The organism is Nocardia sp. NPDC057272 (assembly GCF_042668615.1).
Lineage (GTDB): Bacteria > Actinomycetota > Actinomycetes > Mycobacteriales > Mycobacteriaceae > Nocardia.
Genome location: NZ_JBHUYK010000013.1, coordinates 102366 through 160036 on the forward strand (window position 1 = coordinate 102366; position 57671 = coordinate 160036).

Here is a 57671-nt window from a genome sequence, read left to right on the forward strand (position 1 = left end):
TTGTCGCTGGATCTGGAAGCCGATCTCGGTGTGGATTCGATCAAGCGGGTGCAGATCATGGGTGCGGTCGGTGAGCGTATCGACGGTGTGCCCGCTGTCGGTCCGGAGCAGGTCGCGGAGTTGCGGACGCTGAGCGACATCGTGGATTTCGTCGCCGCGTCGGTCGTTTCGGCACCTGGCGTAGCGCCCGCGACCGAATCGGTGGTCGACGCCGATGCGGTGTGGTCAGTGTTGGTGCAGGTCGTCTCCGAGAAGACGGGCTATCCGACGGAGATGCTGGCGTTGTCGCTGGATCTGGAAGCCGATCTCGGTGTGGATTCGATCAAGCGGGTGCAGATCATGGGTGCGGTCGGTGAGCGTATCGACGGTGTGCCCGCCGTAGGTCCCGAGCAGGTCGCCGAACTGCGGACCCTGAGCGACATCGTCGATTTCGTCGCCGGCTCCGCCGCTCCCGCCACCACCCCGGCTGCCCCCACGGTGGGTGGCGGTTCGGAAGCCGCCGGTGAACAAGAGCTTCAGCCGGGATCCGGCCAGGCCGGGATCGAGAACGATCCGGTGCTGCTGCGGATCGTGCCGGTCGAACTTCCCCCCATCGACCGCGTCGACCAGCCCTACGCGGCGGAGCGGACGGCCCTGATCGTCGACCACGGTGACAACGCCGCGGCGGCTCTCGCGACCGGCCTCGAACAGCAGGGGTGGACCGTGCGCACGGCCGCCGTCGCGGCCCGCGACGACGCCGGAGTAGCCGCATGGGACGGCGCCACCGTACAGGGGGCGATCGAGGCCGCGCTGAAAGATGTCGCGCGGCTGGATCTGTGCCTGACCGTGCTGCCCGCGGACAGCCAGTGGCTGGTGGGCGGTCATCGGCTCGCCGATACGATCCACACCGCCACGCTGGTGCACGACCGCCTGGTGGCGACCGCCGAAGCCGGGACGCGGGCGGCGTTCGTCACGCTCACCCGCATCGACGGGGTGCTCGGCCACCGAGGTGAACGAGCGGCTGCCGCCGCCGTTGTCGGCGGGGTCAGCGGTCTGGTGAAGACCCTCGCGCAGGAAGCGCCCGGAGTGTTCTGCCGGGCATTGGATCTCTCGCCGCTGCTGACCGACGAGGCACTGATCGTCTCCGTCCTCGCCGAACTCGACGACGCCGCGATCGACGCTCGCGAAGTCGGGGTCGACGCCGACCACACCCGCTGGACGCTGCGTCCGCAGGCGGTCGAAAGTTCCGCCTCGGCCACCGAACTCGCCCTCACCACCGACGATGTTCTCGTCGTCACCGGTGGCGCCCGGGGAGTGACCGCGCGGTGTGTTCGTGCACTGGCCGCCCGCACGCCGTGCGAGTTCCTCTTGCTCGGACGCACCGAACTCGAGGCCGAGCCGGAATGGGCGGCGGGCGTCGCCGATGACGCCCTCAAGGCCGCTGCCATCGCCGCTGTGCGTGCCGCGGGTGAGCAGCCGACACCGAAGCAGGTCGACCGCCTCACCCGCAACCTCCTGGCACAGCGTGAGATCCGCGCGACCGTCGATGCCGTGGCCGAGACCGGCGCACGGGTGCGCTACCTCGCGGTCGACATCACCGACGCCGAAGCCACCGAGCGGGCACTCGCACCGGACGCGGGCCGGATCACCGGCATCGTGCACGGGGCAGGCGCCCTCGCGGATTCCCTGCTCCCCGCCAAGACGGCCGACGACATCCGCCTCGTCCTCGCGACCAAGCTGGACGGGCTGTACAACGTGGTCACCGCCCTGCGCGAGGCCACGCTCGGGCACCTCATCCTGTTCGGGTCGGTGGCCGGGGTCTACGGCAATCCGGGTCAGGCCGACTACGCGGTCGCCAACGAAGCCCTCAACCGGGCGGCGGTGAGCTGGCGACGGCAGGGTCTGGCCGGACACGTCACCACCGTCAACTGGGGTGCGTGGGACGGCGGCATGGTGACTCCGCAGTTGCGCGAAGTCTTCCTCGCCCGCGGTGTCGCGCTGCTCGGGATGGACGCCGGAGCCCGGATGTTCGCCGAACAGTTCGCCCCCGGTCGCGCCGACGACGTGTCGGTGCTGGTCGGTCCCGCGGCACCGCTGGCCACGGCCGTGACCCTCACCCCGACCGGCCCTTTCGCTACGCACCGTGATCTCGCGCCGCTGGCCGGGGACGCGGTGATCGGCGATCATCGCGTCGGCAAGTTCCCGGTATTCCCGGCGGCCGCCGGACTCGGTTGGGCGATCAACGTGCTCGAGCGCGCGAACCCCGGCCTGCGGGTGGTGGAATGCACCGGCTTCGAGGTACTGCGGGGCATCGTCTACGACGGCAAGGACGAACGCTCCTACCGGCTCGAGGCGCAGGCGGGGACGGTCGTCGACGACCGTCTCAGCGTCACGGTCTGGATCCGTAGCGACGAACCGGGCAAGACACTGGCGCCGTCGCACTTCACCGGCACCTTCCTCCTCGCCGCTGAAACACGGCCCGCTCCCGTCGTTTCCGATTGGCCGGGCTACGCGATCGGTGTGGGACCGGAGAACGGGCTCGACGTCTACCGTGCCGCGGACCTGTTCCACGGGCCGCTGCTGCAGGGCGTGCGCCGCATTCTGGAACGAGCCGACCGCCGCCTCGTCGTCGAAGGCAAGCTCCCCGACGCCCGCATCGGCACCGGTAACTACGCGGGAGCACTGCACAGTCCGGTGCTGGCCGACGTCGCGATCCAGGCCGGCGCGTTGCTCGGTGTGTGGTTCATGAACTCGGCCTGCCTGCCGCTGTCGATCGGGCGCATCGAGTACTTCGCCCCCTTGCCGGACGACAGTTCGTTCGTGCTGGTGGTCGACGACCTGCGTGCCAACGCGACCGGCACCGAGGTCACCGTGACCGTCACGGCGTGTGATCCGAACGGCACTGTGCTGCAGCGCTACTCCGATCTCGCCGTGATCGCCACCCCGGAGATGACCGAGAAGTTCGCCGAGGCCGTGCGGTTACGCGAGCAGCGCGCGTGAGCATCGTCGATGTGAGGAATGGAGATCCGATGACCATCACACCACTGGACACCCTCGACTTCGACGGTGAGCCCTTCGACGTCCTGGCCTGGTCGCTGGCACTGGAGCCGGCCACCAGCCCCGCCCCCGCACCGTCATCCCCGCCGGCCACGGCACCGGAGGCCCCGTCGCCGAGCTCGGCGGTGCCCGCGGTGCGACACACCACCGCACCGGCACCTTCGGCCCCCGCACCGGCGGGCGACGTGCCTGTCGACCCCATTTCCGCCCTCCTGCACGAGGTCCGGTCCGAGCTGGTGACCGCGCACCTGTCGGCGATGGACGTGCAGACCGCATTGCAGCGGCGCGCCCTCGCAAGTCTCGGTCACGAGGAGCGCGTCGTCCGGACCGACACGGAAATCGCTCCCGTGTCGCCCAGCTGGGCGGAACAGTCCTTCGCGGTGATGGTCGACTACACGCCGGCAACCGGTCTCGCGGTCTCCGCGGCGCCCGGGCACCCGGTGGTCTTCGAGCTGCCTGCGCCCGCGACCACCATGAACGCCTTCAAGTTCCTCGCCCGCACGCCCATCACCACACTGAACGGCACCGACCTCGCCGCGCTGGGCAGGGGCGACATCGCCGCTGTCTTCGGTCCGGCCTACGACCAGGAAGGCGTCAACCCCGACATCCGGCTGACCGACGGCACCCACGGCGCCCTCACCGAGGTGCTCGAGATCGCCGGACGTGAAGGGCCATGGGCCAGAGGCCGATTGTGCGCCACCTGCCGCGTCGACGGCCCCGATCCGGTCACCGCGGCAACCGAGCTCACCTGGCAGGCCGCCCAGGTCTTCGCGGTGCGCGCGGGCTTGCAGCTGTGCCTGGCCGGGGCCCGATTCCAGGCGGGCGAACCCTTCGAGGTGACCGTGTCCGCGCCGATGACAGGCCCCGTCGAGCTGATCGCCGACGTGGTCCAGATCGACCTGCTCCCGCGTCCCTGGCTCCGGATCAACGCCGAGATCCGGTGTGCGGGTGAAGTAGTGGCGCGCGTGCACGGCCTCACCCTCGAGGTCGCGGAGGAACCGGGTCTGCCGATCGGTCCCGAGGCCGGCGGCGAGATTCCCCGATTCCTCGGCCGCCGCAACGCCTTCGGGCAGCGTGCGCTGCTCGGCGAATTCCACATGACCCACAGCGCCCGCGGTGACCTCGGCATCGCGCTCGGCCCCGAGTTCTCGGGCTACGCGGGTCGCAGGGCCACCCGCATGCCCAACCACGGACTCCAGCTCTGCGACCGGGTCATGGCCGTCGACGGACGACGCGGACAGCTCGACGCGGGCAGTTCGCACACCGAGTACGACTCGCCAGCCGACTCCTGGTACTACCTCGAGTCGGCCAACGCCTCCATGCCCAACGTTGTCTACATGGAGACCTCGCTGCAATCGGCGTTGCTGCTCGGCTACTTCCTCGGCGCCACCCTCACCTCGCCGGGGGAGGATTTCAGCCTGCGCAATCTCGACGGCTCCGCGACCGTACTGCGCGAGGTCGACCTGCGGGACAAGACGATTCAGCAGACCAGCAGGCTGATCGACACCACCGTCCTGGTCGGCGTCGTGTTGCAGACGTTCTCCTACGAACTCGCGGTGGACGGTGAACCGTTCTACGCGGGGGAGTCGCTGTTCGGGTTCTTCAACGCCCCGGCGCTGGCGAATCAGAACGGACTCGACAACGGCGAGTTCGTGCCGACGTGGCTCGACAGCCAGCAGCGCCGCCCCGCTGTCCGGGTGATCGACGTGGCGGCCAGGCGCGCCGCGGGCACCGGCATGCCGTGCGCGGTCGGGCACCTGGCGATGCTCGACAGCATCGAGACCGTCGACGGCGCGGGCACATTCGGGCTCGGCTACCTGCGTGCCACCCGCCCGGTCGCCGCCGACGACTGGTTCTTCGGCTACCACTTCTACCTCGACCCGGTGATGCCGGGATCGCTCGGGGTCGAGGCGGTGATCCAGGCGATGCAGGAGTGGACGGTCGACTCCGGCCTCGCCGCCGAGCTGGTCGCGCCGGAATTCGTGCTCCCGGTGGGAGTGTCGATGTCGTGGCGGTATCGCGGGCAGATCCTGGCGACCGACGAGCTGATGACCCTCGAGGTGCACATCAAGAGCGTCGAACGGCGCCCCGGCCGGATCCGGGTGATCGCCGACGCGAGCGTCTGGAAACCGAGTATGCGGATCTACGAACTCATCGATGTCGCCGTGGAGTTGCGCGATGCCGACGCCCAACCCTGGTGAAGCGCACGGGCATCCGGTGACGGACACCGCCGCCGTGCCGTCGTCGATTCGGTGGCTGCCGGTCCTGGTGCTCGCGCTCGGCGCGTTCTGCGCGGGCACCGACAACTACCTCGTCGCCGGGGTACTGGCACCGATGGCGGCCGACCTGCGGGTCTCCGTCGTCGGCGCCGGGTTGTTCGTCACCGGCTACTCGCTGGCCTACGCGCTCGGCGCACCCGTCGTGGTCACTGTGCTGCGGGTGCGCTCGCCACGGCACCTGCTGCTGGCCGCGATCGCGCTGTTCGCCGTCGTCAATCTGCTCGCCGCGGTGGCCTGGTCGCCCTGGGTGATGGCGGTGGCTCGCATCGCGGCCGGGTGCGTCGCGGGGATCTATGTGCCCCTGGCCGCCGCGGCGGCGGCCGGGATGGCCACGGCGGACCGTCGCGGACGGGCACTGGCGGTCATCCTGGGCGGCATCTCGATCGCCACCGTGGCCGGTGTGCCGCTCGGGGTGTGGGTCGCCGGGCTGTCGTCGTGGCGGATGGCGTTCGTCGCCGTCGCCGCGGTGGCGGTGATCACGACTGTCGGTGTGGCACTGACGGTTCCGGCGGGCGACACCACACCCCTGGTGTCGCTGCGTCAGCGACTCGCGCCCTTGCGGCACCCACCGGTGTGGTTGGGGCTCGCGGTGACGATCTCGGGCATGACCGCGGGATTGATGGTCTTCACCTATGTGGGCCCCATCTACGCCGAGGTCCCGGCCGTGGGAGCGGACTACGTCGGCGCGCTGATCATGGCGCACGGCGTCGGCGCGATCTTCGGCCTGTGGGGCGGGAGCGTGCTCGTCGACCGATTCGGCGCCCGGCCGGTCCTGCTCGGCGCGCTGACGATCTTCACCGCGAACCTCGCCTGGCAGCCGATCGCCGCGCACACCTTGGCGAGCACCGTCGCCTTCGTCACGATCTGGGGTGTGGTCGGCTGGGCCTTTCTGCCCGCGCAGCAACACAGCATGATCGCCGACGCCGCCCCCGAGCAGGCGCCGATGTTGTTATCGCTCAACGGCTCGGCGTTGTATCTCGGGGCTGCACTCGGCTCGTCGATCGGTGGAGCCGTCATCGCGGTCTTCGGCGCCGATCACCTCTGGATGTTCGCCACCGGCTTCGGCGCGCTGAGTGTCGCGCTGTCGCTGGTCCGTCATAAACAATTCCGATCCGACGATCGGCAATTGTCACACGCCGTCGCCGACCGCTGAAGCGATGGTTACGGTAATAATGTTGCGCCCGGTTTCTCTACCGCTGAGGTGAAGTGAACAAATGAATCCCGATCCGCGCAGAAAAACGATCAGCAGTCCCTATATTCATCGACTGCAACGACGCCATTTCCTGCTGTTCGATATTCTCCCGATCATCGGCACCGTCGTAGCCTTCGCCTTCCTGCTGGTCCGGCCCTTCGGTCTGCTGGAATTCGCCCTGCTCTTCGGGATGTGGCTGCTCACCGGACTCGGCGTGACCGTCGGCTACCACCGGCTGTTCACCCACCGCACGTTCAAGGCGGCGCCGTGGGTGACCTGGGTGCTCGCGATCCTCGGCTCGATGGCGGGCCAGGGCCCGGTCATCTCCTGGGTCGCGCTGCACCGGCGCCACCACGAGTACAGCGATCGCGAAGGCGACCCGCACTCACCCAACCTCGCCGGAGACGGCCTGCGCGGGGCCCTGCGCGGCCTGGCCCACTCGCATTTCTTGTGGATGCGCCGCCACGAGTACCCGAACGTGGTGCACTACGCACCCGATCTGATCAAGGACCGTGGCCTGGTCCGCATCGCCCGCCTCTACTACTACTGGGTGGCGCTCGGGCTGCTGATCCCGACGGTGATCGGCGGCCTGGTCTCGATGAGCTGGACCGGCGCGGTCGCCGGCCTGCTCTGGGGCGGACTGGTACGCATCTTCGTTCTCGAGCACATCGTGTGGGCGATCAATTCGTTCCTGCACATGTTCGGCACCCGCCGGTACGAATCCCGTGAGAACAGCCACAACGGCGGTGTTTTCGCCCTCGCGACACTGGGGGAGTCGTGGCACAACAATCACCACGCATTTCCCGAGTCGCCCTCTTTCGGGTTGGACTGGTATCGACTCGACCCCGGTTTCTGGCTTATTCGAACACTGTCGTTCTGTGGTCTCGCCTGGGACCTGAAAATGCCCTCCGCCGAACGCATGGCAGCCAAGCGAATCTAAGGAATTCTCACCATGGATACGAGTAAAGAAGCCATTGTCACCTGGTGCCAGGAATACCTCGCGAGTCTGCTCGAGGTACCGGCCGCCACCATCGACCCGGCCACCGATTTCGACCGCCTCGGCATCGACTCGGCCCTCGCCGTGGCGCTGCTGATCGAGGTCGAGGACCGCTACGGCGTCGATCTGGCGCCCGAGGACCTGTTCGACAACCCGAACCTCGACGCCGTCGCCGCCTACCTGCACGAGCAGAGCCGGCGGAGGGTGGGGTAGCGATGTCGGTGCATATCGAGCGGTCCGTCGCGGCCGCCGCAGCGATCCGTCACCACTACGACGCGGGTAACGACTTCTATCGCCTCTGGCTCGACGAGTCGTTGTCCTACTCCTGCGCCCTGCGCGAAAACCCCGATGACACATTGGAACTCGCCCAGGACCGCAAACTGCGATTCCACCTGGACGCGATCGACGCCGAGCACGCCGCCACCGTCCTCGACATCGGCTGCGGGTGGGGCGCGATCCTCGAACGGTTGGCCGGAGCCGGGGTGGCCAGGTCTGTCGGGCTGACACTGAGCCCCGAGCAGGCCGAGTTCGTCCGCGCGCGCGCCTGCCCGGGCGTCGAAGTGCGGACCGAGAACTGGCTGCACTACGAGCCGGACACCCGCTTCGACGGCATCATCTCGATCGGCGCGTTCGAACACTTCGCGACCCCCGACGATTCGCCGGAACAGAAGATCGGTGTGTACCGGGACTTCTTCACGCGGTGCCGTGACTGGCTCGAGCCCGACGGCACGCTGTCGCTGCAGACCATCGCCTACGCGAACATGTCCCGCGACCAGGCCAGCGCCTTCATGCAGCAGGAGATCTTTCCCGACGCCGACCTGCCGACCCTGGCCGAGATCACCGCCGCGGCCGAGGGACTGTTCGAGGTGCGCTCGATCAGCAACGGGCGCCTCGACTACGCCTGGACGTGTGAACAGTGGGCGCGCAGACTGCGGGCCCACCGCGCCGAAGCCGTCGAGATCGTCGGCGCCGACGTGGTCGCCCGCTACGAGCGCTATCTGAAGCTGTCGGCGCTCGGTTTCCGGATGGGCAAGATCGGCCTGCTGCGGCTGGTGCTGGCGCCCTACCGCACCGGATTCTTCACCGAGCGACGCGTGCGGTCGGCATGACCACGCACTCGCCCGATCCCGTCGCACCGACCAGGACCCGGGTTCGGTTCAATCCGTTCAGCGCCGAATTCCGGCACGACCCGTATCCGCTCTACCAGCAGTTGCGCGAGGCCGAGCCGGTGCACCGGACGCTCGGTATGTGGGTGCTCACCCGGCACGCCGAGGCGCGCGGCGTACTGCACGACCGCTCGTTCAGCGCCGGGCTGATCCCCAGTCTGGTGAGCAGGCAGGCCGAGCGGCTCGGGCACTGCAGCGTCGCGCAGATCGAACGCCTCGGGCGTAAGTCGTTGGTGTTCACCGACAATCCCGATCACGCGCGGTTGCGCGGGCTGGTGAACCGGGTGTTCACCGCCCGGTCGGTGGAATCGCTGCGACCGCTGGTGACCCGGGTCGCCGGCGATCTGATGGAGCGAGCCTGGCGCGACGGCGGCTTGGATGTCATCGCCGACCTGGCCGCGCCGCTGCCGGTCGCCGTGTTGTGCGAGTGGATGGATCTGCCCGAGGAACTGCGCGGCCGGGTCGGGCCGTGGACCCACGACATCCGATTCCTGCTCGAACCCGGAATGATGAAGGCCGGGGACTTCGAGCGCGTCTGCGCGGTGGTCGAGGAGTTCGCCGCCGCCATCGACGCCGTGCTGCCCGAACGGCGAGCCCGGCCGGGCACCGATCTGATCAGCCAGTTGCTCGCCGCGCGGACTGCGGGCGGGGATGTGCTGTCCGACGAGGAGCTGGTGTTCGTCTGCATCATGTGTTTCGTCGCGGGCAACGAGACCACCAAATCGCTGATCGGCAACGGAACGCTCGCCCTGCTGCGACACCCCGAGCAGGCCGCGCTGCTGCGCCGCGGACCGGAATCGGTCGAGGCGGCGGTCACCGAGGCGCTGCGCTACGACCCGCCGCTGCAATTGACCAAGCGCCTGGCCACCCGCGATATCCAGCTCGACGGAGCCAGGATCTCGGCAGGCGACCAGATCCTGGTGTGCCTCGGCGCGGCCAACCGCGACCCCGCCGTCTTCACCGGGCCCGACGAGTTCGACCTGACCCGCACCGGCGGTGGACATCTGGGCTTCGGCCACGGTATGCACGGGTGCCTCGGCGGACTTCTCGCCGAACTGCAGGCACAGGTCGCCTTCGAGTACCTGTTCGTCCGTTCCGAACACCTGGAACAACGACCGGCCGAACTCGAGTGGCAAGACCACAGTTTCATCGTGCGCGGCCTGAAGAGCCTTCCCGTCGACGTGCGGCGGGCGCCATGACCGGCACCGGACTGGTCAAATCGTGGTTGCGCAGCGACACCGCGCCCGCCGCGGTGCGGCTGGTGTGCATCCCGCACGCGGGCGCCGGGGCGTCGTCGTTCAACCGCTGGCCAGACCTGTTCGGGCCCGAGATCGGGGTGGTCCGCGTCCAGCTCCCCGGCCGCGAGGACGTCGCGCAGCAGCCGCCGCTGCACCGGGTCGGCGAGGCGGTCGACGAATTGGTCGGCCAGATAACCCAATCGGCGGAAACGCCGGTGGCGATCTACGGCCACAGCATGGGCGCGCTGATCGCCTATGAACTGGCCCGTGCGCTGACCCTCGCGGATCGGCCACCGATCCACCTGTTCGTCTCCGGTCGCCGCGCACCGCACCTGGCGGCGAGTCGCGCGGTCCTGCATCGCCTGCCCGACAACGACTTCGCCGACGCGATGGCGGCGATGGGAGCGTGGGGCGCGGCGGGCCGCAGCGCGAGCTTCCTGCGGTACGCGCTACCGCTGACGCGGGCGGATCTGGAGTTGTCGGAGGAGTACAGCCACCGGCCGCACCCCCGGCTCGCCTGCCCGATCACGACGTTCTACGGCACCGAGGACCCGATCGCCGATCCCGAAGAAGTGTGGGCGTGGGGCACGGTGACCGACGGCCCGTTCGCCACGCACGAGTTCACCGGTGATCACCTGTTCCACCATCGACATCGCGCGGCTATCGCGGCGATCATGACCGCCGCCCTGACCTGAGGACCGACGTGCAGCTATTACCCGACATCCTCGCGCGTCGCGCCGTCGACGAGCCGGACCGCATCGCCTACATCTTCCTCGACGACAACGGTGCCGAGCACACCACCACGACCTATCGCGAACTCCACGACCAGGCGATGGCGGTGGCGCGACTGCTGCGCGCGCGGTGCGAACCGGGCGACCGTGCCCTGCTGGTCTTCCCGCAGTGCGTCGAATTCATCACCGCCTACTTCGGCTGCCTCTACGCGAATATCGTCGCCGTGCCGGTGAATCCGCCGCGGCGCGGCAAGGTTCAGGACGCGACCCGCGCCATCGTCGCCGACTGCGCCCCCACCGCCGTGCTGTCGATCGGGGAGGTGCTCGAGCCCCTGCGATCGGTGCTCGAGCCGCTCTGTACCGCACGGCAGTGGCTGGCCGTCGACGAATTGCCCACGGCGGAAACCGCTTTCACGCCGATGGCGGTGGATCCGGATTCGGTGGCGTTCCTGCAATACACCTCCGGGTCGACCTCAGCGCCCAAGGGCGTGATGGTGACGCATCGAAATCTCGTGGCCAACGAGGAGATGATCCGGCACAGTTTCGGCCACGACCGCGACTCGACCGTCGTCGGCTGGGCGCCGTTCTTCCACGATCAGGGCCTGATCGGCAATGTGCTGCAACCGGTGTACGTCGGCGCGACCTGTATCCAGATGTCGCCGACCACCTTCATCCGACGCCCCCTGCGGTGGCTCGAGGCCATCTCGCGCTATCGCGCGCACACCAGTGGCGGCCCGAACTTCGCCTTCGACGCCTGTGTCGCGCGCGCGGCGGCGGGCGAACTGCCCGATCTGGACCTGAGTTCCTGGAAGGTCGCCTTCAACGGCGCCGAGCCGATCCGGGCGGAGACCCTGGACAGATTCGCGAAAACCTTTGCCCCGCTGGGGTTCAGCGCCCAATCGGTGTTCCCCTGCTACGGGCTGGCAGAGGCCACGTTGCTCGTCTCGGCGAGCGGGAAGGGACGCGGTCCGCGGTTGCTGGACGCCGACATCGACGCGCTCGCCGATCGACGCTACGTCGCGGCCGCGGTGGATCAGGGTCGCACGCTCGTCGGTTCGGGAGTGGTACTGCCGGGTGAGGCACTGCGCATCGTCGACCCGGAGACGGGCGAGCTCTGCGCGCCGGATCGGGCAGGGGAGATCTGGGTGGCGGGTGACCATGTGGCCCAGGGCTATCGGGGCCTGCCCGAGGCGACCGCCGCGACCTTCCAGGCTCGCCTCGCCGACGATGCCGAGCGCGCCTACCTGCGCACGGGCGACCTCGGCCTGGTCGTCGACGGGGAACTGTACGTGGTGGGCCGGCTCAAGGACATGATCATCATCCGGGGCCGCAACTACTACCCGCACGACATCGAGCACACCGTGGCGCGCGCGCACCCGGCGCTACGACCCGGCAGTGGCGCGGCGTTCGCGGTGCCGGGACGCGACGGCGAGAAACTGGTCGTCGTCCAGGAACTCGAGCGCGATGCCGATGCCGATGCCGACGACATCGTGGGCGCCATCCGGGCAGCGGTGACGCAGGAGCACGAACTCGCCGTGGCGGACGTGGTGCTCGCCGCGCCGAACACCGTGCAGAAGACGAGCAGCGGAAAGATCATGCGAGCAGCGGCAAGAAAGCGATACCTGGAATGAGCACCGAGACCTTCGTCTTCGATCCCGCCGCACCGGGATTCGCCGACGACCCCTATCCGCACTACGCCCAGCTGCGCGCCGCCGGACCCGCGCAGCAACATCCGCTCGGATTCTGGATCATCTCCCGGCACGCCGACGTGGCCGCGCTGCAGCGCTCGCCGCACTCCGTCGACGAGCAGCACCTGCGGCATCTGCCCGCGTGGAAGAGCGGCAGCACCGAGGTCCGCAAGGAGAGCCGGGTGATGGGCGGGCTGTCGATGCTGGACCAGGATCCGCCCGACCACACCCGCCTGCGGCGGCTGGTGTCGAAAGCCTTCACACCCCGGTCCATCGAATCGTTGCAGCCCCGCGTCGAGGAACTCGTCGAGGAAGCGCTGGCCCGGATCGCCGCGGCGGGCACGGCGGATGTCATTGCCGAACTGGCCTTTCCGCTGCCGTTCACCATCATCTCGGAGATGCTCGGGATCCCCGTCGGCGAACACACCCGGCTGCGCGAGCTGACCGAAATCGTCGTGCTGGTGTTCGAGCCGTTCGCGAGCGCCGAGACCCAGGACCGAATCAGGGCCGCCAACCAGGAACTGTTCGGGATGGTCCGTGAACTGATCCGCTGGAAGCGCGCCGCCCCCGGCGACGACCTGCTCACCGCGCTGATCAGCGCCGAGGACAACGGCGACATGCTCAGCGAGGACGAGCTGATCTCGCAGGTGATGTTCCTCTACATCGCCGGCCACGAGACCACGGTGACCCACCTCGGCAGCGGAATCCTGTCGCTGCTGCGGCATCCGGACCAGGCACGGCGGCTGCGGACCGAGCCGGACCTGGCGGCCGGCGCCGTCGACGAACTGATGCGTTTCGACACCCCGGTGCACCTGATGCGCCGGATCACCCTCGCGCCGTTGCGCGTCGGCGAGCACGAGATCCCGGCGGGCAGCTGGGTGATCGGCGCACTGGCCGCCGCCAACCGGGACCCGGAATTCTGGGGCGCCGACGCCGACGACCTGCGCCTGGACCGGCCGAACGCGCACCAGAACGTCTCGCTCGGCGCGGGCATCCACCACTGCCTCGGCGCCGCCCTGGTCCGGATGGAGGCGCGGATCGTGTTCCCGCGCTTCGTGGCCCGCTTTCCCGAGGCCGCGGTGGTCGACCAGACCTGGAACGGCCGGATCAACCTGCGAGGCCTCGCGACACTGACGGTCGCGGTGTAGCGCTCAGCTCGGCTGTTCGGCGGGCACCGAGAACCGCATGCCGGGTCGGCTCAGGTGCACGGGCCCATCGAACTCCGCCGACACGTCGTCGCATCGAGCCCGCTGCCATTGCGGCTGTGCCGAGCCGAGATGGGTCAGCACCACCGAGCGCGCACCCGCGGCCGCGGCGGCCCGGCCGACCTCGGTGGCGCACAGATGGCCGTGAGCTGTGTGATCCGGCTCGGCGAGGGTGGACTCGGCGAGAAAGATGTCGACATCGGCGGCGAGCGCGACCAGGTTGTCGTTCCAGCCGGTGTCGCCGGTGAACGCGATACTGCCGGTGGGACTTTCGATCCGGATCCCGCAGGCGGGTTCGGTGTGCACCATGGGCACCAGCTCGATGCTGCAGTCGGTGAGCGTCTGCGTTGCGCCGCGCTCGTATTCGATGACCTCGTAGGCCAGGTCGAACGCCCGATTCAGGTCGGGAAAGGTCTTCACCGGGAACAGCGCGGCGAGCTGATCCAGCCTCGCGCGAGCGCCTTTCGGCACGAACAGCTTGATCCGGCGGTCCGGGGCGCCGGGGGCTCTGCGCATCGCCTGCTTGCCGATGGGCAGCACGTCGTAGCAGTGATCCAGATGCAGGTGGCTGATCACCACCGCGTCGAGCAGGCTCGCGTGCAGGTAGTTGCCGAGCATCACCGCGATGCCGGGACCACAGTCGAGCAGAATTCTCGACTGGCCGGTTTCGACCAGATAGCCCGAACTGGCTGCGCCGTCGGCGGGCATACCGGCTCGGTTTCCGACGATTGTCAGGTGCATGCGACATACCTTTCGACACGGAAGTTTTCGTGCCGACGGTATCGATGAGAACAGCTGCCGCCGACTCGTATCGAATATTTCGATCCGTCCATCGCATTTCGCGATCGAATCGGCATATGAAGTGTTCTGACCTGCGCAAATAGTCGGAAGCTCGTTCGGGGAGAGCGGATTTCGGAATTGCGGGTGCTCGGCACCGAATACCGTTGATCAACGTTCGGCAGCAGGTGCTGCGGAAATTGAGAACGGGGATTGTGATGACCAACGGTGTGAGTTCTGCGATGGGCCGGGAATTGCCGCTGCGCGGTGCGGTGAACGCGCGCGATCTGGGTGGATTGCGCACAGTGGACGGGCGGCAGGTGCGTCGCCTGCGGGTGTTTCGGTCGGATCTGCTCACCCGGCTGGATGCCGGGGACGTGTCGTTTCTGCTCACCGACTGCGGCCTTCGCACGGTCGTCGACCTGCGCGCGCCGGACGAGATCGTCACGGACGGAACGGGTGCGGTGGTCGACGCCGTCGCCGACTACCGGAACCTGCACGTCTACGGCGCGGACCGGGTGCGGCTCGACCTCACCGAGGTCTCGCCCGACGGGAGCATGTTCGATCGGTACTGCGAATACCTCGAGCACAGCAGCGAGAACATCGCCGCCGTGCTGCGTCTGCTCTCGGTTCCGGGGCAGCTGCCCGCGCTGATCCACTGCGCCGCGGGCAAGGACCGGACCGGGGTGGTGATCGCCCTGCTGCTCGCGGTCGCCGGGGTACGCGCGGACGACATCATCGCCGACTACGCCGCGACCACCCCGAACATCGCCGCACTGCGGGCTCGCGACGGCCGGCCTGCCCGACCGGATGACGCGGCCGATCGGCTCCCCGCCTGGGTGTTCGCCGCCGACGCGATCACCATGCGCCAGTTCCTGACCCACCTGGACACCGAGCACGGTGGCCCCACCGCGTGGGCGACCCGTGCCGGTCTCGACCAGGCGACGCAACGGCAGCTGGCCGAGAACCTGCTCTGTGACTGAGGTCACAGAACGACGGCGATTCCGTCCCATTCTTCCCAGAACGTTTTCTAATGCTTGGGAACTTCTTTACTATTAACCCGACTCTGTGTCTGGGGTCCGATCTCTTCGAGCAGTGCTGCAGATCCGCCGTTCGCTCGCAGCTCAGCATCAATTGCCAGTGCATGTTCGACCGATGAACCGGGAGCTCACCCGCCCCGGCGAAGGAGAATGATGACCGACAATGATCCGGGCACCACTACGACCACTACCACCGCGACGGCGCGTCCGATGTCGTGCGCGTCACTGAAATCGGTTCTCCAGCAAGACCTTCCGGCGTCACTGGTGGTCTTCCTGGTGGCCCTGCCGCTGTCGCTCGGCGTCGCACTGGCCTCCGGCGCACCGGTCGTCGCCGGGCTCATCGCCGCCGCTGTCGGCGGGGTGGTCGCCGGGTTGCTCGGCGGCTCGAAGGTTCAGGTCAGCGGGCCGACCGCGAGTCTCGCCGTCGTCGTGGCGGGAGCGGTCCAGCAATTCGGCTGGGCCGCTATGTGTTTCATCACTGTCGGCGCTGGTGTACTACAGATTCTGTTCGGGCTCAGTCGGATCGCGCGCGCCGCGCTGGGAATCGCGCCGGTCGTGGTGCACGCGATGCTCGCCGGCATCGGAGTGGTGATCGCGCTGCAGCAGGTCCACGTCCTGCTCGGCGGCGCGACGGTCAGCTCGCCGTGGGCGAGCATCGTCGCGCTCCCGCATCAGGTGATGTCGGTGCAGAAGGGTGACCTGTTCGTCGGGTTGCTCGTGATCGCCGTGCTGATCGGATGGCAGTATCTGCCGCGCCGGGTACGGGTGGTGCCCGGCCCGCTCGTCGCGGTGGTGGTGGCGACGGTGGTCTCGCTGGTGCTGCCGGTGACGGTGGAACGGGTGCGCCTCGACGGCTCGCTGCTCGACGGCATCGGGTTGCCCGCGCTGCCGCACGGCGGGTGGCTGCCGATCGCGCTCACCATGCTCACCATCGCCCTCATCGCCAGTGTGGAGACGCTGCTCTCGGCTGTCGCGGTCGACAAATTGCGCCCCGATCAGCGCACCGACTTCGACCGGGAACTGCTCGGTCAGGGTGCGGCGAACATGGTCTCCGGCGTGCTGGGCGGCCTGCCGATCGCCGCGGTCATCGTGCGCAGCATCACCAACGCCAACGCGGGCGCCCGCAGCAGGGCGGCCACCGTGCTGCACGGTGGCTGGATCCTGGTGTTCGCGATCGTGCTGGTCGGCCTGGTCCGCCAGATTCCGACAGCGGCGCTGGCCGGGCTGCTGGTGCTGATCGGGGTGCAGCTGGTGAAGCTGGCGCACATCAAGCGTGCCCGCCGCACCGGCGACATCTACGTCTACCTGGTCACCGTCATCGCCGTGGTGGCGCTGAACCTGTTGCAGGGCATGGTGGTCGGACTTCTCGCCTCGTTCGCGCTGCTGCTGTGGCGGGTCGTGAAGTTCACCATCGTCGCGGCGCCGCGCGCCGACGGGACCTGGCTGGTGCGCATCGCGGGCACCTGCACCTTCCTGGCCGCGCCCCGGCTCACGTCCGAACTGGCGAAGGTGCCGGCGGGTGTGGACGTGACCGTCGAACTGAGCGTGGACTTCCTCGACCACGCGGCGTGCGAGTTGCTTTCGGAGTGGGCCGACGCCCGTGAATCCGGCGGCGGCACAGTCGACTTCGTCGAGCTCGGGGCCGCGAGGATGGCCCGCACCCACGACGGGCCCCCCGAACACGGCCATGCGCGGAAAGCGGTCGACGAGGCGATCCGGCCGTGGCGGCGCAGCGGCGGCGTCGACCCGATCGCCGCGGGCATCGCGGCCTACCATCGCCAGCACGCGCACCTGATGCGCCCGCACCTGGACGGGCTGCGGCACCGGCCCGATGCCGACACCTTCTTCCTGACCTGCGCCGACGCCCGCATCGTGCCCAACGTGATCACCAGCAGTGGTCCCGGCGACCTGTTCACGGTGCGCAATGTCGGCAATCTGGTGCCGGTCGGCGGCTCCGACGTCTCGGTGGAAGCGGCACTGATCTACGCGCTCGACAAGCTCGACGTGCGCTCGGTGGTGGTGTGCGGCCACAGTGGCTGCGGGGCGATGGAAGCGCTGTACCGCCAGGTGCAGGCCGGGCCGGGACTCGACGACTGGCTGGCCCATGCCGAGCCAACGCTGGCGGCGTTCCACGCCGGTCACCCCGTTGCCGAGGCTGCCAGGCTGGCGGGCTTCGGTTCGGTCGACCAGCTCGGCATGGTGAACGTGGCCCGGCAGGTGCAGACCCTGATCGACTATCCGGCGGTGCGCAGTGGCATCCAGGAGCGCGGGGTCGCGGTGTCGGGGCTGTTCTTCGACCTGGCGACCGCGCGGGTCATCGAGATCACCGCCGACGGGATCGCCGACTTCGACGAGGCCCGTCGCGCCGCCGCCGAACCGGTGTAGAGCGGGATAGTTGTGGGTCACACCACACCCTGCCTGCCGTTATGGCGAGACCCACTATTTGTGCGGCACACTGGCTTTGCCAATTCTTTACTAATAGGTTGGATTCATTCGTACCCGGTTCGCCGTCGCACCGGCATCTGTCAATGCTCCAGCCCCTTTGCTTCACCGTCCTCGTGATGATCGGCCTCGGCCCAGCGCCGGGAGCCGGCGAAGGAGAGTTATGTCTGTCGAGAACGACCTCGCCCCGCCTGCCGCGGAGGGTTCGTCGAACGAGTCGTCCCGTCCCGCGTGGCAACAGACGCTGCTGCGTCACGATCTACCCGCCTCCATCGTAGTTTTCCTGGTGGCACTGCCACTTTCGCTCGGCATCGCGGTCGCCTCGGGCGCGCCGATCGCCGCCGGTCTCGTCGCCGCCGTGATCGGCGGCGTGGTCGCGGGCCTGCTCGGCGGCTCGGTCCTGCAGGTCAGCGGCCCCGCCGCGGGTCTGACCGTGGTCGTCGCCGAGTCCATCGCGCAATTCGGTTGGCGCGTCACCTGTTTCATCGTCGTCGCCGCGGGCGTGCTGCAGATCGTGTTCGGGCTCAGCCGGATCGCGCGGGCCGCGCTCGCCGTCGCCCCCGTGGTGGTCCACGCCATGCTGGCCGGCATCGGCATCACCATCGCCTTGCAGCAGATCCACGTGCTGCTCGGCGGTTCCTCGCACAGCACCGCGCTGCGCAATCTGATCGAACTCCCCGGACAGCTGCTCTCGCTGCACGGTAGTGACGCGCTCGTCGGCGCCGTGGTGATCGCGGTGATGCTCGGCTGGAAGTACGTCCCGCCGAAGCTGCGGGCGGTGCCGGGCCCGCTGGTCGCGGTGCTGGTGGGCACGGTGCTCTCGCTCGGCCTGCCCGAGGTCGAGCGCATCGCCCTGAGCGGGTCGGTCTTCGACGCGCTCGGCCTGCCGGAACTGCCCTCGGGCAACTGGTCCGCCGTCGCCATGATGGTGCTGACCATCGCGTTGATCGCCAGCGTGGAGAGCCTGCTCTCGGCCGTCGCGGTCGACAAGATGCACACCGGTCCGCGCACCGGTTTCGATCGGGAACTCATCGGCCAGGGCACGGCGAACGTCGTCTCGGGCCTGGTCGGTGGCCTGCCGATCACCGGTGTGATCGTGCGCAGCGCCACCAATGTGCAGGCCGGCGCGCGCACGAGGGCCTCGACCGTGCTGCACGGACTCTGGATTCTGCTGTTCTCCGTGGCGCTGGTCGGCCTGGTGGAGCAGATCCCCAAGGCCGCGCTGGCGGGTCTGCTCATCGTCATCGGCATGCAGCTGGTGAAACTGGCCCACATCCGGTTGGCCCGGCGCACCGGTGACCTGCTGGTCTATGTGGTGACCGTGCTCGGCGTGGTGTTCACCAACCTGCTCGAAGGCGTGGTCATCGGCCTCGCCCTGGCGTTCGGGCTGCTGCTGTGGCGGGTCGTGCGCGTGCAGGTGGCGGCGACCCCGATGCCCGACGGCCGCTGGCAGGTCCACATCGACGGCTCGTGCACCTTCCTCGCCTTGCCGAAACTGTCGGGGGAGCTGGCGAAGGTGCCCGCGGGCGCCGATGTGACCGTCGAGATGACCGTCGACTTCCTCGATCACGCCGCGTTCGAGGCGATCGAGGAGTGGCAGCGTCAGCAGGAAAGCGGCGGTGGCCGTGTCGATTTCGTCGAGATCGGCAGTGCGCGGATGGCCGATACCCCGGCCGCGCCGCCGATCCGCGGATTCGGGCGCGCCGCCATCGACGACATGCTGCGCCCGTGGCGGCACCAGAAGTCCGGCGGCGACGCGGTGACCGCGGGTGTCGCGGCCTATCACCGTGGCCACGCGCACGTCGTGCGACCGCATCTGGACGGGCTGCACGACAGTCAGGACCCGGACTCGTTCTTCCTGACCTGCTCGGATTCGCGGATCGTGCCCAACGTGATCACCAACAGCGGTCCCGGCGACCTGTTCACCGTGCGCAATGTGGGCAATCTGGTCCCGGTCAGCGGTGACGATTCCGTCGAAGCGGCACTGAGTTTCGCGTTGGACAGCCTCGCGGTGCGCTCGGTGGTGGTGTGTGGGCACTCCTCGTGCGGTGCGATGAAGGCGGTGCACTCCGCCGCCGCCACCGAGGGCGGCCTGAGCTCCTGGTTGCGCCACGCCGAGCCGACGGTGGAGCGGTTCCTCGCGGGCCATCCCGTGGCCGCCGCGGCCAAGGCGGCCGGGTACGACGAGGTGGACCAGCTGAGCATGGTCAATGTCGCCGTGCAGCTCGAGACCCTGGGACGTAATCCGGCGGTGCGCCGGGCGGTGACCGAGCGCGGACTGGCGGTGTCGGGGCTGTTCTTCGACATCGCGACCTCGCGGGTGCTCGAGGTGACGCTCGACGGGGTCAGCGCGATCGACGATCACGCCGTACTCGCCGTCACCGGTTGACGACACCGCGACCGGTGGGCGGTCGGACTCGTAGTCTGGAAATCATGACCAGCGATCCGACCGCCGCCGAGCGTGTCACCGACGGCCCCGACTCCGCGGACGAGGAGTCCACGGCCGAGCCGGGGCGGTGGGACGGGTTGAAGGAACGCGGGCGCGCCTTCCGGGCTCACATCGCCCAGCGCCCTACCCTCAACCTCGGCTACCGCATCGTCGTCGGCGTGGTCGGTGGACTGGTCCTGCTCGTCGGGATCGTCACGATCCCGTACCCCGGACCCGGCTGGGCGCTGGTGTTCGCGGGATTCGGCATCCTGGCCACCGAGTTCGTGTGGGCCCACCACACCCTGACCTGGGTGCGCGGCAAGTACCGGATCGTCATGGACTGGTACACCTCGCGCGGTTGGTTCATCAAGGTGCTCGGCGCGGTGGGCACCTTCGCCCTCGTCCTCGTGACGTTGTGGCTGCTCGGTACGTTTTCGATGGTCGCAGGGTGGATCGGAGTCGATTGGCCATGGTTACACAGTCCCCTGATGTCGTGAGCACGGTTCCCGGCCACGTCCTCACCGACCCCGCCTGGATCGCGGCGCGGATCGACGCGTTGAGCCGTGCCTGGGGCACCGATGTTCCCCGGGTCGCGGGCACCCTGTGGTGGTGCATGGTCGCCTCGACACTGGTCGAGCAGATCGCTGTCGCCTACGCGGCGGGCACACCCGCCCCGGTCGCCGCCCTCGGCGAATTCGACTGTGTGGTCCGGCCCGACGGTGGTGTCGAACATGCGCAGTTCCACCGGGTGCCGGTCGATGCCACCGGCCGTTCCGTGCGCTCGGATGTCGGTGGCGAGACCGGTGCGGCAGCGGCCGACGAGGTCGCCGCTGCCTTGCGTGACACCCTGACCGCCGTGATCTCCCAGGTCGCGGCGGTGTCGGGGGCCGGGATTCCGGCGCTGTGGGCGGTTGTCGCCGATGCCATCGGCAACCGGGCGCTGGACGCGGGCTCCCCGGACGCGGCGACCAGGCTGGCCGCAGACGTGGGCGCGCGCCTGCCCGCACCGCGGTTCGTCACCGTCGCGGGCCGCACCTTCGTCCGCCGCGCCTCGTGCTGCCTGGTCTACGAGGCGCCCGGCCGCGAGATGTGCACGAGCTGCCCGAAACGCTCGCCCGCCGACCGCGCGCAGCTGCTGGCACGTCTCTGAGCGCTCGGCGGTTTACCACTGATCTGGTCAGCACAGGGGTAACTCGTGGGGTTCGGGGCGACCCGGCCCGGCCCTGACCATCGGCCGCCTGCCAAGATCAACACGCACCTGAGCCCGGCCGAGATTCCCGGGGAGGCGGGCTGCCCCACGCACGCTCCCGATAGCATGGGCGGGCGCAGGAAGGACCCTGCGAGAACTGCCGGATCGACCCGGCACCGAAGTCAAGGAGAGCATCCCCGTGACCACCTCTGCACCCATCAGTCCAGTCGCCCTCGTTCGAGTGCCGGCCGGGACTACGGCGGGCGCGGCGGTACGGGACGCGGGTTTGCCCACCAAGGGCCCCGACACCGTCGTGGTCGTGCGTGATGTCGACGGCGCGCTCAAGGATCTGTCCTGGATTCCGGAGGAGGACGCCGACGTCGAGCCGGTCCCCGCGAACAGCGAGGACGGGCGCAGCGTGATCCGGCACTCCGCCGCACACGTGCTGGCCCAGGCGGTGCAGCAGGAGTTCCCCGACGCGAAACTCGGGATCGGCCCGCCGATCAAGGACGGCTTCTACTACGACTTCCAGGTCGACAAGCCCTTCACCCCCGAGGATCTGGCCAAGCTGGAATCGCGGATGAAGAAGATCATCAAAGGCGCGCAACGCTTTTCGCGGCGCGTCGTGGAGATCGACGACGCCCGCGTCGAATTGGCGAACGAGCCGTTCAAGCTCGAGCTGATCAGTGACAAGTCCGGCATCGACGATCCCGAGATCATGGAGGTCGGCGGCAACGAGCTGACCATCTACGACAACCTCGACCCGCGCACCGGCGAGAAGCTGTGGGGCGATCTGTGCCGCGGCCCGCACATCCCCACCACCAAGTTCATCCCCGCGTTCAAGCTCACCCGCTCCTCGGCCGCCTACTGGCGTGGCGACCAGGACCGCGAGGACCTGCAGCGCGTGTACGGCACCGCGTGGGAATCCACCGAGGCGATGGACACCTACCTGGAGCTGCTGGCCGAGGCCGAGCGCCGTGATCACCGCAAGCTGGGCCTCGAGCTGGACCTGTTCTCGTTCCCCGACGCGCTCGGTTCGGGTCTGCCGGTGTTCCACCCCAAGGGCGGCATCATCCGCAAGGAGATGGAGGAGTACTCGCGTCAGCGCCACGTCGACGCGGGCTACGAGTTCGTCAACACCCCCCATCTCACCAAGGGGCATCTGTACGAGATCTCGGGCCATCTCGACTGGTACAAGGACGGCATGTTCCCGGCCATGCACCTCGACGCCGAGCTCAACGAGGACGGCACCGTCCGCAAGCCCGGCCAGGACTACTACGTCAAGCCGATGAACTGCCCGATGCACAACCTGATCTTCGGCGCGCGCGGTCGTTCCTACCGCGAGCTGCCGCTGCGGATGTTCGAGTTCGGTTCGGTGTACCGCTACGAGAAGTCCGGCGTGATCCACGGCCTGACCCGCGTGCGTGGCATGACCCAGGACGACGCGCACATCTACTGCACCAAAGAGCAGATGCACGCCGAGCTCACCAGCACCCTGCAGTTCGTCCTCGGCCTGCTGAAGGACTACGGTCTCGACGACTTCTACCTCGAGCTGTCCACCAAGGACCCGAAGAAGTACGTGGGCTCGGACGAGCTCTGGGCCGAGGCCACCGAAACCCTCGAGAAGGTCGCCGAGGCTTCCGGGCTCGACCTGGTGCCCGACCCCGGCGGCGCCGCGTTCTACGGCCCGAAGATCTCCGTGCAGGTCAAGGACGCGCTGGGCCGCACCTGGCAGATGTCGACCGTGCAGCTCGACTTCAACCTGCCCGATCGATTCGACCTCGAGTACACCGCCTCCGACGGCACCAAGCAGCGTCCGGTGATGATCCACCGCGCCCTGTTCGGCTCGATCGAACGCTTCTTCGGCGTCCTCACCGAGCACTACGCCGGTGCCTTCCCCGCCTGGCTCTCGCCGGTGCAGGTCGTCGGCATCCCGGTGGCGGAAAACTTCGCCCCGCACCTGGATTCGGTGATCGAGCGGCTGCGCGACGCCGGCGTGCGGGCCCAGGTGGACCGCAGCGACGACCGGATGCAGAAGAAGATCTTCAACCAGACCGCGCAGAAGGTGCCGTTCATGCTGCTGGCGGGCGCGCGCGACGTGGAAGCGGGCGCGGTGAGCTTCCGGTTCCGCGACGGCACCCAGGTCAACGGCGTGCCGGTCGCCGACGCGATCGCCACCATCACCACCTGGGTCGCCCACCGCGTGAACGACTCACCCACCGCCGAGGGGTTCGAGGTCGTCTCCGCGGCGGTTCAGGCATGAGCGAGAACCTCGCCCCCGAGGCCGGCTCGATCGTCGACGCCGGGGCCGGCCAGCCCGACCGCCTGCAACGGTTGTGGACCCCGTACCGGATGTCCTACATCACCGGCGAGGTCAAGCCCAAGGACGCGACCGGGCATCCGTTCACCGATATCCCCAAGATGTCGGACGAGGACGGCCTGATCATCGCCCGCGGCGAGAATGTCTACGCCGTGCTCAACTTGTACCCGTACAACCCAGGGCACATGATGGTGGTGCCTTACCGCCGGGTAGCCGACCTGGAGGACCTCACGACCGCCGAGAGCGCGGAACTGATGGCCTTCACGCAGCGGGCCATCCGCGTGATGAAGCAGGTCTCGCGGCCTGCCGGATTCAACGTGGGTCTCAATCTCGGTGGTGTGGCCGGTGGTTCGCTCGCCGACCACCTGCACCAGCACATCGTGCCGCGCTGGGGCGGGGATGCGAACTTCATCACCGTGGTCGGCGGGGTGAAGGTGATGCCTCAGTTGTTGCGCGACACGCGGCAGCTGCTGGCGGAGGCGTGGGAGGAATAAAGACCGTGCTCAGCTTCTTCGGCCGCCAGACGTTTGCGAAAGCGACTGCGCCGCTGGGCAAAGCGCTCGTCGGGACGGGGCTCACCCCGGACGCGATGACCCTGATCGGCACCACCGCGACGATCGCCGCCGCGGTGACGCTGTTCCCCTCCGGACACCTGTTCTGGGGAACGATGGTCATCTGGCTGTTCGTCATGTTCGACATGCTCGACGGTGCGATGGCGCGCGCCCGCGGCGGCGGCACGAAGTACGGCGCCGTCCTCGATGCCACCTGTGACCGGGTGGCCGACGGCGCGATCTTCGGCGGGCTCGCCTGGTGGGCCGTCTATCACGAGCACAGCCGGCACCTGTTCGCGCTGACCTTGATCGTGCTGGTCACCTCACAGGTGATCTCCTACGCCAAGGCGCGTGCCGAGGCCAGTGGCCTGTCCGCCGACGGTGGGCTCATCGAGCGCCCGGACCGACTGGTCATCGTGCTGGTCGGCGCAGGGCTCACCGGCATCGGCGGGCACTGGGGGCTCGACTGGCTCACCTGGGCCGTGTACGTGGCGATGTGGGTGCTGGCGGTGCTGAGCATCGTGACGGTGTTCCAGCGGGTGCTCGCGGTGCGCAATTCGCCGGGCGCCCGCGTGGTCATTCCGCCGACGCCGCAGCCGGACGCGGGATCCGCCTCGTGAGCCTCACGGATCGGTTCAGCGACTGGGGCTACGCCGCAGGCTGGGGCCTCGTGCGTTCGGCACCGGAAGGGTTGGCGCGCAAGGTCTTCGACCTCGGCGCCGATCGTTCGGTGCGCAGCGGTGGGCCGGAACAGCTGCGCCGCAACCTCGCTCGCGTTCTCGGTGTGCCCGCCGACCAGGTCCCCGGCGAGCTGATGCGGGCCAGCATGCGCTCCTACGCCCGCTACTGGCGGGAGGCTTTCCGGCTGCCGTCGATGGACCACACGAAGATCGACTACTACGTCGGTGGTCTGGAGAACGTCGACGCCGCGCTGGAGCAGGGCCGCGGCCTCATTCTGGTGCTGCCGCACTCGGGGAACTGGGACATGGCCGGTGTCTGGTTGGTGCAGCACTACGACAACTTCACCACCGTGGCCGAACGGCTGAAGCCCGAATCGCTGTTCGAGCGGTTCGTGGCCTACCGCGAGAGCCTCGGTTTCGAGGTGTTCCCGCTGACCGGTGGCGAGCAGCCGCCGTTCGCCGCGCTCGCCGAACGCCTGCGCCAGAACCGGATCGTGTGCCTGATGGGCGAACGCGACCTCACCGGCAAGGGCGTGCCCGTCGACTTCTTCGGTGAGCGCACCTGGATGCCCGGCGGTGCCGCCAAACTGGCCATCGAGACCGGCGCCGCGCTGGTTCCCGTCCACGGCTGGTTCACCGTCGACGACGACGGCACCGAAGGCTGGGGGCTGAAAGCCGAACCGGCCCTGGATGTTTCCGGTGGGGTGGCGGCCGCGACACAGGCACTCGCCGACCGGTTCGCCGCCAACATCGCCGAGCATCCGGCCGATTGGCACATGCTGCAACCACTCTGGGAAGGCGATCTGTCGCCCGAACGACTGTCGCGGATCTCTGCGCAGCAGGCGGGAGGGCAGCCGTGAAGATCGGCATGATCTGCCCGTATTCGTTCGACGTCCCCGGTGGCGTGCAGGCCCATGTGGTCGAGCTGGCCCGGGTGTTCATCGAACGCGGGCACAAGGTGAGCGTGCTCGCCCCCGCCTCCGACGACACCCCGCTGCCCGATTTCGTCGTCTCGGCGGGTCGCGCGGTCGCGATCCCCTACAACGGGTCGGTGGCGCGCTTGTCCTTCGGACCCATGGCCTACACCAGGATCCGGCGCTGGATCGACAGCAACGATTTCGACGTGCTGCACATCCACGAGCCCAACGCCCCGAGCCTGTCGATGCTGGCGCTCAAGATCGCCGAGGGCCCGATCGTGGCGACCTTCCACACCTCGACCACGAAGTCGTTGGTACTCAGTACTTTTCAGGGTGTGCTCCGCCCGTATCACGAGAAGATCAGTGGGCGGATCGCCGTGTCCGAGCTGGCCAGGCGCTGGCAGGTCGAGGCGCTCGGATCCGACGCGGTCGAGATCCCCAACGGTGTCGATGTGTCCGCGTTCGCGCGCGGTGAGCCACTCGACGGGTACCCGCGCGCGGGCCGTACCGTGCTGTTCCTCGGTCGCTACGACGAACCGCGCAAGGGCATGGACGTGCTGCTCGGCGCGCTGCCCGCGCTCATCGACCATCATCCCGACGTGGAGATCCTCATCGTCGGGCGCGGTGACGAGGATCGGTTGCGCCGTGAAGCCGGCGAGCACGCGGGGCATCTGCGCTTCCTCGGACAGGTCTCCGACGAGGAGAAAGCCGCCGCGCTGCGCAGCGCCGACGTGTACGTCGCGCCGAACCTCGGTGGCGAGAGCTTCGGGATCATCCTGATCGAGGCGATGGCGGCGGGCACCCCGGTGGTCGCGAGCGAACTCGACGCCTTCCGTCGCGTGTTGCGTGACGGGACCGCGGGCATGCTCACCCCGATCGGTGACTCCGACGCGCTGGCCACCGCCATCGACACGCTCCTCACCGACGACGAGACGCGGATGCGTCTGGTCAGCACCGCGACCCAGGTGGTCGCGGGCTACGACTGGCCGGTCGTGGCCGAACAGATCCTGCGGGTGTACGAGACGGTCACCGTCGGCGACAACCGCGTCCGGGCCGCCGGATGATCACCTTCTCGGCGACCACCGTCCTCGTTCTCGGGCTGATCGCCCTGCTCGTCCTCGCCCTCGGTGTGTGGGCCTACTCCACGGCGAACCGGCTCGACCGGCTGCACGTGCGCTCCGATCAGTCCTGGCAGGCACTCGATGCCGCGCTCGCCCGCCGGGCGGTGGTGGCTCGCGCGGTGGCGATGTCGGAGGCCGGTCCGGTGAGTACCGACCCACGCCGGGCCGAACGGGCCACCCAGCTCGCCACACTCGCCGATCGGGCCGAACGCGCCGATCGCGGTGACCGGGAAACGATCGAGAACCAGCTCTCCGCCGCGCTGTCCCTCGTCGACATCGACCACCTGCGACCGCAGTTGGTGGCCGAACTCGCCGACGCCGAGGCTCGCGTGCTGATCGCGCGCCGCTTCCACAACGACGCGGTGCGCGACACCCTGGCCCTGCGCACCCGCAGGCCGGTCCGCATCCTGCACCTCGGTGGCACGGCGCCGTTGCCGCACTATTTCGAGATCACCGAACGCGCGACACCCGCCGCCGCCACCGGCCTCACCGTGCACACCACCCGCACCTCCGCCCGGGTGATGCTGCTCGACGAGCACAACCGCGTGCTGCTGCTGCGCGGCCACGACCCGATGATCCCTGAAGTGGCCTTCTGGTTCACCGTCGGCGGCGGCGTCGAACCGGGGGAAAACCTGCGCGATGCCGCGGTTCGCGAGATCTACGAGGAAACCGGGCAGCGTGTGGATCCCGCCGCGCTGCGCGGCCCGCTGTGGCGCCGGGTCGCGGTGTTCCCGTTCAACGGCGAGCTGATCCGCTCCGAGGAACTGTTCTTCACCCTGCGTTCGCCGGGCTTCGAATGGCGCCCGGCCGACCTGACCGCCCTGGAACGCCGCACCATCACCGACCACCGCTGGTGCTCCGCCGACGACATCCGCGCACTCGACGACGCGGGCGAGGCCGTCTACCCGTACCACCTCGACGAACTCCTCACCGAGGCCGTTTCCGCAGCCGAAGACGACACCCAGCACGTGGTCCGCTCGATCCGCTGAGGCCCGGCGCGGGACGACCCCTGGCACATGGTCCGGCCGAACGGTCGACGCAGTGGAGGCCGACACCCGGCACAGGGTTCGGCCGATCGTCGACGCGCGGCCGAGGACGACACCCGAAACGGGCTCGCTCGATATGTTCAGGTGCTAGGCGCGGCATCCTTGGACGACGCTGTGCGCGGCGACGATCGGGAGGTGATCCGTGGCGGCTCGGGAGCATTCGGTCAGCATCGGAACCGCTGAGGTCATCGGGTTTCGATTGCACGCGAACACTCTGCTCTCCCGGCGACCGATCGGCGATCTGCTCGACGTGGCCGGCGCGTGCGCGGTGCAGAACAGCCCGCCGGGCTCGGCGCTGCTCGCGCTGGCGGCCCGCGTCGACGGTGTGACCGGTGACCACGTCGATCACCTTGTCGCACAGGACAAGTCGTTGTTGCAGACCTGGTGCATGCGCGGGTCGCCGTTCTTCTTCCCGACCGCCGACGCACCGGTCTTCACCACCGGCGTGCTGCCGACGACCGAGGCGGCGCGATTGCGGCTGATCGGCGGCGTCGGTCCGGCGCTCGACACCCTCGGGATAGGTCTGGACGAGGTGGTGAAGCGCACCGTCGCGCAGATCGGGCCGGTGCTGTCGCAGCGTGCGACGGCGATCGGCGAACTCGGCGCAGAACTGGCCGACCGCATCGCGGACACACTGACCGCTGCCCAGCGCACAGCATGGCAGTCGCCAGGTCCGTATGGCGCGAACCAACCACTGGGGGAGGCGGTCGTGCACTTCTGCCTGCGGATCCTGACACTGCGCGGCATCGTGTGCCTCGCACCGCGCACCGGCAACACCGCACCGTTCGTCCTGCTCGAGGAATGGCTCGACGGCCCGCTGCCGAAGACCGATCCCGCGGCGGATCGCGCCACCCTGCTGCGCCGCTATCTGCGGTGCTACGGACCGTCGTCCCGCGGTGAATTCGCGACCTGGCTCGGCGTGCGAGCCGGTGACGTGGATCCGTGGTGGGACACCGTGGCGAACGAGCTCACTCCGGTCGAATACGACGGGCGGCGCCGGTGGATCCGCACCGAGGACCTGGAAGAGCTCCGGTCAGCGCACGAGGCATCCGGTGTCCGGCTGCTGCCACCCGGCGATCCCTACACACAGACCCGGGATCGCGACACCATCGTCGATCCGAAGTATCGACGCGCGGTGTGGAAGACGGTCGGCGCACCGGGCGTGGTGCTCGCCGACGGCGCCGTCGCCGGAATCTGGCGCCCACGCAAGAGTGGGCGCACGCTGACACTGACCGTCACACCGTTCCAGTCGATGAGCTCGCGGCTACGCGCACTGCTGCGCGAGGAAGCGGCGCCCGTGGCGACGTTGCGCGGCGCCACCGAGGTCGACGTGCGATTCGACGATCCCGCAAGCTGATCGACAGTCTTTCCGTGTTCGGCATCCCCGCCGACTGTCGAGAAAACGGGTTGACTCCGGCGCCGTCGCCTCGCATAGGGTGGGCGGGTGAATTCTCCGGAGGCGTCCAGAAGGTAGCCGTCCGGCCTGCGGGCCGGACGGCGTTGTGGGTCCAGCATCCATCGGTCCGCGGACCGATGCGATGTGTCGTTCGCAACGCCGGATGATCGTCGATTCCTTGCGGCCGGGCCATGATTCGCTCGATGCCGCCTCATCTCGGACACCGCGTGCGACGCGCGGCGTCCCGGTATCCGGAGAGTTGATCAATCATGCCCATCGGGGTTTTCGTGCTGGCTGCCGCGGTTTTCGCGCAGGGCACATCGGAATTCATGATGTCGGGGTTGCTGGCGCGGACCGCCGCCGACTTCGGCGTCTCGCTCGGCACAGTGGGGCTGCTGACCTCGGTGTACGCGGTCGGCATGGTGCTGGGCGCGCCGACGATGGCGGCCACCATGGGTCGGTGGCCGCTACGGCGTTCGGCGACAACATTTCTCGCGCTCTTCTGCGTCACCCATATCGTCGGCGCGCTGACCACCGATTTCGCGGTGCTGGTGACTACCCGGGCGGTCGCCGCGGTCGCGAACGCCGGATTCCTGGCGCTCGTGCTGGCGGCCCTGCCGCGGCTGGTCGGGCCCGCGCTGGTCGGTCGCGCGACCTCGATCATCGTGTCGGGGGTGACGGTGGCCTGCATCGCGGGCGTACCGGCGGGGACGCTGCTCGGGCAGCTGTGGGGTTGGCGATCGGCCTTCTGGGCCGTCGCGGTGGTGAGTGCGGTGGTCCTCGTCCCGATGGCGTCGATGGTGCCGCGCGACGGTGCGGAAGTCGGCGCCTCAAATCGGTCGATGCGGTCCGAGTGGGCGGTGCTCGGGGTGCGCACGGTGCGGTCGGGGGTGATCGTAGGAGTTCTGGTCAATGCCGCGACGTTCGCCGCGTTCACCTACCTCGGCACCGTCGCCGCCGGGATCGCGGGCGCGACCAGCGTCTGGGTCCCGCTGGTGCTGGCGTTGTTCGGCCTCGGGTCCTTCATCGGGGTGACGCTCACCGGTCGGTACAGCGACCGCCACGGCCGTTCCATCATCACCGTGGGCACGGCCGGACTGGTCGGCGTGTGGACGCTGGCCGCGATCACCGCGCACTCGATGGCGGGGTTCGCGGCCATGACGTTGCTCACGGGCGCGGCCGCGTTCGGCGTCGGATCCGCGGTGATCGCGACCATCGTGCGGAGTGCCGCACCCGCTGCGCCTCGGCTCGCCGGAGCGCTGGCCACGACCGCGCTCAATATCGGCGCGGTGCTCGGTCCGGTCGTCGCCGGCGTGGCCGTCGATCGCGCGCAAACCCCGGTCGCGGCGCTGTGGTGCGCTGCCGGGGCGGCGGCCGTCGCGGCGGCGATCGTGCTGGTCGACCGGGCACGGCGCGCGCCTGTGGCGGACGCGGTCGCAGCCGTGGCACGGTGAATGCCAGGCCATCGGACAAGGCCAGCGGTGAGCGGCGAACGCATCGTCGCTGGTCGTGACAAGGCCAGTGGTGCTCAACTGGCTATGAAGGCCGATTTCGGGCAGCTCTAGAATCGACGGTGAACCGAATCCGAGCGACTTGATTGGCGCCCATGACACAGGAGACATTCGTGACTACGCCTGAGACCACCAACACCGTCGGCACCGCCCGCGTGAAGCGCGGCATGGCCGAGATGCTCAAGGGTGGCGTGATCATGGATGTGGTCAACGCCGAGCAGGCCAAGATCGCCGAAGACGCCGGCGCCGTGGCCGTGATGGCGCTCGAGCGGGTGCCCGCCGACATCCGCGCCCAGGGCGGCGTGTCCCGGATGAGCGACCCGGACATGATCGACGGCATCATCGCCGCGGTCTCCATCCCGGTCATGGCCAAGGCCCGCATCGGCCACTTCGTCGAGGCGCAGATCCTGCAGAGCCTGGGCGTGGACTACATCGACGAGTCCGAGGTGCTCACCCCCGCCGACTACGCCAACCACATCGACAAGTGGAACTACACCGTCCCGTTCGTCTGTGGCGCCACCAACCTGGGCGAGGCCCTGCGCCGCATCACCGAGGGCGCGGCCATGATCCGCTCCAAGGGCGAGGCCGGCACCGGTGACGTGTCCAACGCGACCACCCACATGCGTACCATCCGCGGCGAGATCCGTCGGCTGACCTCGCTGTCCGAGGACGAGCTGTTCGTGGCCGCCAAGGAACTGCAGGCCCCGTACGAGCTGGTTCGTGAGGTCGCGCAGACCGGCAAGCTCCCGGTCGTGATGTTCACCGCCGGCGGCATCGCCACCCCCGCCGACGCCGCCATGATGATGCAGCTCGGCGCCGAAGGCGTCTTCGTCGGCTCGGGCATCTTCAAGTCCGGCAACCCCGAACAGCGCGCCGCCGCCATCGTCAAGGCCACCACCTTCTACGACGACCCGGACGTGCTGGCCAAGGTCTCGCGCGGCCTGGGCGAAGCCATGGTCGGCATCAACGTCGAAGAGATCCCGCAGCCGCACCGTCTGGCCGAGCGCGGCTGGTGATCGTGGGCCCGATATCGTTCGGGCACTGAAACATTCGCCTCGGCGGGCGTCGTGATCTCGGCGCCCGCCGAGGCTTTGTCGTGCGGCGACTCAGCGCTGGACGAGCTCGCTGGTCAGGGTATCGAGGCGGATCGCGTTGTTCGGGTCGAAGTCCTTGCGCGTGAGGGGGAGCCGGGTTCGGCGCCGGAAAGCGGTCACCGGATCAGCGGGTGGCTCGTCGAGGAGCTGGGCGATCGGCGGGACCGCTTGATCGACCGATCGGCCGAAGACGAATCCGGCGGCCTTGGTCAGTATCCGCTGGGGTGTGGGCAGTGGGTCGGCCATCGCGGTTCGCACCATCATCGGGTTGTAGAGCACGTAGCGCGTGCGGGTGTTCGGGTGGCGGTGCGGGAAGGCGACGCCGAGCAGGTCGTTGGCGCGTGAGGCCTGCATGGCGGCGCGCGTGCCGGTGTAGCCCTCGCGCAGGGTCAGGTCGTCCCAGTGGATGCGTCCGGGAAAGCCGCCGGGGCCACAGATGTTCATGATGACCGGGGTATCCGCGCGTTCCAGCGCATCGGCGAGACCGTGTCCGAGGACGAATCGGCTCAGGTAGTGCAGCGCGAAGGTGAACTCGGTGCCGTCCTCGGTGACCTCGCGCCGCGGTCGGAAGCGCTGGGCGCCGAAGACGAGGCCGTCGACGGTGTCGGCCAGCGCGGTGACCCGGGCAAGGGTGTCCCGCATTCCCGTCAGGGTGCTCAGATCGGCTCGCAGGAACACCGCGCGCTCGCCCGCGCCGAGCGCGGCGGCCTCGCGGCGGAACGCCTCGCCTTTCGTCGCGCCGCTGGCGATCGCGATCACCCGGTCGCCGCGTCGCAGAAAATGCAGGCCGAGCCCTTTGCCCAGGCCGTCGGTGCCGCCGGTGATGACATACGTGCGCATCGAATCCCGTTCTCCTCGAATCACTCTGGACTGTGTCATCGGCCGATATGTCGAGGTTAGAAACGAACGCGGCATCAAGTCAACATCTGATGACTTAGCATGACTTCATGGAACCGACAGCCGAACCCCGTCGCCGCGATCGTGCGGCCACCCGTGCCGCGCTGCTCGACGCCGCGCGAATCCGCTTCGCGGCGCAGGGTTTCGACGGCACGGGACTGCGCGAGATCGCCGCCGAGGTCGGGGTCGATCCCGCCTTGGTATCGCGCTACTTCGGTTCCAAGAAGGGGCTCTACGCCGAGGCGATGCACCTGGAGATCCCCACCGGAGTGGCCGCCGATCCGCACCGCCCGGTCGTCAGCATCGCCGATGCCCTGCTCCACGATGTGGTGTACCAGGACTGGTCGCGCTACGGCGGCGAACACCCGCTCCTGGCCATGCTCCGATCGGCCGGCCACGACGACGTGCGCGATCAATTGCGCGCCCAGCTCTGCGACGGTTACCTGCGTGAGTTCGCCGACCGGCTCGACGGACCCGACGCGGAACTACGCGCGGAGCTGATCGGCGCCCTGCTGATCGGCCTCGGCGTGCTGCGCTCGGTGATCGGCACGCCCGCCGTGAGCGCGGCGCCGTTCGACCGCACCCGGGTGCTCACCGCGCGCATGGTGAACGCCCTGACCTGAATCCGGCCGGGGGCATCTCAGAGGATGCCCTGCTCGTGTGCGTAGATGGCGGCTTGGGTGCGGTCACGCACGCCGAGGCGGTTCAGGATGCTCGAGATGTGGTTCTTGACGGTGCCCTCGCTGAGGTAGAGGGACCGCGCGATCTCGCGGTTGGCGGCGCCGGTGGCGAGCAGGCGCAGGACCTCGGTTTCGCGACCGGTGAGCTCGACGGTGGGGCGTGGTGTGCGGGATCGGACCATGGCGGCCAGGCGCGCGGTGACGGCGGCGGAGTACTGGTCGACGCCCGCGTGCGCGAGGCGGATCGCCTGGGCGAGTTCGGCAGCGGGGAGGTCTTTGAGCAGGTATCCGGAGGCGCCCGCGCGCAGGGCCGCGACGATGTAGCCGTCGTCGTCGAAGGTGGTGAGCATCAACACCGTCGCCAGGCCGCGCAAGAGGCCGGCTGCCTCGACGCCGTCCATTCCGGGCATCCGCACGTCCATCAGGACCACATCAGGTGTCAGCGCGGCGGTCGATTCGACTGCCTCGGCGCCACTTTCGGCCGTGCCGACTACGTCGATACCGGGCTGCAAGGCGAGCAGTGCGGCGATCCCTTCGCGGACGAGACGCTCATCGTCGGCGATCAGCACGCGGACCTTCGGCGCCGGCATCTCCGCATGGTGCCGGGTCATCGCGCAACCACCGGGATCGTGACGAGCAGACGAGTTCCCCGGGAGGTGGAGGTGATTCGTACCTCGCCGCCGACCAGGTCGAGGCGCTCACGCATTCCGGTGAGCCCCTGTCCCTCGGCCGTGCCCGGCGCGAAACCTGTTCCGTTGTCGGCGATGTCGAGGACGCCGGTGGTCGGCGTCAGGTCGACCCGGACCGCCACGGCGGTGGCGCCGGCGTGGCGGCGCGCGTTGGTGAGCGCTTCCTGCGCGGCGAGATACAGGGCGAGGCGCACGGGTTCGCCGACGGCGTCCTCGGTGCCGGTGAGGTCGAGAGTCACGGCGAAGCCCGGGTCGTCGAGTCGGGCCGCGAGCGCGCGCAGCGAGCAGCCGAGCGTGAACCGGGTGTCGTCGGCGCGCAGCGTGCCCACCGCGCGACGGACCTCGTCGAGGGCCAAGCGTGCGGAACGACGTCCTTCGGCCAGCGCCCGGTCGGCGGTGTCGGTGTCCACCGTTCGGTACGCGGCCGATTTCTCGAGCTGGATCGCGACGACCACGAGATGGTGGCCGACGCTGTCGTGGATATCGCGGGCCACCCGGGTTCGCTCAGCGACGGTGGCGAGGGTGACCGCCTGGTCCGCGTACTCGCGCAGTCTGGCGTGCGCGTCGGACAGCTCGGTGAGCAGCGTTTCGGCACGGCGCCGCCCGGTCTCCTCGCGTTCGGCGATCACGGCGATCGCCAGGGCGAACACGATGCCGATCGCGAACATCAGCAGATCGGACAGCGCTTCGGGATCATGGCGCAGCGCAGGCCGTCCGAGGACAAGTGCTCCGGCCAGGAGCAGACCGCCACCGGCGAGTGTGTAGGCGACCCGGTGTCCGACGGTGAAATAGGCGGTGAGCGGGAGCAGGACGAACAGAACCTTCGCATTGCCACTGCTGTCCAGTGCGGTGATCACGGCGTACACGGCCGCGCGGACGACCAGGCCTACGAGGGCGACGGCCCGGGCGGCAGGTCCACGCCATTCGGCGATCTCCAGCGCGCCCGCCACGAGGAGCGCGCCGGCGAAAGCGCACAACCGGACGGGGTCCACAGGCGCGGTCGAGGCGACAGCGAGTCCGGCGATCAGCACCGAGGCGTAGAGGAAGCACGCCACCCAGGTCAGTGCGTGCGGTCGATGCATCGGCTGAGCCTATGGCCGTGCTCCGCACACGACCAGGGCTGCGCGGCGAATGTAGCCGAAAGTCATGGGTCGCCCGGCACTTACCGCCGTGACCACCGGATTCCTACCGTCGAACTCGACATCGAGAAGGGATTTCGACATGGACACACGAGCACTACTGCGACTGGGTAGCCTCGCAGGATTCCTCTGCGGCGCGGCGATCGCCGCGGCGGGGGCGACCGAACTGATCGCCGACGGCAAGACACCACTGACCCAGGTTCTCAACGGGACGGCCGTCCCCTTCGGCATCGGTTTGCTGGTGGCGTTGTACTCGCTGCTGCACCAGCGCCTCGGCCGCTTCGGAGCACTCGGCTTCGTCGTCCAGTTTCTCGGCTTCGGCTTTTTCGCCGGTGTCGCCTTCGCCAGGAATTTCGTCCTGGTGTACCTGGACAAGCCCGTTGTCGACGAACTACTCACCAGCCCAGCCAAATCCGCGTTTCTGCTCACCGGGTTCCTCGCGCTGACCGGAACGCTGCTGTTCGGCTCGGCGTTGATCGGCAGCCGCGCCGTGCCGGTCGCGGCCGCGACCCTCTACACCGCGGGTCTGTCCGTGCTGTGCCTGACCTTCCTGCTGCCGACGCCGCTGGTCCGTGCGGGGCACATCGCGGCCGGGATGGGTATCGGGTGGCTGGCCTGGTGGGTGTGGTCGAACGTCACCGCGAGACAGTCGGCTCCCGTACTCGCCGGCTAGGGCTGACCCGCCGCGCCTTCGGTATCGGCGGTGAGGGCGTCGGCGAAGTTCTCGGCGTAGCCGAGGATGAGCTGGCGCTGGGTGGGGAGCAGGACGGCCAGTTCGTGCCAGGCGATGGCGGTGGGGGAGCCGTACAGATGGGTCAGGTCGGTGACCAGGGCCGCTGCCTGTTCGGGAGTGGGAGCGGTGGGCCGGGCGAAGGCGAGCAGGGAAGCGCCGATGGCGATGTGGCGATAGCCGTGGGTGGCCATGCGGCGGATGACGGTGTGATTGTCGTAGGTGCTCCAGTCGTCGGCGAAGTACCCGTTGGGGATGCCCGCGATGGCGAGGTCGTCCCGATCTACCGGGACACGCTGGATCAGCACGACGTCGTCGACCACACGGTCGGGGGAACGGTTGGCGGCGACGAGCGCGGCAAGTTCGTCCTCGGACGCGTTGCGGGTGTCGCGCAGCGCGTCCCACGGAACGCGGGCGGACGGGTTGTCCAGCAGCGCGGCGATGCGCGAGACCGTGGCGTTCTCGGCGTGGTGGGTGGCGGCGGGGTCGTCCGGGTCGTCGTGGACGACCCCGTCCTCGCCTTCGATGAGCCCGAGCGTGGCGTGCATGCTCGTGTACGCGCACTGGCCGAGATCGTCGAGCGTGCAGAGGATCCTGGCATCGGGATGATCCATGCGGACCAGCTCTAACGCGTCGAGCAGTTGGGCGAAGGTGGTGACGTCGTCGAGGCGGGCAACGGTGTTGGAGTCCAGCCGGTTACGTCGAACGGGTGGTTCGCCCGGCTCGAAAGTCGTCATCTGCACTCCGACATCCTGGCACGGCCTTCGGCGCGTCGGAGTGATCCCGGCGCAGGTGGGCGATGTGGGCTCGGTATCGGTTGGCCCAGGAATTGCTGCCAACTGGGCATACCGTACAGTCGGTCCGTGACCGCGCTCGACTTCTCCTTGCTGGTCGTCGCGGGATTCTTCACCGGCTTGATCGGTTTCGTCACCGGGATGGCCTCGATCGTCTCCTATCCGGCGCTGCTGGCCGCCGGTCTGCCGCCCGTCGCGGCCAACGTCACCAACACGGTCGCCATGGTCGCCGTCGGTGTCGGGGCGACCGCGAATTCCGGACGTGAACTCGTCGGCAGAGGACCCACGCTGGTGCGCTGGGCGGTGCTGGCGGCCGTGGGCGGGCTGCTCGGCGCGCTCGCGCTGCTGGTCGCCCCGGACGGTGCGTTCGAGGTGGTCGTGCCGTTTCTGGTGGCGATGGCGTCGATCGCGCTGCTGGTGCAACCTCTGGTGCGCCACCATATCGGCGAGCTCAGCGCGCCCTGGATCGTCCCGGTCGGCATCCTGCTCACCTCCGTGTACGGCGGGTATTTCGGCGCGGGCGCGGGCGTGATCTACCTGTCGATGATGATGCTGTGCACCGCCGAATCCATCTGGAGCGCGTCGATTCTCAAGAGCTTCCTGCTCGGTATCGCGAACCTGGTCGCCGCGGTCGGGTTCGCGGCCTTCGGACCGGTGCACTGGGGCGCGGCGCTGGCCCTCGGCGCCGGTGCGCTGGCGGGTGGCTGGTGTGGTCCGCCGGTGGTGAAAGTGATTCCGCCGAGTGCGCTGCGGGTGGCGGTCGGCATCGGCGGGCTCGGGCTCGCCGTGTATCTGGCTCAGTAGCGGCACCGGCGTGTTCGCTGCGGACCGCTCGTTCGCCTGCCGGGCCGCGACACGGTCCGTAGCCTGGAGACGGTGCACCACTCAGATAGTGAAATCGCAATCCACGCAACAGAAGTCGCTTCGGCGGTGATCCGGTCTGCCTTCCACGCTCCGCTCACTCGCTACGCCAAACAAGGCGACGATTTCGCCACGCAGGCCGATATCGCGGCCGAGAAAGCCATCCTCGACGTCCTCGCGACCGAATGTCCGGGCGACCGGTTCGTCGCCGAGGAATCGGGCGTCACCGGCTCTGCCCGCAGCGATCGGACGTGGTTTGTCGATCCACTCTGTGGCACCAGGAATTTCGCTGTCGACACCGCGTTCGTGGCGGTCAATGTCGCGCTGCGCGACGGCGACGCCGTGACAGTGGCGGCGACCGCCGACCCGTTCGCCGACGAAGTGTTCTGGACGGCGGGGCAGGGCGCGTTCCTGCGCACCGAGGGCCGCGACGAGCCGTTGCGCCCGCACTCGGGAAGCCATCTCGTCGATGTCGACCTCGACCACCCGTTCCCCTGGTCGACCCCGGCGCGGCTCTTCGACGCCGAAGGCTTTGCGGGAGAATTCCATCCGCGGGTCTTATCGACCTCGTTAGCCCTGGTCTGGGTGGCGGCCGGGCGTCGCGCCGCGTACATCACCGGTGGCGATCTGCGCGACAGCGTGCATTTCAGCAGCGCGATCGCGGTATGTCAGGCGGCGGGCTGCGTGGTCACCGGTCTCGCCGGGCAACCGCTGCACACCGCGCCACACGGGCTCATCGCGGCAGCGGACGCGCCGACCCATGCGCGGCTGGTCGAGGCGGTGGCGGGGCTGCGCGCCGGGTGACGCTGGGGTGCATCGCAATCGGGCGCATCTCACAGACCCCGATTGTCTGTGTCTCAGAGTTTCCTCAACATCACTGGGTAGCGTCCTCGCCGTGGCATCGAGGCCTGCGCTGTGTGGCGCCGGTCCTCCGCCGTCGCCCAGAGGGCGAGATTCCGACCCGACGTAAGGACGAGTGGATGAAGTTTCGTAGGACCGGACGAGTCGCGATCGCAGGATTGGCTGTGGTCGCCGCGCTCGGCCTGAGTGCGTGCAGTGACGACAAGGGCGACAAGCCCGCGCCCAAGACCACCACCAGCGCCAAGGCTCAGGGTTCGGCAACCGCGGACCTGCCGGCGGTGCCGACGGTCGAACAGCTCAACGCGCAGCTCACCACCGCGCTGGATCCGGCGGTCCCCAACGACCAGAAGCTGGACTTCGTCCAGGGCATCGAGGCCGACCCCGAGCTGCCGAACCGCCTGGCCCAGGCCGTCCAGGACAACAACGTCCAGGTTCAGGTCACCGAGGTGACGTCCTTCGGTGACAGTGTCAACGCCAAGGCCAACTTCACCGTCAACGGCCAGACCAATGTCGTCGACGTGCCGTTCGTGGCCGAAGAGGGCAAGTGGAAGGTCCAGAAGTCGTGGGCCTGCGGCATGCTGACCAACCTGGGTCAGACCTCGGTCGCCTGCGCCTGATCGTCGTCGCTCGAGCCCCGTCCGTCTGTCGGACGGGGCTTTCGCGTTTCCGGACCGCGCCGGTTCCCGTCCCGTCAGCGGCGCAGTGCCGCCCGATCGGGGTGATCCCAGCGAACGGTCCAGGTCGCTTCCTCGGGATTGTCGGCAGTGTGATCGCGCACAGCGGGCAGCGTCCATCGCTGCTCGGCGGGTGTACGCCGTAGCGCCGCCTGCTCACTCAATTCCAGGCGGATCGCGAGATCGAAATCCAGACCGCGACCGAGCAGCATCGGCCCCGCGAGCACCAGCACCAGATCGGCCTGCGCGGACCGAATCGCCGCTCGCGCCGACCTGTCGCGCGCCTCGTCCCACAGCGCGGGCAACCAGCGCCCTTCGATGCGGAGAACATCCAGGATCTCGCGGCGCATCGCTTCGTAGTCGAACCATGCTGTGCGATAGGACCATTCGTCATCGCGCCCGTATTCCATGCGTAGCGACGCGGGTCGCACGTAGTCGTGCACCGACACCACTGCCGCCGATCGCCCCCGGTCGGTGAGCGTCTCGACGATCCGGCGGCCCAGTTCCACCGGCGCGGCCGCATCGGCGCCGTCGACCGCGAGTACCCGCCGCCCCGGCAGCTCGACGAGCCGGTCGGCGACGAGCCGGGCGAGGGCGGCGGGGGAGGTGGGAGTGAACGTCGGCACCGGACCATCTCAGCAAATTCCGGGCCGCTGTGCAGAGCCGGACATACCGCCCGGTCGGCAAGGCGATAATCTCGAGCGCATGGCGACAATCGAAGAGGCGCTCGCGATCGAGCGGCTGGAGCGCGACATCTTCCGCGGTGCTTCCACGGAGTCCCAGCTACCGCGCACCTTCGGCGGTCAGGTGGCCGGGCAGGCACTGGTCTCGGCGGTCCGTACCGTCGACCCCAGCTTCCAGGTGCATTCCCTGCACGGCTACTTCCTGCGACCGGGCAATCCGGAGGAACCCACCGTCTACCTGGTGGAACGCATCCGCGACGGCCGGTCGTTCTGCACGCGGCGGGTCACCGGCGTGCAGGACGGGCAGGCGATATTCACGATGTCGGCCTCGTTCCATCACGGTGACGAAGGGCCCGAACACCAGGACGTGATGCCCTCGGTCGAAGGTCCCGACGACCTGCCCGATGCCAGCGTGACCATGACCCCCGAGCGGCTGTGGGCCATGCGTGAATGGGAGCACTGGGACATCCGCACGGTCCCGCAGGAGCAGGTCGTCGCCCGCGACGGCGCCGTCTCCCCACAGCAGGTGTGGTTCCGGTACCGGCACCCGCTGCCCGACGACCCGATGTTCCACGTCTGCACGCTGGCCTACATGAGCGATATGACGCTGCTCGGCTCGTCGAAGGTGATCCACCCCGACGAACCGACCCAGAACGCGTCACTCGACCACGCCATGTGGTTCCTGCGCCCGTTCCGTGCCGACGAATGGCTGCTCTACGACCAGTCCTCACCCTCGGCCGGTTTCGGTCGCGCGCTGACCGGCGGCAAGATCTGGGACCGCGAGGGCAACCTGGTCGCCGCTGTCGTCCAGGAAGGTCTGATCCGCACACCGCGCCAGAAGTGAGCGTGAGCGGGCCCACATCGGGCGCGCTCGTAAGCTCAACGGCTGTGAACGCAACCTCGACCCCCGCCCGGCCGACCATCGGTGTCCTCGCGCTGCAGGGTGACGTGCGCGAACACGTTGCCGCACTGGAGCACTGCGGCGCCGATCCGGTGCTGGTGCGGCGCGAGTCGGAGCTGGCGGCGGTCGACGGGCTGGTGCTGCCCGGTGGCGAGTCGACCGCGATCTCCAAGCTGTTGCAGGCGTTCGACCTGCTGGAACCGTTGCGGGCGCGGCTGCGCAACGGGCTGCCCGCGTTCGGGTCCTGCGCGGGCATGATCCTGCTCGCCTCGGAGGTCCTCGACACCAGGGCCGACGCCCAGCACCTGTCCGGCATCGATATGACGGTGCGGCGCAACGCGTTCGGTCGGCAGGTCGATTCCTTCGAGACCGATCTGGACTTCACCGGCCTCGACACGCCCGTGCGCGCGGTGTTCATTCGCGCGCCGTGGGTGGAGCGGGTGGGCGACGGCGTCGAGGTGCTGGCGCGGGTGCCGCACGGCCCCGCCGAGGGCCGCATCGTGGCTGCCAGGCAGGGCAACGTGGTGGCGACCTCGTTCCATCCCGAGGTGACCGGCGATCTCCGGGTGCACGAACTGTTCGTCGACCTGGTTCGCGCGGCGCGATAAAGCCCGCGTCGGCGGGCGTGGCGGACGGTGAGTAGGCTGGATCGAGCTTGTCCGCCCGGGCAGACGCGCAACCGACTTGAAGGAAGTAGGGCATGAGCGGCCACTCCAAATGGGCCACCACCAAGCACAAGAAGGCGGGAATCGACGCCAAGCGCGGCAAACTCTTCGCCAAGCTGATCAAGAACATCGAGGTGGCGGCCCGCACTGGTGGTAGTGACCCTGCGGGCAATCCGACGCTGTTCGACGCCATCCAGAAGGCGAAGAAGACATCGGTCCCCAACGACAACATCGAGCGCGCCCGCAAGCGCGGCGGTGGTGAAGAGGCCGGCGGCGCCGACTGGCAGACGATCATGTACGAGGGCTACGGGCCCAACGGTGTGGCCGTGCTGATCGAGTGCCTCACCGACAACCGTAACCGCGCCGCGGGCGAGGTCCGGCTGGCGATGACCCGCAACGGCGGCAACATGGCCGACCCGGGTTCGGTGTCGTACCTGTTCGCCCGCAAGGGCGTGGTGACGCTCGAGAAGAACGGCCTGTCCGAGGACGACGTCCTCGAGACGGTGCTCGACGCGGGCGCCGAAGACGTCAACGACCACGGCGACGTCTTCGAGATCATCTCCGAGCCCGGCGATCTGGTCGCGGTGCGTTCGGCGCTGCAGGCCGCGAACATCGACTACGACTCCGCCGAGTCCGGTTTCCAGGCGTCGGTGTCGGTCGCGGTCGACGCCGAGGGTGCCCGCAAGGTACTCAAGCTGGTCGACGCGCTCGAAGACAGCGACGATGTGCAGAACGTGTACACCAACGTCGACATCTCCGACGAGGTCGCCGCGGAACTCGACGACGAGTAGATCGTTTTCCGTCGAACCCGCCCCGGCCGTGAATTCGGCCGGGGCGGTTCACGTTTCGGCTAGGACGCCCGCTGCTGGTAGTAGCCCGACATCGACGGGTAGTAGTCGGCGAAATCCGGTCGTTCGGTGTGCGTGCAAGCCGCGACGAACATGTCCGCGTAGTACTCCCACCCCGGACCGATCTGCGGGATCTCCGCCAGCTGATATTCCGACGTCAGATGGTGGACCAGGCGCAGTTCGGTGGCCGCGCCGGTGTCGAGCAACGTCACCTCGAGCCGCCACAGGCCGATCTGGTCGGTCGAGGAGACGCCGAGGTGGATCGGTGGGGTGCAGTCGTCGATGCGCATCGCCGACCACGGTTCACCCTCCTCGAACCGCATCTGCACCCGGATGGTGTTGCCGGTCCCCGCCTCGCCCTCCCAGGTGCCGTACCACCCCGAGGTCAGATGCGGATCGGTCAACCGTGCCCACACCTCCTCGATCGGCAACCCCAGCGACCTGGTGATCACCAGGTCTCGCCCGTCGGGCGTTGCGACGATGTCACCGGTGGGTATGGCCATGCGTGGTTCTCCTCGCCTCGGACGGACCGACCATGCCTGCTCACTCGACCGTACCCGTGGACGAGGTCGACGCCCCGGCACAATGAGGATCATGACGCGAATCGAGACGGTCCGGGGCGACATCACCGAGCAGCAGGTGGACGCGGTGGTCAACGCCGCGAACTCCTCGCTGCTCGGCGGCGGTGGCGTCGACGGGGCGATCCACCGCAAGGGCGGTCCGCAGATCCTGTCGGAATGTCGCGACCTGCGCGCCTCGCATTACGGCAAAGGCCTGCGTACCGGCCAGGCGGTGGCGACCACCGCGGGCCTGCTCCCCGCCCGCTGGGTGATCCACACGGTCGGCCCCGTGTGGTCGGCCACCGAGGACCGCTCCGAGCTGCTCGCCTCCTGCTATCGCGAATCTCTGCGCGTGGCCGACGAATTGGGGGCGGCGACCGTCGCGTTCCCGGCGATCTCCACCGGCATCTTCGGCTGGCCGATGGATGACGGCGCGCGGATCGCCGTCGAGACGGTCCGCGCGGCCGAGACCCGCGTGACGCAGGTGCGGTTCGTGCTGTTCGACGATCGCGCCCTGGAGGTCTTCACCACCGCGCTCGGATAGCGGCGACAAGGTGTCGGACCCCGGTGGCACACTCGCGGGCATGGCGGAAACCACTGTGCCGTTTCGAGTTCGGATCCCGATTCGGGTGTCCGATCTCGACCCGCAACTGCACGTCACCGGTTCGGCGTATCAGCAGTTCGCCGATCACGCGCGGTTCGCGTGCGTGACCGAGGCGGGGGTCTCGGTGCCGGACTTCCTCGCGGCGGGGGTGGGGCCGGTCAATCTCGAGCTGAACGTTCGCTATCTGCGGGAGTTGCGCGCGAACGACACGGTCGAGGTCGACTGCCGGTGGGAGTGGGGGCAGGGCAAGACTTATCGGGTGGAACACACACTCACCAGGGATGACGGTGCGGTCGCCGCGACGGTGTCCTATGTGAGCGGCCTGCTCGACCTGCGTACGCGCAAGCTGGTCGCGGATCCGGCCCGGGTCTGGGCTGAGCACGCCGGTGATCCGGCACTGCTCGGGCTCCCGTCGCGACCGGTGTGAGGGTCGTGTCGCTGGTCGGCCGGAACGCGGGGATGCTCTAGACTTTCGAACAACTGTTCGTGTCTTCGAAGGGGTGGCCGGTGCGGGTGATGGGCGTCGATCCGGGGCTTACCCGGTGCGGGCTCAGCATGGTGGACAGCGGACCGGGCCGGAAGGTGGTCGCTCTCGATGTGGGGGTGGTGCGGACCCCGCCCGACGCCGAGCTGGCGTTGCGGTTGATGGCCGTCGCGGATGCCGCCGAGGAGTGGATGGATACGCATCGGCCCGAAGCTGTCGCGATCGAGCGGGTGTTCGCGCAGCACAATGTGCGGACCGCGATGGGGACAGCGCAGGCCGGTGGGGTGATCGCGCTGGCCGCGGCGCGGCGCGGGATCCGGGTGGCGTTCCATACGCCCAGTGAGGTGAAAGCGGCCGTCACCGGCAACGGTACAGCGGACAAAGCGCAGGTCACCGCGATGGTGACGCGGATTCTCGGTTTGCAGGTCGCGCCGAAACCGGCCGATGCCGCCGACGCGCTCGCACTGGCGATCTGTCATTGTTGGCGGGCGCCGCTGATGGACCGGATGGCGGCCGCGCAGGCACAGGCGGACGAGGTCCGCCGCCGCTACGAACAACGGCTCGCCGAACAACGGAAGGTGGTGCGCGGGTGATCGCGTCGGTACGCGGGGAGGTACTCGAGATCGCGCTCGATCACGTGGTGATCGAAGCCGCGGGCGTCGGGTATCGCCTCAATGCCACCCCTGCCACACTCGCCGGGCTCACCCGCGGTGAGCAGACCCGCCTCTACACGGCGATGATCGTGCGCGAGGACTCGATGACCCTGTTCGGGTTCGCCGATACCGAAGCGCGCGAACTGTTCGGGCTGCTGCAGACCGTCTCCGGCGTCGGTCCCCGCCTGGCGATGGCGGTACTCGCCGTGCTCGAACCCGAAGCACTGCGAAAGGCGCTGGCCGAGAGCAACGTCGCCGCGCTGACCAGGGTCCCCGGCATCGGCAAACGCGGCGCCGAGCGGATGGTCGTCGAACTGCGCGACAAGGTGAACCAGGTGGCCGTTCCCACCGGTCCGCCCGGTGCGGAAACGCCGAGTACCCCGGTGCGCGAACAGGTTTCCGAAGCGCTCGTCGGCCTCGGGTTCCCGGCCAAGCAGGCCGAACAGGCCGTCGACGCCGTCCTCGCCGACCAGCCCACCGCCACCACCTCGGTGGCGTTGCGCGCGGCGCTCGGCCTGCTCGGCAAGAACAGGTAGACCGTGGACGAAGACTTCGACACCTTCGCCGAGACCGACGAATCCGACCTCACCGCCCGGTATCTCAGCACCGACGGCGAAGCCGAAACCGGCCTGCGTCCCACCTCGCTCGACGAGTTCATCGGCCAGCCCCGCGTGCGCGAACAGCTGGCGCTGGTCCTGCGTGGTGCGCGTCAGCGCGGCGCCACCCCCGATCATGTCCTGCTGTCGGGACCACCCGGCCTCGGCAAGACGAGCATGGCGATGATCATCGCCGGCGAACTCGGCACCGCCCTGCGCATCACCTCGGGCCCCGCGCTGGAACGCGCGGGCGATCTCGCCGCCATGCTCTCCAACCTGGTCGAGGGCGACGTCCTGTTCATCGACGAGATCCACCGCATGGCCCGCCCGGCCGAGGAAATGCTATATCTGGCGATGGAGGACTTCCGCGTCGACGTGGTCGTCGGCAAAGGCCCCGGCGCGACCTCGATTCCACTCGATATCGCCCCGTTCACCCTGGTCGGCGCCACCACCCGCTCGGGCGCGCTCACGGGTCCGCTGCGTGATCGCTTCGGTTTCACCGGGCACATGGACTTCTACGACCCTGCCGAGCTGTTGCAGATCCTCACCCGCTCGGCCCGGATTCTCGGGGTGCAGATCGACCACGACGCCGCCGCCGAGGTCGCCGGACGCTCACGGGGCACGCCACGTATCGCCAACCGGCTGCTGCGCCGGGTTCGCGACTACGCCGAGGTCAGGGCGGACGGCATCATCACCCACCCGATCGCGATGGCGGCGCTCGAGGTCTACGACGTCGACGCGCTCGGCCTCGACCGGCTCGACCGCGCCGTCCTCGGTGCGCTCGTGCGTGGATTCGGTGGGGGACCGGTGGGTGTATCGACCCTGGCCGTCGCCGTCGGCGAGGAAGCGGCCACCGTGGAAGAGGTCTGCGAACCCTTCCTGGTCCGCGCCGGACTCGTTGCCCGCACACCCCGCGGCCGGGTGGCGACCGCGGGCGCCTGGGAACATCTCGGTCTGGTGCCGCCGCCCGACCTGGTCATCGGTGCCATCGAAGTGCGTGGACGCGAACCGCAACCGAGCGCCGACCGCTTCGACTGAGATAGCGCGCCTCCGGGCGGGCATCGCGCCGCAACGTCGTCTACTGTCGATTCGGTGGCAGTCCTAGAGGTGGTGCAACGACTCCCCGAGCCGTTGCGTTCCCTGCTCTTGAAGCATCGGGAACTCCTGAAATTCGCCGTGGTCGGTGCGATCACCTGGTTCATCGACACGGGCGTTGTGTACGCGGTGAAACTGACGGTGCTCGGCGACAAGCCGCTCACCGCGCGCCTGCTCGGGGCGCTGATCGCGACGATCGCCTCCTACATCCTCAACCGCGAGTGGTCGTTCAACGCCCGCGGCGGCCGGCAGCGCAGTCACGAAGCGGCCCTGTTCTTCGCGGTCAGCGCCCTGGGCATCGTGGTCACCATGATCCCGCAGGCGCTGTCGCTCTACGCGCTGAATCTGCGTGTGCCGCACGTGGATCCGACGGTACAGATGGTCGCCAACTTCATCTCGGGACAGATCCTCGGCGTCCTGCTGGCCATGGCGTTCCGCTTCTGGGCCTTCCGCCGCTACGTGTTCCCCGACGACCTGCGCGAAGCCGAACTACACAGCATCCAAGGGTAGGAACCGGCGCAGCCGCGGATGGCGGTTTTCGGCCGCCTTGATCTGGACTGACCGAAGGGTGCGACGAAGGAGTGCCCGTAGGGAGGGAAGATCAAGGTTCCCAGGCCGAAAACCAGCGGCGCCAGCCGCAAAAATTATTGTCGGCGCTCGGGGTGTTCCAGCGCGGTGATCACCAGGTCGATGAAGGCGTCGACTTCTTCGCGGGCGTAGCCGCGGGTACCGAGGCGGGTGTCGGTGAAGCGGACGCCGCGCACATCGGCGGTGGTGAGGCTGCCGGGGCCGTTGTGGGCCAGGGTCGCCGCGACCAGGTCGAGGAAGGCGTCGACCTCTTCCTCGTGGTAGCCGCGCCTGCCGACGGCGGACTGGGTGAACCGCATGCGGTGCACATCGTCGGGCGTGAGCATCTCGGCGACATCGTCGCCTGCGCGCGCTGCCGGAACGGGGGCGCCGCCCTTCTGGCGATGTTCGAGCTCGGTGCGCACCCGGTCGAGGAAATCGTCGACCTGATCGGCCTGATATCCGCGACCGCCGAAGCGCGGGGCGCCGAAGTGCACGTGGCGGATGTCGTCGGCGGTGAGCGCGCCCTGCCCGTCGAGGGTGGCCGAAACCCGTTCCAGGAAGGCGTCGACCTCGTCTGCGTGGTAGCCGCGATGCCCCAGGGTCGGCATGGCGAAGTGGGTGCGGCTCACATCGTCGGGCGTCACAGCGGTCATTGTCTCAGGATTGCCCTTCTATCCCACGGCTTTTCGTTATCGGGCAGCGGCGCGCACGCCATCGATGAACAGCCGCCGCACGGCGTGACTGTACACCGACATCGATGCCGGATCAGGGGTTCGCATCCCCGCGACCAGCCCGGCGACGATCATGCCGAGTGCCGCCTTGGCGGTATTGGCGGTATCGATATCGGCGCGCAGGTAGCCGACGCGCACACCGTGATCGAGGTAGCGCGTCATGAGGATCTCGGTGGCGTCGACGAGGCCGTACACCCGGTCGGTGAGCACGTCGTCGATGCCGGTGGCGTGGAACAGCAACAGGTGCGCGGTGCGCGGATCGTCGAGCAGGACGCGGTTGAGTGAATCGCTGAGCCGGTCGATCAGCGCGGCGTATTCCTCGATCGTGGCGGCGCTCTCGGGCTCCATGTCGTTGTCGAGCGTGCCGAAGATGCGCCCGCTCACCTCGTCGATGACATGGTCGATGATGTCGCGCTTGTTCGCGAAGTAGCGGTAGAAGGTGCCGTGTCCGATGCCCAGACGCGTGGCGATATCGGCGATTCCGGTGGCGTGATAGCCCTTCTCGGCGAAGCAGTCGAACGCGGTATCGATGATCTCCCTGCGCAATTCGGCTTTGCGCTGGTCGATTCGCGAGGGTGGCTTCGTCACCTTGACGATGTTACATTCGCTGTAATCAGAATGACGTGTCATTCTGAGGCAGGAGCATTCTCGATCTCAGTGTGGAGGTTCGGCGTGGTACCTCAGTTCGACGCGGTCGTGGTCGGAGCGGGTTTCGGTGGCATCGGTGCCGGTATCGAGCTCGACCGGCTCGGGTTGCGCGATTTCGTCATCCTGGAACGGGAGGACGACCTGGGCGGCACCTGGCATGTGAACAGGTATCCGGGTCTGGCGGTCGACATCGCCTCGGTGACCTACTCCTATTCCTTCGAGCCCAACCCGCGCTGGACCCGCTTGTTCGCGCCCGGCGCCGAGCTGAAGAAATACGCCGAACACGTGGCCGACAAATACGATCTGCGCAGGCGGATGCGGTTCGGGACCGTCGTCGACGGTGCGCGCTGGGACGCGGAGAACCAGCAGTGGGTGGTGACGATCGCCGGCGGTGAGACGCTGACCGCGCGGTATCTGCTCGCGGCGACCGGGTTCCTGTCCCAGCCCTACACACCGCCGTTCCCCGGCATCGAGTCCTTCGCGGGCAAGATCATCCACACCACCGACTGGGACGCCGATTACGACCTGACCGGTCGCAAGGCCGCCATCATCGGCACCGGCGCCACCGCGGTGCAGCTGGTGCCCGAGGTCGCGAAGAAGGTCGACGAGCTGACCGTGTTCCAGCGGACCCCGATCTGGGTGGTGCCCAAGGTCGACGCGCCGATTCCGGGGGTGGTGCGGGAACTGTTCGACAAGGTCCCGCTCACGCAGAAGGCGGCTCGGCTCGTCAACACCGGCATGCTCGAGGCGCTGATGGTTGTCGGCGTGCTGCACTACAAGCAGGCCAAACCGTTGAACCGGGCGGCCGCCGCGATGGCCAAGGCGCACCTGTTCGCGCAGGTGCGTGATCCCGAGACCCGGGAGAAGCTCACCCCGCACTACGACTTCGGCTGCAAGCGCCCGACGTTCTCCAACACCTATTTCAAGACGTTCAACCAACCGCACGTGCGGCTGGAAACGAACTCGATCGACCAGGTGGAACCCGACGGCATCGTCACCGCCGACGGCCACAAAACCGAGATCGACACCTTGCTGCTGGCCACCGGCTTCAACCTCTGGGACGTGAACTTCCCGGCCATCGAGATCATCGGCCGCGACGGTGTGAACCTCGGGAAGTTCTGGCGCGACAACCGTTTTCAGGCCTACGAGGGCATCACCGTGCCCAAGTTCCCCAACTTCCTGAGTCTCAACAGCCCCTACTCCTACAGCGGGCTGTCGTACTTCACCACCATCGAAGCCCAGATGAAGCACATGGGCAGGTTGTTCGCCGAGTTGTTCCGCCGTGGCGAGCAGACCTTCGAGGTCACCGAAGAAGCCAACGCGGGATTCCTCGACCGGATGACCGACAAGCTGGGTTCCTCGGTCTTCTACGGCGGTGACTGCTCATCCGCGCGCAGCTACTACTTCAATCAGCACGGGGAAGCGGCACTGCTGCGCCCGACCAGCACCGCCGCCGCGCACCGCGAGGCCGTCACCTTCCCGCTCGACGATTACACCTACGGCAGCATCGCCTGAACCTTCTCGGCCCCGGTCCGCGCACCCGCCGGACCGGGGCCTGTTTCACGCGCGCGTCGGTGTCCGGTGTGTCGCCGCGGCGGGGAACTGGCAGACTGTCAGGCGTACTTGCACGTCCACCACTGACTAGGGACTGACTTCGACGATGGACTTCCTGTTTCCGCTGCTGATCCTGGCCCTGCTCGTGCCGATGTTCTTCGGTATCCGCAAACAGAAGCGGGAGGCCGAGAAGGTCTCGACGATGCAGGAGGCCTTGAAGGTCGGTGACGCTGTCGTCACCACCTCGGGTCTGTACGGCACCGTCGTGGATCTCGACGAGGACACCGTCGACCTGGAGATCGCCGAAGAGGTGGTCACCACGTGGCTGCGCCAGGCGATCCGTGAGGTGCGCGCCGACGAGCAGACGGTCGAGGAGACCCCCGAGGTCACCGACGCCCCCGTCGAGGAAGTCGTGGAACAGACCGAGACCCGGCTGACCAAGGACTGACCAGTCCCTTTTCCCGCCCGGGCGCACTGGCGTTGCGGGCCGGGCACCGTTGTGCCCACCGATCCAGCCTCGACTTCCCGCCTAGGAGATGACCTGCTGTGCCACCTTCCCAAGGATCGGCGCATCCGTTCCGGCTGCTCGGCGCCTACGCCGCGCTGCTGGCCGTGATCTACGCGCTGGTGTTCTTCACCGGTGACCATTCCCCGTCGGCCAAGCTCGGCATCGACCTGCAGGGCGGTACCCGCGTCACGTTGACCGCGCGGACCCCCGACGGCAACAAGCCGAGCCAGGACAGCCTGAAGAAGGCCCAGGAGATCATCGACGCCCGTGTCAACGGTCTCGGTGTCGCCGGCTCCGAGGTGGTCATCGACGGTGACAACCTGGTCATCACGGTGCCCGGCGATGACAGCCAGCAGGCACGCGCGCTGGCCACCACCGCCAAGCTCTACATCCGCCCGGTGCTGTTCGCCACCGAGCCGCAGGCAGGCGGCGCGGCTCCGCCCGCGCCCGGCACCGCGCCACCGGGTGGCACCGCGCCCCCGGCGGCCACGGAGACTCCGGCGCCCGTGCCCGGCGAGTCGACCCCACCCGCCGAGGGCGCGACGACCCCTGCGCCGCAGTCGCGGGTGTTCCCCGCGCAGGCACCGCCGACGCCGACGCCGCCGCCCGGTGGGCTCACCACCCAGCAGCAGCAGGCCAAGGAGATCGCCGACGCCAAGGCGCTGCGTCAGAGCACCGATCAGCAGGTGCAGCAGGTCGCCGTGGCGGCGATGGACTGCACCAAGCCCGATCCGCTGACCGGTAACGACGATCCGACGCTGCCGCTGGTCACCTGCTCGCAGGACGGCACCGAGGTGTTCCTGCTCGGCCCGAGCCGCATCGACGGCCAGGAGATCGCCGACGCGACCTCCGGCCTGAACTCCCAGCAGGCCCGGCACGAGGTGAACCTCGAGTTCAAGTCCGGGGGCGCCGATGCCTGGTCGAAGCTGACCGGTGAGTACGTCAACAAGCGAGTCGCGTTCGTGCTCGACTCGAAGGTCGTCAGCGCGCCGCAGGTGCAGCAGGGCCCGCAGCTGGGTGGCCGTACCTCGATCTCGGGGAGCTTCACCGCCGACAGCGCGGACGAGCTGGCCAACACGCTGAAGTACGGTTCGCTGCCGCTGTCGTTCCAGACCTCCGAAGCGGAGACGGTCTCGGCGACACTGGGCCTGTCTTCGCTGAAGGCGGGTCTGCTGGCCGGCGCCGTCGGCCTGATCGCGGTGCTGCTGTACTGCCTGCTCGTGTACCGGATGCTCGGCCTGCTGGCCGGGTTCTCGCTGATCGCGGCCGGTATCGCGGTCTACGGCATCATCGTGCTGCTCGGGCGGTGGATCGGGTTCACCCTCGACCTCGCGGGTATCGCCGGTCTGATCATCGGTATCGGTTTGACGGCCGACTCGTTCGTGGTGTTCTTCGAACGCATCAAGGACGAGATGCGCGAAGGCCGCAGCTTCCGCTCGGCGGTGCCGCGCGGTTGGCAGCGAGCTCAGCGCACCAACCTGTCCGGTAAGACGGTCAGCTTGATCGCCTCGGTCGTGCTGTACCTGCTCGCCGCCGGTCAGGTGAAGGGCTTCGCCTTCACCCTCGGTGTCACCACAGTCCTCGACGTGATCGTGCTGTACCTGGTCACCGCACCGCTGCTGATGCTCGCCTCGCGCTCGCCGTTCTGGGCCAAGCCGTCGGTGAACGGACTCGGCTCGGTTCAGCAGATCGCCAGGGAACGCGGCCAGGCCAGGTCGAAGGAGATGTCACGATGAGCAACGACAACCCCACCGATGAATCGGTGAACCTGGACTCCTACGAGCCCACACAGGGCCCGAAGCACGGCTTCTTCGAGCGTCTCTACACCGGCACCGGCGGCTTCCCTATCGTCAGCAGGCGCAAGTTCTTCTACACGCTGTCGGCGGTGCTGCTGCTGATCTCGCTGCTCAGCATCGGCGTGCGCGGTTTCACTCTCGGTATCGACTTCGAGGGCGGCTCGCGTATCCAGATCCCCGCGGCCGAGGGCGTCACCACCCAGGAGGTGGAAGACGTCTACTCGCAGGCGCTCGGTCACGGACCGGTGTCGGTGCAGAAGGTCGGTTCCGGGGAGTCGGCCACCATCCAGGTGCGTTCGGAAACCCTCGACCTGGCACAGATCGACCAGCTCCAGACCGCGCTCTACGACGAATTCCAACCCAAGGACTCGTCCGGGCAGGTGAGCCGCAACGCCATCAGCATCGCCGAGATCAGCGAGACCTGGGGCGGGCAGATCACCCAGAAGGCGTTGATCGCGCTGGCGGTGTTCGTGCTGCTGACGATGGTCTACATCGCCATCCGCTTCGAACGGGACATGTCCATCGCGGCGATCGTGTCGCTGTTCTTCAACCTGTTCGTGACGGCGGGTATCTACTCGCTGGTCGGGTTCGAGGTGACACCGGCCGCGGTGATCGGCCTGCTCACGATTCTGGGTTACGTTCTCTACGACAACGTCGTGGTCTTCGACAAGGTCGAGGAGAACACTCGCGGCGTGCTGCACCTGAACAAGCGCACCTACGCCGAACAGGCCAACCTGGCCGCCAACCAGACGTTGATGCGCTCGATCAGCACCACCGTGATCGGCATCCTGCCGATCATCGGCATGCTGGTGATCGCGGTGTGGTTGCTCGGGGTCGGCACGCTCAAGGACCTCGCGCTGGTGCAGCTGGTCGGCATGATCGTCGGCGCCTACTCCTCGCTCTTCCTCGCCGTGCCGGTGCTGGTCTCGATCAAGGAACGCTGGGGTCCGGTGGCCGCGCACACCAAGAAGGTCCTGGACAAGCGCGCCGGTGTCGGTGCGGGCGTTCGGGTTCCGGTGGGCGCTTCGGCCGCCCGTGGCCCGCGACCGACCGGCAGCGGTGCGCCGCGGCCGGGGTCGCGTCCGAGTGGAAAGCGACAGCAGAGAAGGCACTGACGACCGACTAGCAGGGGGTCTCATCATGCGACGCAGCACGATTCGACTGATCACCGTGCTCGCCACGGCGGCTGTGACCACCTCCGTGGTGGCCGGGTGCTCGACCAAGAACCAGGTGCCTTCCATCGGGTACGCGGTCGACGCCGCGGTCGCCAGCTACAACGGCGCGAGCACGCTCGGCGCCAGCAGCGGCGCCGCGGCGGTGTTCGGCCGGGTGCTGACCGGGTTCTTCTACACCGGACCCGACGGGCAGCAGGTGGCCGATACCGACGTCGGCACGGCCAAGGAAGTGCCGGGCGAGACGCAGACGGTGCAGTACCGGCTCAATCCGGACGGGGTGTACTCCGACGGGGTGAAGACCTCCTGCGACGATCTGGTGCTGGCGTGGTCGGCGCGCTCGGGCAAGTTCACCCGCCCCGGCGACGGTGGGCCCGTCTCGTTGTTCGACGCCGCGAGCACCGTGGGCTACGACGAGATCGAACGGATCGACTGCCAGCCCGGGTCCAAGGACGCCACCGTGGTGTTCCGGCCGGGCAAGCACTACCTGCCGTGGCGGACGCTGTTCACCGCGGCCGAGGTGATGCCCGCCCATGTGGTGGCGCAGGCGGTGGGTGTGCCGAACGTGGTGAACGCCCTGCAGACCGGCGACGGCGCGGTGATCGGCCGGATCGCCGACTTCTGGAACACCGGCTGGACTGTGCAGGCCGGGGCGCTCGACCTGACGAAGTTCCCGTCGTCGGGGCCGTACCGGATCGAATCCTTCAGCGCGAAGGACGGTTTGGTGCTGGTCGCCAACGAGAAGTGGTGGGGTGACCCGCCCGAGACCAAGCGGATCGTGGTGTGGCCCAAGGGCACCGACTTCGCCGCCAAGGCGAAGGAGAACGCGCTCGGGGTCGTCGATCTCGGGGCCGGGTCGGTCGCGGATCTGAAGCTCGACGGTTTCGACGAGCAGACGGTGGCGAGCCGTAGCGCCGAGCAGCTCGTGCTCGCCACCGGTGGGGTGTTCTCACGGGTGGAGGTGCGCCGGGCGTTCGCACAGTGTGTGCCGCGCCAGGCACTGTTCGACACGCTGGGCAAGGCGGGTGAGCCCGCGCCGCACGGCCTCGGCGCGGGTGTGCTGAACGCCCATGTGGTGCAGCAGGATTCGCTGTACTACCCGGCGGTGATCGGCGGCGCCGATCGGTATCGCGGCGCCGACATCCCCGCGGCCACCGCGACGTTGGCGTCCTCCGGCACGGCGCAGCCGACGGTGCGGATCGGGTATCAGGGTCCCGATGCCCGCCGCGCGCAGACCGTGGCGATGATCGCCGAGACGTGCCGCGGCGCGGGCATCACCGTGGTCGACGCGGGTTCGCCCGACTTCACCCCGGTGAAGCTCCCCGAGGGCGCGGTCGACGCGGTGCTCGGCGGAACCGGCGCGGTGCCGGGGCCCGCGGGGTCGAGCGAGGGTGTTGTCGCGTTCGCCGCGTTGCGGGCAGGTAGCGGCCTCGATTTCGGTGGCTTCGCTAACGGTCGCTACGATGCGATCACCGATCAGCTTGCGGGCGAAGCCAACTCGACCGCGACGCTGAACCTGCTGACCGAGGCCGAGAACCTGCTGTGGGCGCAGCTACCGAGCATTCCGTTGTTCGCGACGCCGCGCATCATCGCCTTCGGCAACGGGATGCGGAACGGGATCGCCGGGCCGACACAGGCCGGTACCGGCTGGAACATGGATCGCTGGGTGTTGCAGCGATGAGCGCACGTGATGAAAGAGGGTTGATGAGCAAGCACGCGGTGGTCGAGTCCGACGATCAGGCCAGTGAGCGCACCGCCGAGGCGGCCGCCGCGGTCACCCGGCTGACCCGCTGGCACGACGACTTCCCCACGCCGGGTGTGCGTTTCGCCGATCTCACTCCCGTGTTCGCCGACGCCGTCGGCTTCCGCGCGGTCATCGACTGCTTCGCCGCCATCGCCCCCGACGCCGACCTCGTGGCAGGTGTCGACGCGCGTGGCTTCCTGCTCGGGGCAGGCGTCGCCGCGACGCTCGGCACCGGCGTGCTCGCCATCCGTAAGGGCGGCAAACTCCCGCCGCCGGTCGTCTCACGCGAGTACAAGCTCGAATACGGTTCCGCCGCACTGGAAATCCCCGCCGACGGCGTCGACCTCGAGGGCAAGCGGATTCTGCTGCTCGACGACGTCCTCGCCACCGGCGGCACCCTCGCCGCCGCGGCCGCCCTGTTCAAGGAGGTCGGCGCCGAGGTGGTCGCCGCCGCCGTGGTGATGGAACTCGAGTTCCTGAAGGGGCGCGAGCACCAGGGTGACTATCCGGTGAGCTCGATCGTCAAGATCTGACTCAGCGCGCTGCCCGCAGCATCGGCCACAGCGTCGGGCCGCCCGGGATCTGCAACTCGCCGGTGACGACGAAGCCGAAGCGTTCGTAGTACGGGACGTTGACCGGGTTGCTGGATTCCAGATAGGCGACGGCGTGCTCGGCGTCGACGCGGTCGAGCCGGCTGTGGAGCAGGGCGCTCCCGTAACCTCCGCCCCGGACATCGGGGGCGGAGCCGAGCATCGCCAGATACCAGTGTGGTTCGGTCGGATGGTTCTTCTTCAGCAGGTCACCCACCTGTTTGCCGGCCAGTGTGCGGCGGCCGAACGCGCGCCAGATACCGGGCAGCGTGCGAAGTTCGGTCAGGGGTGACGGGTTCTGATGGTGTGGTGGGGTCCACAGGGCCACGCCGCCCACCGTGTCGTCGGGGCGCAGTGCGAGGTCGGAGGCGTCCGCCGGTAAGAAGAGGTGGCGCGCCATCGTGGCGAAGAACCGGGGCAGGCCGGCGGCTCGCCGATCCGGGTCCGGCAGGATCCAGCTCATCACCGGGTCGTGCTGGAACGCCGCGGCCAGCGTCTCGGCCACCGCGTCGACATCGTGCCGGACCGCCTTGCGCACCACAATCGTCGCCATCGCACTCCTTCGATCCGGGTTCGCCTACGAGATGGCGACTCGCGTCCAGGCTAGCTTTTCCATGACGGGCCTCACAGGAGGGAAAAAGGGGTGGCGCGTCGGGGTAGCTCGGTGTTATCAATGAAGGGTCTTGTTCCCGGCGATCGGAGCCATGCGTTGATTTCTTGAGGTAGCGCTCTCGGACGGTCCGCATTCTGCGCACCGTGTTTCCGTCGCACCTCCAGGGGATCCGCATGACCTCTCTTTCCTTTTCCGATCTCACCTTTCACTGGCCGGATGGCACCGCTGTCTTCGACGGGCTCGACGCTGTCGTCGGGCCCGGTCAGATCGGTCTCGTCGGCAGCAACGGCGCCGGCAAATCGACGCTGTTGCGGCTGGTCGCCGGGGAACTGAAGCCGGTGCGTGGGTCGATCTCCGTGCCGGGCAGCCTCGGCTATCTCCGGCAGGACCTGGGCATGCAGACCGGTCAGCGGGTGGACGCGGTGCTCGGTATCGCCGAGGTACGCGGCGCGCTGCACCGCATCGAGAGCGGCACCGGCGAGCCCGCCGACTTCGACACAGTCGGCATGTCCTGGCAGGTCGAGGACGAGGCTGTCGCACTGCTCGGCAAGCTCGGGCTCGACTACGTCGCCAAGTCGGTCGATGAACTCGACCGCACCCTGGACACCCTCTCCGGTGGCGAAACCGTGCTGCTGGGCCTGGTCGCCGAACTGCTGCGCGAACCCGACGTGCTGCTGCTCGACGAACCGACCAACAACCTCGACGCGGTCGCCCGCGGGCGGCTCTACGAGGTGATCCGGCAGTTCGCGGGCACCGTGATCGTGGTCAGCCACGATCGCGAACTGCTCGATCGGATGGACGGCATCGCCGAACTGCGCGCGGGCGAAATCCGCTCCTTCGGTGGTGGTTTCAGCGACTACGAGCGGATCATCGAGGCCGAGCAGGAAGCGGCGCGCGCCGCCGTTCGCGATGCGCGCAGCGATGTGCGCAAGCAGGCGCGCGAACTCGTCGATGCCCGAACGAAACTGGACCGGCGGGCGCGCTTCGCGCAGAAGATGCAGGACAACAAGCGGGTACCGAAAATCGTCGCGGGACTGCGCAAGAACGCCGCGGAGGTATCGGCGGGCAAACTGCGCAACTCCCACATCGACAAACTCGACTCCGCCCGCGAAACCCTTGATCACGCCGAGGAATTGGTGCGCGCGGACCGGGAGATCCGCGTCGAGCTCCCCGGCACCAGGCTGTATCCGGGACAGGATGTGCTCGACCTGCGGCAGGTCGAGCTGGCCAACGGCCCGGTGGTCGACCTGCGCGTGAGTGGACCGGAGCGGATCGCGTTGACCGGGC

55 protein-coding genes (1 of these 55 only partly in view) are annotated in these 57671 nt (G+C 68.5%); 45 read left to right on the plus strand and 10 right to left on the minus strand.

Features of this window, described 5'->3' with window-relative positions; all coding sequences use genetic code 11:
• The 10 genes from ACFULV_RS19205 to ACFULV_RS19250 all read left to right on the plus strand — a co-directional run.
• A partial coding sequence (locus tag ACFULV_RS19205) for an SDR family NAD(P)-dependent oxidoreductase (protein WP_378658402.1) occupies positions 1-2979 on the plus strand: 2979 nt, incomplete at its 5' end.
• Between the two features lie 29 nt (positions 2980-3008).
• Positions 3009-5237 (plus strand): beta-ketoacyl synthase, encoded by a 2229-nt coding sequence (locus ACFULV_RS19210; protein WP_378658405.1) that lies wholly within the window; start codon positions 3009-3011, stop codon positions 5235-5237.
• Complete coding sequence (locus tag ACFULV_RS19215) at positions 5215-6468, plus strand: MFS transporter (protein ID WP_378658407.1); 1254 nt, start codon at positions 5215-5217, stop codon at positions 6466-6468. Before ACFULV_RS19210 ends, ACFULV_RS19215 begins: the two co-directional genes overlap by 23 nt.
• A 61-nt stretch (positions 6469-6529) precedes the next feature.
• Complete coding sequence (locus ACFULV_RS19220; RefSeq protein WP_378626850.1) at positions 6530-7447, plus strand: acyl-CoA desaturase; 918 nt, start codon at positions 6530-6532, stop codon at positions 7445-7447.
• Positions 7448-7459: 12 nt separating this feature from the next.
• Positions 7460-7717: an acyl carrier protein gene (locus ACFULV_RS19225; RefSeq protein ID WP_378658410.1), complete on the plus strand. Its 258-nt coding sequence runs from the start codon at positions 7460-7462 to the stop codon at positions 7715-7717.
• Between the two features lie 2 nt (positions 7718-7719).
• Positions 7720-8613 (plus strand): class I SAM-dependent methyltransferase, encoded by an 894-nt coding sequence (locus tag ACFULV_RS19230; protein WP_378658413.1) that lies wholly within the window; start codon positions 7720-7722, stop codon positions 8611-8613.
• A complete protein-coding gene (locus ACFULV_RS19235) occupies positions 8610-9869 on the plus strand; it encodes a cytochrome P450 (RefSeq protein ID WP_378658416.1) in 1260 nt (419 codons plus the stop codon). The genes ACFULV_RS19230 and ACFULV_RS19235 overlap by 4 nt, the downstream gene beginning before the upstream one ends.
• Positions 9866-10603: a thioesterase II family protein gene (locus tag ACFULV_RS19240; RefSeq protein ID WP_378658419.1), complete on the plus strand. Its 738-nt coding sequence runs from the start codon at positions 9866-9868 to the stop codon at positions 10601-10603. The genes ACFULV_RS19235 and ACFULV_RS19240 overlap by 4 nt, the downstream gene beginning before the upstream one ends.
• Before the next feature lie 8 nt (positions 10604-10611).
• On the plus strand, positions 10612-12270 hold the full coding sequence (locus ACFULV_RS19245) for a fatty acyl-AMP ligase (RefSeq protein WP_378658422.1): 1659 nt from the start codon (positions 10612-10614) through the stop codon (positions 12268-12270).
• Positions 12267-13475: a cytochrome P450 gene (locus tag ACFULV_RS19250; RefSeq protein ID WP_378658425.1), complete on the plus strand. Its 1209-nt coding sequence runs from the start codon at positions 12267-12269 to the stop codon at positions 13473-13475. The genes ACFULV_RS19245 and ACFULV_RS19250 overlap by 4 nt, the downstream gene beginning before the upstream one ends.
• Positions 13476-13478: 3 nt before the next feature.
• Here ACFULV_RS19250 and ACFULV_RS19255 read toward each other — a convergent pair whose 3' ends face one another.
• Positions 13479-14273, minus strand: a complete 795-nt coding sequence (locus ACFULV_RS19255) for an MBL fold metallo-hydrolase (protein WP_378658428.1) — start codon at positions 14271-14273, stop codon at positions 13479-13481.
• Between the two features lie 254 nt (positions 14274-14527).
• Here ACFULV_RS19255 and ACFULV_RS19260 point away from each other — a divergent pair, with 254 nt between their 5' ends.
• The 14 genes from ACFULV_RS19260 to pdxS all read left to right on the plus strand — a co-directional run bounded on the left by ACFULV_RS19260 (position 14528) and on the right by pdxS (position 31966).
• Positions 14528-15292 (plus strand): tyrosine-protein phosphatase, encoded by a 765-nt coding sequence (locus ACFULV_RS19260; protein WP_378626859.1) that lies wholly within the window; start codon positions 14528-14530, stop codon positions 15290-15292.
• Positions 15293-15499: 207 nt separating this feature from the next.
• Positions 15500-17734 carry a SulP family inorganic anion transporter gene (locus ACFULV_RS19265; RefSeq protein WP_378658430.1) on the plus strand — a complete coding sequence of 745 codons (2235 nt, stop codon included), beginning with the start codon at positions 15500-15502 and terminating at the stop codon, positions 17732-17734.
• A gap of 220 nt (positions 17735-17954) precedes the next feature.
• Positions 17955-20180, plus strand: a complete 2226-nt coding sequence (locus ACFULV_RS19270) for a SulP family inorganic anion transporter (RefSeq protein WP_378658433.1) — start codon at positions 17955-17957, stop codon at positions 20178-20180.
• Positions 20181-20224: 44 nt separating this feature from the next.
• Positions 20225-20716 carry a TIGR02611 family protein gene (locus tag ACFULV_RS19275; RefSeq protein ID WP_378626864.1) on the plus strand — a complete coding sequence of 164 codons (492 nt, stop codon included), beginning with the start codon at positions 20225-20227 and terminating at the stop codon, positions 20714-20716.
• The gene (locus ACFULV_RS19280; RefSeq protein ID WP_378658435.1) at positions 20713-21369 is read left to right on the plus strand and encodes a (2Fe-2S)-binding protein; all 657 of its coding nucleotides are present in this window, start codon (positions 20713-20715) and stop codon (positions 21367-21369) included. Before ACFULV_RS19275 ends, ACFULV_RS19280 begins: the two co-directional genes overlap by 4 nt.
• 238 nt (positions 21370-21607) lie before the next feature.
• On the plus strand, positions 21608-23671 hold the full coding sequence (gene thrS / locus ACFULV_RS19285) for a threonine--tRNA ligase (RefSeq protein WP_378658438.1): 2064 nt from the start codon (positions 21608-21610) through the stop codon (positions 23669-23671).
• Positions 23668-24222 (plus strand): HIT family protein, encoded by a 555-nt coding sequence (locus ACFULV_RS19290; RefSeq protein ID WP_378626868.1) that lies wholly within the window; start codon positions 23668-23670, stop codon positions 24220-24222. Before thrS ends, ACFULV_RS19290 begins: the two co-directional genes overlap by 4 nt.
• Before the next feature lie 5 nt (positions 24223-24227).
• The gene (gene pgsA, locus ACFULV_RS19295) at positions 24228-24899 is read left to right on the plus strand and encodes a phosphatidylinositol phosphate synthase (protein ID WP_378628300.1); all 672 of its coding nucleotides are present in this window, start codon (positions 24228-24230) and stop codon (positions 24897-24899) included.
• On the plus strand, positions 24896-25819 hold the full coding sequence (locus tag ACFULV_RS19300; protein ID WP_378658441.1) for a phosphatidylinositol mannoside acyltransferase: 924 nt from the start codon (positions 24896-24898) through the stop codon (positions 25817-25819). The genes pgsA and ACFULV_RS19300 overlap by 4 nt, the downstream gene beginning before the upstream one ends.
• Positions 25816-26940: a glycosyltransferase family 4 protein gene (locus ACFULV_RS19305; RefSeq protein WP_378658443.1), complete on the plus strand. Its 1125-nt coding sequence runs from the start codon at positions 25816-25818 to the stop codon at positions 26938-26940. Before ACFULV_RS19300 ends, ACFULV_RS19305 begins: the two co-directional genes overlap by 4 nt.
• Positions 26940-27986, plus strand: coding sequence for an NUDIX domain-containing protein (locus tag ACFULV_RS19310; RefSeq protein WP_378658547.1), 1047 nt, complete (start codon positions 26940-26942; stop codon positions 27984-27986). Before ACFULV_RS19305 ends, ACFULV_RS19310 begins: the two co-directional genes overlap by 1 nt.
• Positions 27987-28242: 256 nt before the next feature.
• A complete protein-coding gene (locus tag ACFULV_RS19315) occupies positions 28243-29400 on the plus strand; it encodes a winged helix DNA-binding domain-containing protein (protein WP_378658446.1) in 1158 nt (385 codons plus the stop codon).
• A 308-nt stretch (positions 29401-29708) separates the two neighbouring features.
• Positions 29709-30893 carry a Cmx/CmrA family chloramphenicol efflux MFS transporter gene (locus ACFULV_RS19320; RefSeq protein ID WP_378658449.1) on the plus strand — a complete coding sequence of 395 codons (1185 nt, stop codon included), beginning with the start codon at positions 29709-29711 and terminating at the stop codon, positions 30891-30893.
• 152 nt (positions 30894-31045) lie between these two features.
• Positions 31046-31966, plus strand: a complete 921-nt coding sequence (gene pdxS, locus ACFULV_RS19325; RefSeq protein WP_056810852.1) for a pyridoxal 5'-phosphate synthase lyase subunit PdxS — start codon at positions 31046-31048, stop codon at positions 31964-31966.
• Positions 31967-32056: 90 nt separating this feature from the next.
• Here the strand turns inward: pdxS and ACFULV_RS19330 are convergent, their stop codons facing one another.
• The gene (locus tag ACFULV_RS19330; protein WP_378658452.1) at positions 32057-32884 is read right to left on the minus strand and encodes an SDR family NAD(P)-dependent oxidoreductase; all 828 of its coding nucleotides are present in this window, start codon (positions 32882-32884) and stop codon (positions 32057-32059) included.
• A gap of 107 nt (positions 32885-32991) precedes the next feature.
• Between ACFULV_RS19330 and ACFULV_RS19335 the strand changes: the two genes are divergently transcribed.
• Positions 32992-33564 (plus strand): TetR family transcriptional regulator, encoded by a 573-nt coding sequence (locus ACFULV_RS19335; RefSeq protein ID WP_378658455.1) that lies wholly within the window; start codon positions 32992-32994, stop codon positions 33562-33564.
• Positions 33565-33581: 17 nt separating this feature from the next.
• Here ACFULV_RS19335 and ACFULV_RS19340 read toward each other — a convergent pair whose 3' ends face one another.
• Positions 33582-34211, minus strand: coding sequence for a response regulator (locus ACFULV_RS19340; protein WP_378658458.1), 630 nt, complete (start codon positions 34209-34211; stop codon positions 33582-33584).
• A gap of 17 nt (positions 34212-34228) precedes the next feature.
• A complete protein-coding gene (locus ACFULV_RS19345) occupies positions 34229-35392 on the minus strand; it encodes a sensor histidine kinase (protein WP_378658461.1) in 1164 nt (387 codons plus the stop codon).
• 139 nt (positions 35393-35531) lie between these two features.
• Here ACFULV_RS19345 and ACFULV_RS19350 point away from each other — a divergent pair, with 139 nt between their 5' ends.
• The gene (locus ACFULV_RS19350; protein WP_378658464.1) at positions 35532-36122 is read left to right on the plus strand and encodes a hypothetical protein; all 591 of its coding nucleotides are present in this window, start codon (positions 35532-35534) and stop codon (positions 36120-36122) included.
• Here ACFULV_RS19350 and ACFULV_RS19355 read toward each other — a convergent pair.
• A complete protein-coding gene (locus ACFULV_RS19355; RefSeq protein ID WP_378626879.1) occupies positions 36119-36916 on the minus strand; it encodes a hypothetical protein in 798 nt (265 codons plus the stop codon). The genes ACFULV_RS19350 and ACFULV_RS19355 overlap by 4 nt on opposite strands.
• A 126-nt stretch (positions 36917-37042) precedes the next feature.
• Between ACFULV_RS19355 and ACFULV_RS19360 the strand changes: the two genes are divergently transcribed.
• The 3 genes from ACFULV_RS19360 to ACFULV_RS19370 all read left to right on the plus strand — a co-directional run bounded on the left by ACFULV_RS19360 (position 37043) and on the right by ACFULV_RS19370 (position 39312).
• Positions 37043-37777 carry a sulfite exporter TauE/SafE family protein gene (locus ACFULV_RS19360; RefSeq protein WP_378626881.1) on the plus strand — a complete coding sequence of 245 codons (735 nt, stop codon included), beginning with the start codon at positions 37043-37045 and terminating at the stop codon, positions 37775-37777.
• A gap of 72 nt (positions 37778-37849) precedes the next feature.
• Entirely contained in the window at positions 37850-38638 is a 789-nt protein-coding gene (locus ACFULV_RS19365; protein WP_378626883.1) for an inositol monophosphatase family protein, read from the plus strand.
• Positions 38639-38814: 176 nt separating this feature from the next.
• Positions 38815-39312 (plus strand): hypothetical protein, encoded by a 498-nt coding sequence (locus ACFULV_RS19370; protein ID WP_378626884.1) that lies wholly within the window; start codon positions 38815-38817, stop codon positions 39310-39312.
• A 74-nt stretch (positions 39313-39386) separates the two neighbouring features.
• On the opposite strand, the gene ACFULV_RS19375 is transcribed toward ACFULV_RS19370, so the two are convergent.
• A complete protein-coding gene (locus ACFULV_RS19375) occupies positions 39387-39995 on the minus strand; it encodes a hypothetical protein (protein ID WP_378658466.1) in 609 nt (202 codons plus the stop codon).
• 79 nt (positions 39996-40074) lie between these two features.
• On the opposite strand from ACFULV_RS19375, the gene ACFULV_RS19380 reads away from it, so the two are divergent.
• The 3 genes from ACFULV_RS19380 (at position 40075) to ACFULV_RS19390 (ending at position 42409) form a co-directional block, all read left to right on the plus strand.
• Positions 40075-40896, plus strand: coding sequence for an acyl-CoA thioesterase (locus tag ACFULV_RS19380; protein ID WP_378626887.1), 822 nt, complete (start codon positions 40075-40077; stop codon positions 40894-40896).
• 44 nt (positions 40897-40940) lie between these two features.
• The gene (pdxT, locus tag ACFULV_RS19385; protein ID WP_378658469.1) at positions 40941-41561 is read left to right on the plus strand and encodes a pyridoxal 5'-phosphate synthase glutaminase subunit PdxT; all 621 of its coding nucleotides are present in this window, start codon (positions 40941-40943) and stop codon (positions 41559-41561) included.
• Positions 41562-41653: 92 nt separating this feature from the next.
• Positions 41654-42409, plus strand: coding sequence for a YebC/PmpR family DNA-binding transcriptional regulator (locus ACFULV_RS19390; RefSeq protein WP_378626890.1), 756 nt, complete (start codon positions 41654-41656; stop codon positions 42407-42409).
• A 59-nt stretch (positions 42410-42468) separates the two neighbouring features.
• Here ACFULV_RS19390 and ACFULV_RS19395 read toward each other — a convergent pair whose 3' ends face one another.
• Positions 42469-42969 (minus strand): SRPBCC domain-containing protein, encoded by a 501-nt coding sequence (locus tag ACFULV_RS19395; RefSeq protein WP_378658472.1) that lies wholly within the window; start codon positions 42967-42969, stop codon positions 42469-42471.
• A 91-nt stretch (positions 42970-43060) separates the two neighbouring features.
• On the opposite strand from ACFULV_RS19395, the gene ACFULV_RS19400 reads away from it, so the two are divergent.
• From ACFULV_RS19400 to ACFULV_RS19425, 6 genes are all read left to right on the plus strand, one after another.
• Complete coding sequence (locus ACFULV_RS19400; RefSeq protein WP_378658474.1) at positions 43061-43570, plus strand: O-acetyl-ADP-ribose deacetylase; 510 nt, start codon at positions 43061-43063, stop codon at positions 43568-43570.
• Positions 43571-43610: 40 nt separating this feature from the next.
• Positions 43611-44057: an acyl-CoA thioesterase gene (locus ACFULV_RS19405; RefSeq protein ID WP_378658477.1), complete on the plus strand. Its 447-nt coding sequence runs from the start codon at positions 43611-43613 to the stop codon at positions 44055-44057.
• A gap of 80 nt (positions 44058-44137) precedes the next feature.
• A complete protein-coding gene (ruvC, locus tag ACFULV_RS19410) occupies positions 44138-44707 on the plus strand; it encodes a crossover junction endodeoxyribonuclease RuvC (RefSeq protein WP_101467026.1) in 570 nt (189 codons plus the stop codon).
• A complete protein-coding gene (ruvA, locus tag ACFULV_RS19415; protein WP_378626898.1) occupies positions 44704-45303 on the plus strand; it encodes a Holliday junction branch migration protein RuvA in 600 nt (199 codons plus the stop codon). The genes ruvC and ruvA overlap by 4 nt, the downstream gene beginning before the upstream one ends.
• Positions 45304-45306: 3 nt before the next feature.
• Positions 45307-46401, plus strand: coding sequence for a Holliday junction branch migration DNA helicase RuvB (ruvB, locus tag ACFULV_RS19420; protein WP_378626900.1), 1095 nt, complete (start codon positions 45307-45309; stop codon positions 46399-46401).
• Between the two features lie 54 nt (positions 46402-46455).
• A complete protein-coding gene (locus ACFULV_RS19425; RefSeq protein ID WP_378626902.1) occupies positions 46456-46968 on the plus strand; it encodes a GtrA family protein in 513 nt (170 codons plus the stop codon).
• Positions 46969-47102: 134 nt separating this feature from the next.
• Here the strand turns inward: ACFULV_RS19425 and ACFULV_RS19430 are convergent, their stop codons facing one another.
• The gene (locus tag ACFULV_RS19430) at positions 47103-47681 is read right to left on the minus strand and encodes a DivIVA domain-containing protein (RefSeq protein WP_378626903.1); all 579 of its coding nucleotides are present in this window, start codon (positions 47679-47681) and stop codon (positions 47103-47105) included.
• Positions 47682-47717: 36 nt separating this feature from the next.
• On the minus strand, positions 47718-48347 hold the full coding sequence (locus tag ACFULV_RS19435; RefSeq protein ID WP_378658480.1) for a TetR/AcrR family transcriptional regulator: 630 nt from the start codon (positions 48345-48347) through the stop codon (positions 47718-47720).
• An 84-nt stretch (positions 48348-48431) separates the two neighbouring features.
• On the opposite strand from ACFULV_RS19435, the gene ACFULV_RS19440 reads away from it, so the two are divergent.
• From ACFULV_RS19440 to ACFULV_RS19465, 6 genes are all read left to right on the plus strand, one after another.
• On the plus strand, positions 48432-49922 hold the full coding sequence (locus ACFULV_RS19440) for a flavin-containing monooxygenase (RefSeq protein WP_378658482.1): 1491 nt from the start codon (positions 48432-48434) through the stop codon (positions 49920-49922).
• A 145-nt stretch (positions 49923-50067) separates the two neighbouring features.
• Positions 50068-50409: a preprotein translocase subunit YajC gene (gene yajC / locus ACFULV_RS19445; protein WP_378658485.1), complete on the plus strand. Its 342-nt coding sequence runs from the start codon at positions 50068-50070 to the stop codon at positions 50407-50409.
• 98 nt (positions 50410-50507) lie between these two features.
• Positions 50508-52205 (plus strand): protein translocase subunit SecD, encoded by a 1698-nt coding sequence (gene secD / locus ACFULV_RS19450; protein WP_378658487.1) that lies wholly within the window; start codon positions 50508-50510, stop codon positions 52203-52205.
• Positions 52202-53380: a protein translocase subunit SecF gene (gene secF / locus ACFULV_RS19455; RefSeq protein ID WP_378658490.1), complete on the plus strand. Its 1179-nt coding sequence runs from the start codon at positions 52202-52204 to the stop codon at positions 53378-53380. Before secD ends, secF begins: the two co-directional genes overlap by 4 nt.
• A 25-nt stretch (positions 53381-53405) precedes the next feature.
• On the plus strand, positions 53406-55118 hold the full coding sequence (locus tag ACFULV_RS19460) for an ABC transporter substrate-binding protein (protein ID WP_378658493.1): 1713 nt from the start codon (positions 53406-53408) through the stop codon (positions 55116-55118).
• Between the two features lie 23 nt (positions 55119-55141).
• On the plus strand, positions 55142-55714 hold the full coding sequence (locus tag ACFULV_RS19465; RefSeq protein WP_378626917.1) for an adenine phosphoribosyltransferase: 573 nt from the start codon (positions 55142-55144) through the stop codon (positions 55712-55714).
• Between the two features lies 1 nt (position 55715).
• Here the strand turns inward: ACFULV_RS19465 and ACFULV_RS19470 are convergent, their stop codons facing one another.
• Positions 55716-56324, minus strand: coding sequence for a GNAT family N-acetyltransferase (locus tag ACFULV_RS19470; protein WP_378658496.1), 609 nt, complete (start codon positions 56322-56324; stop codon positions 55716-55718).
• Between the two features lie 233 nt (positions 56325-56557).
• Here ACFULV_RS19470 and ACFULV_RS19475 point away from each other — a divergent pair, with 233 nt between their 5' ends.
• A protein-coding gene (locus ACFULV_RS19475; protein WP_378658499.1) for an ABC-F family ATP-binding cassette domain-containing protein crosses the window boundary here: on the plus strand, positions 56558-57671 show its 5' portion. It continues 557 nt past the right edge of the window; only the first 1114 of its 1671 coding nucleotides appear in the window; its start codon is at positions 56558-56560; its stop codon lies off the right edge, out of view.

Excerpts from the sequence above, each read along its gene's own strand:
- ACFULV_RS19235 (WP_378658416.1), top strand. The coding sequence starts at position 8,610 with ATGACCACGCACTCGCCCGATCCCGTCGCACCGACCAGGACCCGGGTT.
- ACFULV_RS19290 (WP_378626868.1), top strand. The coding sequence starts at position 23,668 with ATGAGCGAGAACCTCGCCCCCGAGGCCGGCTCGATCGTCGACGCCGGG.
- ACFULV_RS19240 (WP_378658419.1), top strand. The coding sequence starts at position 9,866 with ATGACCGGCACCGGACTGGTCAAATCGTGGTTGCGCAGCGACACCGCG.
- ACFULV_RS19255 (WP_378658428.1), bottom strand. The coding sequence starts at position 14,273 with ATGCACCTGACAATCGTCGGAAACCGAGCCGGTATGCCCGCCGACGGC.
- ACFULV_RS19230 (WP_378658413.1), top strand. The coding sequence starts at position 7,720 with ATGTCGGTGCATATCGAGCGGTCCGTCGCGGCCGCCGCAGCGATCCGT.
- ACFULV_RS19275 (WP_378626864.1), top strand. The coding sequence starts at position 20,225 with ATGACCAGCGATCCGACCGCCGCCGAGCGTGTCACCGACGGCCCCGAC.
- ACFULV_RS19210 (WP_378658405.1), top strand. The coding sequence starts at position 3,009 with ATGACCATCACACCACTGGACACCCTCGACTTCGACGGTGAGCCCTTC.
- ACFULV_RS19465 (WP_378626917.1), top strand. The coding sequence starts at position 55,142 with ATGAGCAAGCACGCGGTGGTCGAGTCCGACGATCAGGCCAGTGAGCGC.
- ACFULV_RS19345 (WP_378658461.1), bottom strand. The coding sequence starts at position 35,392 with ATGCATCGACCGCACGCACTGACCTGGGTGGCGTGCTTCCTCTACGCC.
- ACFULV_RS19320 (WP_378658449.1), top strand. The coding sequence starts at position 29,709 with ATGCCCATCGGGGTTTTCGTGCTGGCTGCCGCGGTTTTCGCGCAGGGC.
- ACFULV_RS19395 (WP_378658472.1), bottom strand. The coding sequence starts at position 42,969 with ATGGCCATACCCACCGGTGACATCGTCGCAACGCCCGACGGGCGAGAC.
- ACFULV_RS19380 (WP_378626887.1), top strand. The coding sequence starts at position 40,075 with ATGGCGACAATCGAAGAGGCGCTCGCGATCGAGCGGCTGGAGCGCGAC.
- ACFULV_RS19470 (WP_378658496.1), bottom strand. The coding sequence starts at position 56,324 with ATGGCGACGATTGTGGTGCGCAAGGCGGTCCGGCACGATGTCGACGCG.
- ACFULV_RS19460 (WP_378658493.1), top strand. The coding sequence starts at position 53,406 with ATGCGACGCAGCACGATTCGACTGATCACCGTGCTCGCCACGGCGGCT.
- pdxS (WP_056810852.1), top strand. The coding sequence starts at position 31,046 with ATGACACAGGAGACATTCGTGACTACGCCTGAGACCACCAACACCGTC.
- ACFULV_RS19265 (WP_378658430.1), top strand. The coding sequence starts at position 15,500 with ATGATGACCGACAATGATCCGGGCACCACTACGACCACTACCACCGCG.
- ACFULV_RS19390 (WP_378626890.1), top strand. The coding sequence starts at position 41,654 with ATGAGCGGCCACTCCAAATGGGCCACCACCAAGCACAAGAAGGCGGGA.
- yajC (WP_378658485.1), top strand. The coding sequence starts at position 50,068 with ATGGACTTCCTGTTTCCGCTGCTGATCCTGGCCCTGCTCGTGCCGATG.
- ACFULV_RS19350 (WP_378658464.1), top strand. The coding sequence starts at position 35,532 with ATGGACACACGAGCACTACTGCGACTGGGTAGCCTCGCAGGATTCCTC.
- ACFULV_RS19250 (WP_378658425.1), top strand. The coding sequence starts at position 12,267 with ATGAGCACCGAGACCTTCGTCTTCGATCCCGCCGCACCGGGATTCGCC.
- ACFULV_RS19355 (WP_378626879.1), bottom strand. The coding sequence starts at position 36,916 with ATGACGACTTTCGAGCCGGGCGAACCACCCGTTCGACGTAACCGGCTG.
- secF (WP_378658490.1), top strand. The coding sequence starts at position 52,202 with ATGAGCAACGACAACCCCACCGATGAATCGGTGAACCTGGACTCCTAC.
- ACFULV_RS19220 (WP_378626850.1), top strand. The coding sequence starts at position 6,530 with ATGAATCCCGATCCGCGCAGAAAAACGATCAGCAGTCCCTATATTCAT.
- ACFULV_RS19225 (WP_378658410.1), top strand. The coding sequence starts at position 7,460 with ATGGATACGAGTAAAGAAGCCATTGTCACCTGGTGCCAGGAATACCTC.
- ACFULV_RS19330 (WP_378658452.1), bottom strand. The coding sequence starts at position 32,884 with ATGCGCACGTATGTCATCACCGGCGGCACCGACGGCCTGGGCAAAGGG.
- ACFULV_RS19270 (WP_378658433.1), top strand. The coding sequence starts at position 17,955 with ATGTCTGTCGAGAACGACCTCGCCCCGCCTGCCGCGGAGGGTTCGTCG.
- ACFULV_RS19370 (WP_378626884.1), top strand. The coding sequence starts at position 38,815 with ATGAAGTTTCGTAGGACCGGACGAGTCGCGATCGCAGGATTGGCTGTG.
- ACFULV_RS19405 (WP_378658477.1), top strand. The coding sequence starts at position 43,611 with ATGGCGGAAACCACTGTGCCGTTTCGAGTTCGGATCCCGATTCGGGTG.
- ACFULV_RS19400 (WP_378658474.1), top strand. The coding sequence starts at position 43,061 with ATGACGCGAATCGAGACGGTCCGGGGCGACATCACCGAGCAGCAGGTG.
- ACFULV_RS19260 (WP_378626859.1), top strand. The coding sequence starts at position 14,528 with ATGACCAACGGTGTGAGTTCTGCGATGGGCCGGGAATTGCCGCTGCGC.
- ACFULV_RS19340 (WP_378658458.1), bottom strand. The coding sequence starts at position 34,211 with ATGCCGGCGCCGAAGGTCCGCGTGCTGATCGCCGACGATGAGCGTCTC.
- ACFULV_RS19215 (WP_378658407.1), top strand. The coding sequence starts at position 5,215 with ATGCCGACGCCCAACCCTGGTGAAGCGCACGGGCATCCGGTGACGGAC.
- ACFULV_RS19430 (WP_378626903.1), bottom strand. The coding sequence starts at position 47,681 with ATGACCGCTGTGACGCCCGACGATGTGAGCCGCACCCACTTCGCCATG.
- ACFULV_RS19335 (WP_378658455.1), top strand. The coding sequence starts at position 32,992 with ATGGAACCGACAGCCGAACCCCGTCGCCGCGATCGTGCGGCCACCCGT.